34 protein-coding genes (1 of these 34 running past the window's edge) are annotated in these 57,671 nt (G+C 43.5%); 8 read left to right on the top strand and 26 right to left on the bottom strand.

What is annotated here, in order from left to right:
* Positions 1-17,214: the 5' portion of an Ig-like domain-containing protein gene (locus F0227_RS14545; protein ID WP_171753946.1), read on the bottom strand. It extends 12,855 nt beyond the left edge of the window; 17,214 of the gene's 30,069 nt are visible here — the first part of the coding sequence; the start codon lies at positions 17,212-17,214; its stop codon lies beyond the left edge, outside the window.
* A gap of 673 nt (positions 17,215-17,887) precedes the next feature.
* Here F0227_RS14545 and F0227_RS14540 point away from each other — a divergent pair.
* Positions 17,888-19,834, top strand: a complete 1,947-nt coding sequence (locus F0227_RS14540; RefSeq protein ID WP_171753945.1) for an ATP-binding cassette domain-containing protein — start codon at positions 17,888-17,890, stop codon at positions 19,832-19,834.
* Between the two features lie 102 nt (positions 19,835-19,936).
* Here F0227_RS14540 and dsbD read toward each other — a convergent pair whose 3' ends face one another.
* From dsbD to F0227_RS14450, 18 genes are read right to left on the bottom strand one after another with little or no spacing between them, the layout of a single operon-like run.
* Positions 19,937-21,715, bottom strand: coding sequence for a protein-disulfide reductase DsbD (gene dsbD, locus F0227_RS14535; RefSeq protein ID WP_171753944.1), 1,779 nt, complete (start codon positions 21,713-21,715; stop codon positions 19,937-19,939).
* Complete coding sequence (locus tag F0227_RS14530; protein WP_171753943.1) at positions 21,712-22,608, bottom strand: FAD:protein FMN transferase; 897 nt, start codon at positions 22,606-22,608, stop codon at positions 21,712-21,714. The genes dsbD and F0227_RS14530 overlap by 4 nt, the downstream gene beginning before the upstream one ends.
* Positions 22,598-23,821 (bottom strand): DUF3570 domain-containing protein, encoded by a 1,224-nt coding sequence (locus F0227_RS14525; protein WP_171753942.1) that lies wholly within the window; start codon positions 23,819-23,821, stop codon positions 22,598-22,600. Before F0227_RS14525 ends, F0227_RS14530 begins: the two co-directional genes overlap by 11 nt.
* Before the next feature lie 34 nt (positions 23,822-23,855).
* Positions 23,856-24,332: a DUF4266 domain-containing protein gene (locus F0227_RS14520; protein WP_171753959.1), complete on the bottom strand. Its 477-nt coding sequence runs from the start codon at positions 24,330-24,332 to the stop codon at positions 23,856-23,858.
* Positions 24,332-24,796 carry a TlpA disulfide reductase family protein gene (locus F0227_RS14515; RefSeq protein ID WP_171753941.1) on the bottom strand — a complete coding sequence of 155 codons (465 nt, stop codon included), beginning with the start codon at positions 24,794-24,796 and terminating at the stop codon, positions 24,332-24,334. The genes F0227_RS14520 and F0227_RS14515 overlap by 1 nt, the downstream gene beginning before the upstream one ends.
* A gap of 31 nt (positions 24,797-24,827) precedes the next feature.
* Entirely contained in the window at positions 24,828-26,048 is a 1,221-nt protein-coding gene (locus F0227_RS14510) for a Tad domain-containing protein (RefSeq protein ID WP_253822113.1), read from the bottom strand.
* Positions 26,045-26,656, bottom strand: coding sequence for a tight adherence pilus pseudopilin TadF (gene tadF / locus F0227_RS14505; RefSeq protein WP_253822112.1), 612 nt, complete (start codon positions 26,654-26,656; stop codon positions 26,045-26,047). The genes F0227_RS14510 and tadF overlap by 4 nt, the downstream gene beginning before the upstream one ends.
* A complete protein-coding gene (locus tag F0227_RS14500) occupies positions 26,643-27,089 on the bottom strand; it encodes a TadE/TadG family type IV pilus assembly protein (RefSeq protein ID WP_171753940.1) in 447 nt (148 codons plus the stop codon). The genes tadF and F0227_RS14500 overlap by 14 nt, the downstream gene beginning before the upstream one ends.
* On the bottom strand, positions 27,086-27,829 hold the full coding sequence (locus tag F0227_RS14495; protein WP_171753939.1) for a tetratricopeptide repeat protein: 744 nt from the start codon (positions 27,827-27,829) through the stop codon (positions 27,086-27,088). The genes F0227_RS14500 and F0227_RS14495 overlap by 4 nt, the downstream gene beginning before the upstream one ends.
* Positions 27,826-28,677 (bottom strand): type II secretion system F family protein, encoded by an 852-nt coding sequence (locus F0227_RS14490; RefSeq protein WP_171753938.1) that lies wholly within the window; start codon positions 28,675-28,677, stop codon positions 27,826-27,828. The genes F0227_RS14495 and F0227_RS14490 overlap by 4 nt, the downstream gene beginning before the upstream one ends.
* Positions 28,674-29,591 carry a type II secretion system F family protein gene (locus F0227_RS14485; RefSeq protein ID WP_253822111.1) on the bottom strand — a complete coding sequence of 306 codons (918 nt, stop codon included), beginning with the start codon at positions 29,589-29,591 and terminating at the stop codon, positions 28,674-28,676. Before F0227_RS14485 ends, F0227_RS14490 begins: the two co-directional genes overlap by 4 nt.
* Complete coding sequence (locus F0227_RS14480; RefSeq protein ID WP_171753937.1) at positions 29,588-30,931, bottom strand: CpaF family protein; 1,344 nt, start codon at positions 30,929-30,931, stop codon at positions 29,588-29,590. The genes F0227_RS14485 and F0227_RS14480 overlap by 4 nt, the downstream gene beginning before the upstream one ends.
* On the bottom strand, positions 30,931-32,088 hold the full coding sequence (locus tag F0227_RS14475) for an AAA family ATPase (protein WP_171753936.1): 1,158 nt from the start codon (positions 32,086-32,088) through the stop codon (positions 30,931-30,933). The genes F0227_RS14480 and F0227_RS14475 overlap by 1 nt, the downstream gene beginning before the upstream one ends.
* A complete protein-coding gene (locus tag F0227_RS14470) occupies positions 32,085-32,708 on the bottom strand; it encodes a CpaD family pilus assembly lipoprotein (RefSeq protein ID WP_171753935.1) in 624 nt (207 codons plus the stop codon). The genes F0227_RS14475 and F0227_RS14470 overlap by 4 nt, the downstream gene beginning before the upstream one ends.
* A gap of 7 nt (positions 32,709-32,715) precedes the next feature.
* Positions 32,716-34,113: a type II and III secretion system protein family protein gene (locus F0227_RS14465; RefSeq protein ID WP_171753934.1), complete on the bottom strand. Its 1,398-nt coding sequence runs from the start codon at positions 34,111-34,113 to the stop codon at positions 32,716-32,718.
* Positions 34,106-34,987: a Flp pilus assembly protein CpaB gene (gene cpaB, locus F0227_RS14460; RefSeq protein WP_171753933.1), complete on the bottom strand. Its 882-nt coding sequence runs from the start codon at positions 34,985-34,987 to the stop codon at positions 34,106-34,108. Before cpaB ends, F0227_RS14465 begins: the two co-directional genes overlap by 8 nt.
* A 51-nt stretch (positions 34,988-35,038) precedes the next feature.
* Positions 35,039-35,218 carry a Flp family type IVb pilin gene (locus tag F0227_RS14455; RefSeq protein WP_171753932.1) on the bottom strand — a complete coding sequence of 60 codons (180 nt, stop codon included), beginning with the start codon at positions 35,216-35,218 and terminating at the stop codon, positions 35,039-35,041.
* Positions 35,219-35,268: 50 nt separating this feature from the next.
* On the bottom strand, positions 35,269-40,140 hold the full coding sequence (locus F0227_RS14450; protein ID WP_345775809.1) for a DUF1566 domain-containing protein: 4,872 nt from the start codon (positions 40,138-40,140) through the stop codon (positions 35,269-35,271).
* Between the two features lie 163 nt (positions 40,141-40,303).
* Here F0227_RS14450 and F0227_RS14445 point away from each other — a divergent pair, with 163 nt between their 5' ends.
* A complete protein-coding gene (locus tag F0227_RS14445) occupies positions 40,304-42,316 on the top strand; it encodes a hypothetical protein (protein WP_171753931.1) in 2,013 nt (670 codons plus the stop codon).
* Between the two features lie 56 nt (positions 42,317-42,372).
* Here F0227_RS14445 and F0227_RS14440 read toward each other — a convergent pair whose 3' ends face one another.
* A complete protein-coding gene (locus F0227_RS14440) occupies positions 42,373-44,466 on the bottom strand; it encodes a methyl-accepting chemotaxis protein (protein WP_171753930.1) in 2,094 nt (697 codons plus the stop codon).
* Between the two features lie 215 nt (positions 44,467-44,681).
* Here F0227_RS14440 and F0227_RS14435 point away from each other — a divergent pair, with 215 nt between their 5' ends.
* Both F0227_RS14435 and F0227_RS14430 read left to right on the top strand, forming a co-directional pair.
* On the top strand, positions 44,682-45,026 hold the full coding sequence (locus F0227_RS14435; RefSeq protein ID WP_171753929.1) for a YajD family HNH nuclease: 345 nt from the start codon (positions 44,682-44,684) through the stop codon (positions 45,024-45,026).
* An 18-nt stretch (positions 45,027-45,044) separates the two neighbouring features.
* On the top strand, positions 45,045-45,941 hold the full coding sequence (locus F0227_RS14430) for a LysR substrate-binding domain-containing protein (protein WP_253822110.1): 897 nt from the start codon (positions 45,045-45,047) through the stop codon (positions 45,939-45,941).
* A gap of 61 nt (positions 45,942-46,002) precedes the next feature.
* On the opposite strand, the gene F0227_RS14425 is transcribed toward F0227_RS14430, so the two are convergent.
* From F0227_RS14425 to F0227_RS14415, 3 genes are read right to left on the bottom strand one after another with little or no spacing between them, the layout of a single operon-like run.
* The gene (locus F0227_RS14425; protein WP_171753928.1) at positions 46,003-47,877 is read right to left on the bottom strand and encodes a metallophosphoesterase; all 1,875 of its coding nucleotides are present in this window, start codon (positions 47,875-47,877) and stop codon (positions 46,003-46,005) included.
* A gap of 44 nt (positions 47,878-47,921) precedes the next feature.
* Positions 47,922-49,184, bottom strand: coding sequence for a NupC/NupG family nucleoside CNT transporter (locus F0227_RS14420; RefSeq protein WP_171753927.1), 1,263 nt, complete (start codon positions 49,182-49,184; stop codon positions 47,922-47,924).
* A gap of 55 nt (positions 49,185-49,239) precedes the next feature.
* Complete coding sequence (locus tag F0227_RS14415; RefSeq protein ID WP_171753926.1) at positions 49,240-50,472, bottom strand: adenosylhomocysteinase; 1,233 nt, start codon at positions 50,470-50,472, stop codon at positions 49,240-49,242.
* A 275-nt stretch (positions 50,473-50,747) separates the two neighbouring features.
* Here F0227_RS14415 and F0227_RS14410 point away from each other — a divergent pair, with 275 nt between their 5' ends.
* The 3 genes from F0227_RS14410 to F0227_RS14400 all read left to right on the top strand — a co-directional run bounded on the left by F0227_RS14410 (position 50,748) and on the right by F0227_RS14400 (position 53,432).
* Positions 50,748-51,650, top strand: a complete 903-nt coding sequence (locus F0227_RS14410) for a LysR family transcriptional regulator (protein ID WP_171753925.1) — start codon at positions 50,748-50,750, stop codon at positions 51,648-51,650.
* Between the two features lie 215 nt (positions 51,651-51,865).
* The gene (locus tag F0227_RS14405; RefSeq protein ID WP_171753924.1) at positions 51,866-52,834 is read left to right on the top strand and encodes a DUF2860 domain-containing protein; all 969 of its coding nucleotides are present in this window, start codon (positions 51,866-51,868) and stop codon (positions 52,832-52,834) included.
* A 451-nt stretch (positions 52,835-53,285) separates the two neighbouring features.
* Positions 53,286-53,432, top strand: coding sequence for a hypothetical protein (locus F0227_RS14400; RefSeq protein ID WP_171753923.1), 147 nt, complete (start codon positions 53,286-53,288; stop codon positions 53,430-53,432).
* 1,452 nt (positions 53,433-54,884) lie between these two features.
* Here the strand turns inward: F0227_RS14400 and F0227_RS14395 are convergent.
* Genes F0227_RS14395 through F0227_RS14385 form a run of 3 tightly spaced genes read right to left on the bottom strand, consistent with a single transcriptional unit; the run spans position 54,885 to position 56,614 of the window.
* On the bottom strand, positions 54,885-55,136 hold the full coding sequence (locus tag F0227_RS14395; protein WP_171753922.1) for a hypothetical protein: 252 nt from the start codon (positions 55,134-55,136) through the stop codon (positions 54,885-54,887).
* A gap of 24 nt (positions 55,137-55,160) precedes the next feature.
* Positions 55,161-55,670, bottom strand: coding sequence for a hypothetical protein (locus F0227_RS14390; protein ID WP_171753921.1), 510 nt, complete (start codon positions 55,668-55,670; stop codon positions 55,161-55,163).
* Complete coding sequence (locus F0227_RS14385) at positions 55,670-56,614, bottom strand: LysR family transcriptional regulator (protein ID WP_171753920.1); 945 nt, start codon at positions 56,612-56,614, stop codon at positions 55,670-55,672. Before F0227_RS14385 ends, F0227_RS14390 begins: the two co-directional genes overlap by 1 nt.
* 131 nt (positions 56,615-56,745) lie before the next feature.
* On the opposite strand from F0227_RS14385, the gene F0227_RS14380 reads away from it, so the two are divergent.
* A complete protein-coding gene (locus tag F0227_RS14380) occupies positions 56,746-57,387 on the top strand; it encodes an NAD(P)H-binding protein (protein ID WP_171753919.1) in 642 nt (213 codons plus the stop codon).
* Positions 57,388-57,671 lie beyond the last annotated feature (284 nt).

Below are 57,671 nucleotides of genomic sequence, written 5' to 3'. Positions count from 1 at the left end.
ATTAAGGCTCTGATCGCCAGTAACGGTGGTACCGTCAACCGCGGTCGCATGGGTCGAAGTGAGTGTTGGCGCTGGAATATCGGCTCCAGACTCAAGAACCACTTTGTTATCAAGAGTAAAGGTTAACGTTTCACCGGTGGTTGTCTCTGTAATGGTGGTTGGTGTCAAACCATCCGTTGCAGTTACCTGATAGCTATAAACACCATCATTACTGCCATCATCAATATCCAAACCGGTTAAGGCAACAGACCATTTGCCGTCAATAACCTCAGCAGTAAAGGTTGGTCCTACGCCGACAGGCAGATCTAAGGCGCTTCCATCTTTTGCTAGCAAGGTGATTTCAACGTCCATTCTACCCTGACTGTTCTCTACCGTACCTTCCAGTACAGGAGACAAATTCGTCACATTATCCGTATTAGAACGACCAGAGTCAGACGCTTCGGTTAACCCTTGAGAGGTTACGTTATTTGGGTTGTCGGTATCTAGGCTAAGCTCACCAGTTATGGTGGCATCGTTGCCGGCGAGATCTGATGAAGCAATGGTGTAGACATAACTTCCATCCGATGGCAGTTCAAACGATGAACCACCCGCATTACTGACATCAATGCTCCAGTTTCCGGCAACATCAACAGTCGCTGTCTGTTGATAAACTTCCGCCTCAGTCCCCCCTTTAACCTGAATGGTTAAAGTGACCACATCTCCTGCTTCTCCTTTACCGGAGAATATCGGCGACGCGTCATTGGTGATCAATACACCCTCTTCTACATAGCCAGAATGGCCACTGTCTGCTTCAACCGAAGCGGTTAACGTGTTGTGAGTATCAAGAGTGAAGGTTTCTGACACTGCGTTACTTGTGTGCCCTGCAAGATCGGTTGCCACCACGCTGAATCGGTAGTTTCCTTCCGTGACTAAGGTAATATCATCCGCCGAAGAGAGGGCATGAGTCACTTGCCAGTTTCCGGCCGTACTTGAGGTGTCCCATACGCCATTACTGTCAGTTTTACCTTCAATGATATAGAAGGTGCCCGTCGGGTTATCGCTATCGTCCAGCAGTTCAACACGAACGGTAACCGTCGCTTCTTTATCAACCTTGCCTTCAAATTGTGGCGTTGTGTCTTTGGTGTAGTTATCCGCGGTAGAGTCACCTGTATCGCTGGTCGCAGATAGACGGATTGACTCTACCACTGGGTTATCCAGATTTAATTGGAATTTGTCGCTGTCTAGCTGTTGAACGTTCCCTGCAGCGTCGACAATACTCAATTTATATTGATACTCATTGTCGCCACTGTTCTCTATCAAACTTGCGTAATCCGCCGTAGAGAATGACCAGTTGGTTCCCGTTGCAATTAGAGTGGTCGTGCTACCTGAGGAGATATATTCTCCACTGGATGGGTTTAACTTAAGAATTTCTAACGTAACCGTGGCTCCGGTTTCGCCTACCCCTTCAAAAATAGGGCTTACCGAAAGAATAGGTGCGCCGCTGTCGGTTTCTTCAACAGCATCAATATTGATCGGTCCACCAGAAAAATCGGGATTAGAAATGGTATTGTCGAGCACAAATTGACCAGAAACTTGAGACGAGTTATTGGTTGCACTAACCGCAGTAACGGTATAGCTGTACTCACCATCATTGGCGCCATTGTCTAAATCTAACCCTTCGAGTTCGACACTCCAGCGGCTATTGGCAACATCGATCGTCGCGGCTACATTTGAAGCAACCACAACACCATCCTTGTCCATCACGTCGACAGTCACTGACTTGGCTGTGGCATCAACCTCACCCTCTAATACCGGTTTAAGGTTGGTAATATTATCCGATTTTTCTATAAGTTCTCTGGCACCAAACGAATCCGATTCATCGGTTAACCCCTCGCTGGTTAGCGTGGTGACGACTTCTCTATTCACCTCCACGTCACCTTGGTAGGTTTTTACGTTTCCGGCTAAGTCAGTAGAGCTAATATGGTAAGTAAATTGCTGTGCATTGGTCGCGGCTACATTCGTTTCATAGTCAAATGACCAAGCTTGTGTTGTTCCGTCACCGCGACTGTCAGTATCATCTGTCAGCTCAATACGTGCGACTTCGCCAATACCGTCGATGGTGATCACCACGGTATCTCCTGTTTCACCGCTACCACTAAACTGCAATAGAGAGTTGTTGGTTTGCTTATCCGCAAGGTCGATTGTTGTGGTCGAGCTGCCGTCACTATTCGATGAAATAACAGGTGCGCTATCAGCGGTTAAAGTTTCAACGTTATCCAGATCCGCTGTGAGTTTATTATCTAAATCCAAACGAACGGACTGTTCGTTATATTCCGTTGTATGACCAGATAGATCGGTAGCCGTAACTTTGTAAAAGTAGTTACCTGACTCCGTCATCTGGTAAAGATGGCCATCACTATCCGTTAATGTGCCGAGATCTACCGTCCAATCACCCGTCACTTCACCTAACTGGTAATCGTGGGAATCAATAACATTCCCGTTACCATCTTTTTGATAAATGGTGAAAGTAACGTCAGATACTTCATTCACCGTTCCTTCAAACACCGGTTTCGTTACCGCAGTGTGATCATCTGAATTATGTTCACCACTATCGGAATTTGCCGCCAAACCAACATCTGTAAGTTCAGGAGCCTCGGTATCAATGATTAAAGATTGGTCTGCCAGTGTTTTGCTGTTCCCTGCATCATCGGTAATGGTTAAGCCATAGCTATAGTGACCAGACTCCAGCCCATCAGCACCAAATTGATCCGCGTGTGCTTCGGCATTAATCACCCATTGACCATTGCTTTTCACTACCGTGGTGATCGTTTCTGTTGCCCCAGAAGGGAAATGAAGAAGCAGCGAAACCGTGGCACCCGCTTCACCATAACCACTAAACAGAGGTTTTTGCTGTGATGTTTTACCATCGTCCTGATATGAGCCAGTGTCGTAGATAACACTTTGATCCAATCCACCGCTAAATTCACTACCCTGATTGGCGGTATCCGTTAATTCGGAATCATAAACAAAGCTTTTCTCAATGCTGGTACTAACATTACCCGCTTTATCAACACTCTGAACCGAGTAGTGGTATTCACCATCGGTTTTAAGATTACCGTCAACGTCTAACAAGCCTTTAGCATCAAGTACTGCGTTGCCTTTTAGATCCAACGTCCAACGACCATCCGCGGAAACAACGGCGTTTAACTCAACCGCAGGAGATAATAGATCGTCACCGATTTGAGTTAGGGTAATGGTTACCGCGGCATCTTGCTCGGATGTCCCTTGCAGCGTTGGCGTCACTTTGGTTAATTGGTCGCTATTGCGCGGGTCGCTGCCCTCTACTGCCGATGGTGCGGTATCGGTTATAGCGGTAAGATCATCGGCTGTAACATTCGCCACGTTATCAATGGTCAACTCGGTGAAACTCGCCGTACTTGCATTGCTATTGCCCGCAATATCCGTGTAAACAAGCTTATATTGGTAGCTGCCATCAGCCAGATTATTGAGGAAACTGGCCGATGTCGCGTTTAGACCAGATGTATCTTTGTTGATGAGCCAGTTGCCTGAGTCATCCACTTCAACAATCACGCTACCCTGAAGCAAACCGCCTTTTTGCAATATCAGTTCTACGGTTCCACCCGCTTCACCCGTACCGTCAAACACAGGGTTATTATCCGATGTGTAGTTATCATCAGCACCATCAAAACCGACTCGGAATGTGTCTAGTGATGAGTCATAATCACCTGAGAAACCTGTTAGCGTTTTGTCGATTGTAAGAGTATTAATATTAGTCGGAATGCTTTCGGCATTGTCGACTTTAACGGCGTTGCCATCTGCATCAAGGTAGACCCAGTGACCATTTGGATCTTTCGCGTATAACGTGAAGGTATGATCTGACTCAGAAAGCGAGCTAGGTAAAGTTTTTTCCCAACTGACTAAGCTTCCTGACCCAGCAGTGCCGAATGTTCCAAGCTGTTGGCTAACACCATCCACATAAATATAGACCTCTGTTCCTGCAATAACAGTACCGTTAAAGGTTGGAGTATCTACCGATGTAATAAGATCCGTCGCTGGATTGTCTGCATTAAAAGTGTTGCTGTCATCGTCTAATTTACCGGTAAAGGTAACGTCCAGATCCACCACCAACGCACTGTCGGAAGTAAAGGTTTTACTGTCGGTATTTCCGGTGACATCACTCACTGAAACAGTGTAAGGGTACGACCCGGTATCGAGTCGATGGCCACTGTTGCTGCCACTGCCTATCTGAATCGACCAATCCCCATTCTCATCTGCTTGAGTCGTGTAGGTTTGGTTGTCGATAGAGAGTGTCACATCCGCGTTGGCTTCAGTTGAACCTGACAACGTCGGTTGATCTTGAATGGTTAAGGTGGCGTTGCCTGTTGATGCCTGAGAAACGGCATCCAACTGAGCGGCGATATCGTCAACTTTGGTATCAATAACCACCTTGTCTTCTAAGCTAGTGTATTCAACATTGGTCTTGTTTCCTGCGCTGTCTTCAACACTCACGGTAAAGCTATGAGCCCCTTCATCAAGGATTTGATCATCGGCGAGTTGTGCAGTCCAACTATACTTGCCATTGGCTTTGGCTGTTTGATCAATGGTAGCAATCACACTCATGCCTTGGATAACGAGCTCTACTACCGCATCTTTATCATCCACTTCACCGGTAAACAGTGGTGTCGTGTCATTAACAATATTGTCTGTTGGCGTCTTATCGGCGTGAATATCGCCACTGGCCACATCTTCTGGCGTATTGGCAACCTGTGTCATGGTTTTAGTTACAACCGGTGACACTCCATCAATAAAGACTTCCGCTTCTGTTGACTGACTGTTTCCAGCCACATCTTGTGCCGTGATGGTGTATTTGTAAGCACTATCTCGTGCCGCAATATCGATATTGGCAATAGTCCACTGTGCCATGCCATTTTCATCAGCAACACCTGTCACTACAACAGACTGTGAAGCAATATCTGAGTCGGTAAACTCAATGGTCACTGTTGCTCCGACTTCCGCTTTACCAGTAAACAGCAGATCATCGCTAATCTTAGTCACACCATCTGTGCTACTGCTGCCGGTATCGCTGCTTTCTAACAAAAAGCTGCTGCTGCCGTTAAGAGTAATAGCCGCATCGATATCATTATCGAGCACAAAAAAGCCCGACTGCTCATCCGCTTTATTACCCGCGGCATCAAATACATTGACCTGATAATCGATCTGTTTATCTACTGCTTGTCCTGCCGACAGATCATGCAGTACGGCCACGTCCCAACGCCCGCTGCTGTCACTTTGAGTTTCATAGAGATGACCATCAATGGTCACTTGCACAAAGCTATTGGCCTCAGCATTAATACCTGAGATAACGGGGTTAGTTACGTTAGTTTCACCACTATTACCAAGGCTGCTGTCACTAGTTGCATCCAAACTAAAGCTTCCTACGTCTGGCTTGGTGGTATCTATGGTAACGGTATTTGTTTGCGTCTGGTGATTGCCGGCACTGTCAATCACTTCAACCACGTAGGAGTAGGAGTTATCGCCATTACTATGAACAATCTGAGCGATTTTCTCTGCGTACTGAGTCGCATCAGTTAGGTTGCTAATGGTCCACGCACCTGAACTGTCCGTAGTAGTTTCAATGTAATCTGACGAGCTTGCATCCGCCGGGATATCACTGCGATTAAAATAGAAACGAATGGTGCTGTTCTTCTCCCCTGTGCCGCTAAAGACAAGGTTATCCACCAAGTTGGTGACGTCATTGCTCTCTAAATTTGTCGCTTTAGTTTCAATATCACTATGGGTAGTGCTATCTGGCGTTAAGTACTCATAAGCTGAGTCTGCGCTGTCGGCTAAATCCCCGTCGACAACACTCTTGTTGTCTATAGAAAGTGTCTCGGTTGTTTGCCCTTTGGCATCGGCAATAGAATCAACCTTCTCCACCTCGCCATTTGATTTCAGATAACCGATATTTCCGGATACATCTTGGCTATAAATGACATAATCATATTCGGCAACGTCACTCGTATCCGCTGTATCTGGCGCGGTGAGTTTATCACTTTGAGGGAGGGTAATTGTCCAGTTACCCGCACTGTCCATCGTGCCGTGTTCGGCATTGTTACTCGCGTAAACCTTGCCATTAATTGCCACGTAGACAACGGCGCCCACTTCAGCCAAACCACTAAAACTTGGCGTAGTATCATTGGTTAGCTGATCATCTGTGGAGCCACTATTACTCGCATCATCCAATTTACCAGTAAGTACCACAGCTTGATCCAGTGTCAGGCTCTTTGTTACTGGCGTGCTCTCATTGCCCGCTTTGTCGGTAACCTTTACCGTGTACTCAATATCTGTTGAGGTTTCACCTGCAGGAACAGACAGAGCCGTCGCGGTTCCAGACGTTAACTTATCGCTATCGGCGATGGTAATCGACCAGTCTCCATTGGCATCTGCTGTCGTTTGGTAACTACTTCCGGCAATAACAATCGCCACTGTAGCCCCTGGCTCAGTCGCGGTACCGTCACTCTGACTGCCACTAAAGGTAGGTGTGCTGGTGTTAATAACAGCGTCATTATTGCTGTCATCATCAATGGTGAATTTCACCGCCGTCACACTGCTGTCATAAGTGAAATTCTGAGTTACTGTAGAGCTGCTGTTTCCTGCGGCATCAACCGCGACAAAGCTATATTCATATTGGCCATCTTCAGTCAGTGCCGGAATATTTGTGTGATCCAGTATCCAGTTTCCATCCGCGTCAATCGTGGCTTCGACATTATCAACGTTGTAATCTTCACTGTCCGTTCCTGCTTTACCACGTATGCTAACAATGACTTTTTCCGTACCTTGTTCAACGCTGCCTTTGATGACCCAACTGTCATTCTGCTCGGCATTTACGTAACTCGCCACCGACCAATTATGGCTACTATCTTCAGCAATTCCCCCTTCGAGCCCCGTAGGTGCTTGGGTATCAACCTCAATGGTGCCATGAATCTCTTTGCTGATGTTGACATTGTCAGCGGCATCAACTGCCAAGGTGCTATTGCCTGCCGCATCCGTTGCAGAAATGGTGTAGTTATAGGTGCCACCAGTGTAATCGGCATCACCATCGGAAAGGTCGATTGAAGAAATAGACCAATCCCCAGCGCTATTCACCACGGTTGTGTAGCTATGATCAGCATCCAGTCTAAGGGTAATGATGTCCCCTTCGGTGCCTGTCCCTTTAAAAACAGGTGTGCTGCTGTTGGTGAGTTGCTCTTCCACCGTCCAGCCTTGAGCACTGCTATCGGCAACGCCACCAAGTAGGCTAAGTTGAGTGTCTATCTTAAAGGTCGCAATTTCACCACTGCTGTTTTCATTTCCAGCAAGATCTGTCGCAACCACTTTATATTGATATGTGCCGTCATCATGGCTATCTAAGGTAATCTGCCATTGGCCATTACTGTCAGCAATAGCTGTGTAGTGCTTGCTCTCGGTGACTTGATTGTTTAAGTCAGTGATGTTGGTAAGCACTAAATCGATACTTGAACCCGGCTCTGTCTCACCAGTGATAGTAACAACTTGATGATTAGTCACACCATCTTGCTCTAACTGTTCGGTCGTTTTCCCGTCTGCTGCACCCGCAGTATCATCACTGGATGCCAGTTGAAGTTTGCTATGAACTGGCGCCTCACTGTCAAAAGTGACTGAACCGGTATAAGGCTCAACCGTCATATTGCCAGCTTTATCTATTTGACTAATGCTGTAGTTATAACTGTTGCCATGGGTAAATTGAGCCACTAATTCATTATAGTTTTTAGCGCTGCTATCAATTGTCCAGCTGTTGTCTGCCGCGACTCTTGTTTGCAGGGTTAAGCCCGGATAATCGGTAAAGGTGAGTGTAATCTGTCCACCCGCTTCACCCACACCAGAGAACTCTGGCGTTGTATCCGAAGTAATCCCATCACTATTCAGTTGTAATGTTTCGCCATCAAGCAGAGCTCGTCCAGTATCTGTCTGTTGAGTTAATGCTCCCGAAACAGGCGTAGACAAAACATTGTCTATAGTAATATCACCGCTTGTTGTCGCGGCTGTATTACCTGTTTTATCCGTAATATCAATACTATAGTCGTAGTCACCATCCGCTAAATAATCTGGAACAGTAAAGGTCCATTGTCCCGAGGCATCCACCGTCAGTTGACCATTTGTTGCCGCATCCGCTTCACTATTTACGAAGGTATAGCTATGCAAGGTTGTGTCCGACGATTTAATAGTGACCGTTATTTGTGCATCTATCTCTGTTGTACCAGTAAATTGTGGGTTATGGTTTTGAGTAATTCCATCGCTTTGTGAATCTGCGTCTAGCGAGCCAGTATCAACACTAGCATCATGGCTTAAATGCGCGATGTCGGACTGCTGAACCGAGCTATCAACCGTTACCTTTCCTTGTAGATCACTGATATCGGAATTTGAGCTTGAAAGAAGATTTCCAGCCGCATCAATAACATTGAAACTATATGGGTAGTCCTGTCCATCACTTAATGCATAACCATCTGGCAGAGTTTGTCCCGCTTTTAGGTAATCAGAGGAGACTTGAATCGACCATTTACTTGGATCTGTCGAATCAAACTTAGCAAGGTAAGTGTAGCCATCGATGATCAACTCTACTGTTGAACCTGCCTCAGTAACACCTGAGAACACCAGTGGTAACTCATTGGTTATCTGATCGCTGGTAAAGTCACTGCTGCGTCCAGAATCGGAGTCAAGTTTTGCACTAAAGCTGTCTACTTGGCTGTCGAGTTTGAACGTGTCACTTTCTGTGCTGCTGGTGTTACCCGCCTTATCAGTAACAGTAACCTGATAACTGTACTGCCCATCCGCTAATTCTGCGCGTTGATCCGGTGTTAATTGATAACTCCAACTTCCATCGGGATTGATAGTAATAGCGCTGTAGCTGTGTTCCGTCCCACTGCTATCTTTGATAACCAGTTCAACTTTAGAATTGATCTCTGCGTTATATTCCGTGCTGCCAGAGAAAACAAGATTCTCACCACTGTCTACTAAGTCTACGCCCGCCTGTTCACTGTGGCTACTGGCTAAATCGGCACTAATATTGGTGGCGCTATCCAAAGTAAAGCTGTCGGTTGCGGTAGTGATGTTACCAACCGCATCTTTGGCGGTAACCGTATAATTGTAAGATAAACCTGCCGAGTCAGTAGTGGAGGCTAAAGGTGTTAACCACTGAGCCTGCCAAGTCCAAGGCCCTGTATCACTAGCAGCACTTTCATCCGTGAGCGTGGCGGTAATGGTTTCCGATCCTATGGTCACCTGAATCACCGCTTGTTTGTCATCCGTTGTGCCGGTGAAAAGTGGCTTCAAGTTATTAGTGACACCGTCACTCTGACTAGATAGATCCGACGCAGAGCTACCAGAAAAGCCTGAATCGGTACTTTCATCCAACGTAGCGGTAATTGCTACTGGGGTGCGATCAACCGTAATCGTTTGATTTTCCGTGCTGGCTAAAACACCCGCGATATTGGTCGACTCGACATGGTAGCTATAGCTGCCATTGTCCGCCAGTTCGCTACTGTCAAGATCTAATTGCCATGTGCCACTAGCAACCGTTGCTTCAAACGGTGTGCTTTTCCCGTCGATATAGACAAATACTCGGGCATTATCGTCAACGCTGCCTTGCAAATGGATCTCTGTTGTATCGGCGTTCACAACAGAGTCTGATGCCGAGAGATCATCGCTAACATTGTGCTGATTATTAAGCACTATCGTTGCGGTTTCCGTTGTGCTATTGCCAGCAGTATCGGTATAGGTAACGTTGAATATGCGCTCACCTTCACCAGTAAGTTCAGCTAAATCGACACGCCACTCACCAGTGGTTGCATCGGCTGTGGTGGTGTAGGTGGTAGCGCCTACTACACCAACTTCTTGTACTGAAATCGCCACGCCATTTTCTGCTACACCCGAGATAGTCGGTGAGGTTTCTTTGGTAATACCATCAGCGGTTAAATCGATATTAGTTGGATTATTGACCAAATTAGCGTCAGTTGGAGAAGAGTCATCCGCACTATCCAGTGCCGCATGCGTTGTAATAACTGGCGCACTATTATCGATGACAAGAGTGCCACTATTATCGGCACCCAATGGCGAGATATTTCCCGCTTTGTCTTCAGCAACAATCTTGTACTGGTAGGTAGCGTTATCCAGTAAGTTGTCGCTCTGTTTTAAAGTGATAACCCAAGAATTGTCAGACTCACCAAGCACAACCGTCTTAACAACATCGTTACTGGTATCAGCACCATCCGCTTGATTATGTAAGGTAAGAGTAACCGTTGAGCTACCCTCTGCGGTTCCTTTAAATATAGGCGTGGTACTTTGGCTGATTTCATCACTTGCCGACACCCCTGTATCTGACGTTTCGCTATCTTCAACCTCACCAGTGACACTGGTTTCCGTATCCACTGTCATCAGTTCAGATAAGGTTGAGCGGTTACCCGCCTTATCTTTAGCGGTGAGTTCATAGCGGTAAGTACCTTGGCTTAGCGTATCGCCATGCGCTTGTAGATCAATATCCCAACGGTCATTGTCATCAATGGTCGCGGTATAGGAGATGCCTATATCTTCCGTTACTTCGCTGTCTGTTCCTTCTCCTGAGATAACTCGCTTAACCACCAGCGTAACGGTATCTCCTTCATCTCCTGTTCCTGAGAATTTCGGGGTCGAATCATTGGTATAGTTATCAAAGTTAAAGTCTGAGCTGGCGCTCTGCGCTTTCGTATCTGAAGTGGTATCTAAACCGCCAGTAAAGTTCAACGAGTGGTCAATATTTAGCGTGCCATTAATCGCACTTGAGTTTCCTGCCGCGTCTTGAGCGACCAAGGAGTAGCTATACTCTTTTTCCGCGAGATCTGCTGGGAACTCCACATGCCAGTTTCCTTCATTATCAACGGTTGCCAGCTGTTCTGGTTGCCCATCAATAGCAAGTTTAACCGTGCTACCGGCTTCAACTCGTCCAGAAAAATAGGGAGTAGCATCTTGAGTGTAGAGAAGGTTACCTTCTGCTAAATCAGAGTTGTATTTATCATCATCCAATTGAGCACTGAATTCAGGTGCATCAAGATCAACGGTAAAGTTCTCCCCGGCAATAGTTTTGCTGTTTCCAGCAGTATCCGTTGCTGTAATGGTATAGCTGTAATCCCCACTCACCAGCTTATCGGAAGCACTATTTGCAATGGTATAGGACCAAGGATAGTTTCCATCGGTATCAGCGTCGCTTGACGTTTCAATACCTTCAAATTGACGAGTAACAGGATTACCCGATGCATCGACACCAGTAATGGTGATGGTAATGTTATCGCCAGCAGCATTACCCGTTCCGCTAAAGGTCGGAGTATCGATATTAGTTAAAATATCCGCCGAGCCCGCATCATTAGTTTTGGAGTCAAAATGAGTGGTGAGATCACCATCATCTATAGTGAAATCAAGTGTAATGCTTTTTTGCACCCCTCCTTCATCAGAAGAGCGGCTATTGCCTGCCTGGTCTGTTGCAGTGACGGTATAGGCAACCTCCCCTTCAGTGCGAAGTGGTGTAGTCACCTCGATTGACCAGTGATACTTACCTGTATCTGGGTTTTGCGTTATGGTTGCATCTGTGTACGTTTGTCCATCAATCTCGAGGCGAACGATGGCATTAGGATCATTAATCTCACCAGTAAATATCGGCTCTCTTTGCGAGGTGATTTCGTCAGTGGTCACGCCGGTATTGCTGCTGTCATCAAGACCAACGGTAAACTCGGGAGCGGTTGTGTCCACCGTTAGATTGCCGGCAACTTGAGTAGCCTGATTTCCGGCTAAATCTTGAGAATCTATCGTATAAGTGTAATTGCCGTCGCTAAGCTTACTCTCTTCCGGTAGCTTAATTGACCAGATATCACCTTCAGCAAAGCGTGTCGTCACGCTATAAGCGAGTGTTCCGTCCTGATTCTTTATCACTAACGTGACATCTTGACCTGAGGCGTCAGCAGGACCGGTAAAAGTAGGTTGAGTCTCTGTTGTTAAAATCTCATCAGGGGAGATATCTAAACCCGCTAATGGTGCGGTGTTGTCGATATCGACAGAAGTACTGGTTTGAGCAGAATTACCAGAACTGTCCGTTGCTGTCGCGGTATAAGTATATTGGCCATCCGTTAACGCAAGCTCTGTGGTGATAGACCATGGTGCAAATGACTGAGTCACACCATCGACTTCTAACTCAACCACATCAGTGTTAGCGACTGTAGTAACAATTGGCGTACCTACAGGGTTGCCATCAGCGTCGGTAATCACCACACGTATGGTGTTACCTACTTGACTTAAGCCACTGATTTTTGGCAACTGATTTGAGGTGATGTTGTCATTAAAAGTGGCATCTGTTGCTTCATCTACACCTGACAGACCTGTTTCTGATTCTTTATCCAGATCCATATCAAGGATCTTAGGCAGGGCTTTTTCAACAGTGAAGTTACTGCTAATTGTCTCAGAGTTACCCGCCTTATCTGTTGCTTGAAGAGTGTAGGTGTAGTTAGTTTTATCGGTTAAACCTTGCAACAGAGCCGTCGCACTCGCGTAGTCAATGATCCAACTGCCATCATCACTCACTGTGGCATCAATAGCATCAGTCAAGGTTACGCCATTGAACTCCGTTAACTTAACGCTACCACCGGTTTCAATCTTGCCACCAAAACTCACTTCTGTTGAGCCTAGGTAGGTTTTGTCGTCCGCAATGGAGACGGTCATGCTGGAATCCAGCCCGCCACTCCAGACCAATTGCGAATCCACCGTTACCGTTCCAGAAACCTCAGCTTGATTGCCGGCGATATCTTCACTAGTCACGGTATAGTCAAACTCTTGCGCACCGGTTTCAGCATCCACCGATGTCGCCGCTAAACCTGTAACGTCAATGGTCCATTTTCCATCAGACACCGTCGTTGAGTAGCTTTGACCATTAATGTCAAAGGTAATGCTGGCACCATCTTCTCCCGTACCAGTAAAGGTAGGAGACGTCATGTTGGTGTAGTTATCCCCTTGAACCCCTGAGTCCGAACTTACAAACCCAACGGGAACATCGGTAAAATCAGCCTCAGTTTGTAGGTGGGCAGTAACTTGAGTTTCAGTATCTACCGTTAAGGTATTGGTCACACTGGCGGTATTACCTGCCACATCAATTTGTGTCAGAGTAAATGACTGATCGGATACGTCACTCGGTAAAGCATCAGTAACAGAAATCGTCCAGCTACCATCTGCTTCAGCCGTGGTTTCATATTTATGGTTGTTAATCTCCAACAGCAAAATAGAACCCGCTTCTGCGCTTGCTGCACCACCACTGAAAACAGGTGTGAGCACCTTGGTGATTAAGTCCCCTTTTACTCCTGAATCGGATGCTTCACTCAACAGTTCACCTGTTGGAGCGAGAGTTTGTTGATCGATAGTAAATGACTGTTCTGACAGTGTGCTCTGGTTACCCGCTTTGTCTGTTGCCACCGCGGTAAACGTGTGCTCACCGCTGGTTTGAGCATCCAGTTGCAATGACCAGGCAACGACTTTATTGCCATTCACATCGGTTGTAACAACCAATTTACCATCAGCATCTCTGTCGAGCTCAGCGGTAATTGGCGTGCTGTTGCTAGGATCATCTAAGAAAACAACCACACTCTCTATATTGTCGGCGTCAACCGTACCACTGAGCAGAGGTGTTGTATCTCTGGTTATGCCGTCCAGATCGTTATCAGTGTAATCACCTTTGATCGCCTGTATTTTGCTTAGCTGACCATCGGCATCGGAGACAAGATCACTTGTTGCATCCAGTGACCCCGTTAAAGGCGTTGGGTTCTGCGTATCTATTAATAGCGGAGTCGCCGCTGTTGTCACAGAGTTCCCGGCAACATCTGTCGCATTTAATGTGTAGCTGTAGCTCCCATCGGCAAGGGTGCCATCATATTCACCATCATCGGAACCATCTGGATTTTCACCATCATCCAAACGAATTTGCCATGTTCCATCATCATTGACGATCACCTGTTTCTGGATCGCAGCAAGATCAGGATAATCAACATTTTGAATGGTTAAGGTAACCGTATCTCCTGCATCACCTAAACCTGAAAATAGTGGGTTATTCACATTGGTATTGCCATCACCCACAACAGCCGAATCGCTAGTACTGTCTAAGCCGCCTGCTAATGTTGGCTCGCCAAGATCAACCGTTACCTTGTATTGCTGGTTATCATTAAGCGTGGTCTCATTGCCTAATGGATCGGTCGCCTTAACAGTATAAATATGAGTCTGATTGTCACTTGGTAGAGCATCGGCATCTGGAATGGTGATTGACCATGTACCATCGCTGGTATCGGACGCAGCAAGTGTGTATGTTTTACCATTTATGGTCAGCGCGACGGTACTCTCAGGTTCTACCGTACCACTAAAGGTTGGCGTATCATCTTTGGTGATCACATCATCTAATGCGCCACTATTCGAATCATTATCCAACTGAGCAGTAAACGGGATAACCTGAGTATCTAAAACGAAGTTTTGACTGGATGTTGAGGTTTCATTTCCAGCAATATCAACCGAAGAAATACTGTAGCTATAGTTACCATCAATCGTTTCTCCCGACAGTGATAACTGTGATGGATCGAGGTTAAATTGCCATTCGCCGCTATTATCCGCATCCGCATCGGCGGCTACAGTTAGCTGTTGTGTGTATTCAATCTCTTTATTACTGTCATCCAACCCTTTGATGGTTAATGTCACTGTGGCTGACTCTTCTGCACGGCCAGTAATAACATGTATGTTGCTGTTAATCTTGTCGTCTAGCGGCGTAACTATGTCAATGCTGGTAGAGGTATCAATGGTAAACGTATCATTTATTTCTGTGCTGTTACCTGCTACATCTTTGGCTTGGATAGAGACATCGTAATCACCTGAATTTAGCAGGTTAACCAAGTTTGTGTTGCTGTCATTTTTAGTGAGGTCAACAGACCACAACTCACCAACAGCCTCGGTTTGGTAGCTTTGAGTATAACTGCCATCTTTCGCTGTCACCGTCACTGTTATTTGAGAACCCGCTTCAGCGGTGCCCTGTAGTACCGGTTTTTGATTTGAAGTTATGTTGTCATTAACGAGCTGGTTATTTGTGTTACCAACAGGGGCAGAATCGGTGCTTTCCGTCAATCCTAAACTGGTGACAAAAGGGGCCAATGTATCGATAACTAGCGTCTGTTCTTGTGATGATGAAACGTTGCCGGCAACATCTTCATATTCAAAGTGATAGCTATAGCCATCACTATTATTCTCAATATCATTGTCAATAAATGCCGCAGCAAAATCACTGGAGTCTTTATCAATCGTCCAAACACGCTTCCCATCAACCATCGAATACTGACTTTCAGTTGGCGTAACTGTATAGGCAATGCCATCAATATTAATAACCAGTTTAACTGTTGCACCTTCTTCTAGAGTGCCGGTAAAGCTTAGCTGTTGGTCACTGTATCTGGTGATGCCATCATTCTGCAATTCACCTGTATCGGATGTTGCTGCAAGCGCACCTTGAGTATCCTCTACTTGAGTATCAAGGGTAAAATACGTTGACGCATCACTAACGGTTTCAGAGACATTACCCGCTTGGTCAGTCGCAACCACTGAATAGAAGTACTTCCCATCATCGACCCCATTTGATAACGCTACCGTTATCGACCAGAGGCCGTCTTCACCGACTGGTGAGGATTTATAGTCAACACCATTGATGGTTAAGGTAACAACTGAGCCTTGTTGAGAAGTTCCTGTAAAGGTAGGTGTTGTGTCTGAGGAGATTTTATCACTGTGTCCAGTTGTGTTTTCATTAAAGGTGGCGGCAGTATCCGACTCTTCCGTCAATACCACGGTTGGTGTTTCCGGTGTGGATGTCATGATCACCAGTTGCTCGGTGACGGATAAGTCTTCACCTGACTTTGATGTCGTCGTTGCTTCAATTTTGTAACTACCATCGGCGTATACATCAGCAAGCTCTACCGTGTATTTTCCTGTTGAATCTGCCGTTACATACTCTTCATAGATAATGGTGTCACTGCTATCTGTAGCAACAAAATGAACCCTAGATCCCGGCTCAGACTGACCATTAAAGGTGAGGTCGGTGTTAATGTTGGTAACAAAATCACCCAGTTTACCGGAATCATCCTCTCCTTCTAACAATAGGGTTAAGTAGGCAGCTGACTCTGAATCAATGGTTTTACCACTGCCATCATCCACGGCTTTTCCTGCGCTACTAGACGAGCTAGAGCTAGATGAACTCGAAGAGCTGCTTGAGGTCGAGGAGCCGGAAGAGTTACCTGTCTGATTGGGTAATCCTGTGGCTGGGGTCGGATTTGTGTTACTGGCATTAGCAACCGCTGCATCACTAGCATCTTGCTTTGACTCTATTAACGCTTCAATAGCATCAACCAACACGGTGTTGGTACTGGAACCACCAATACTTTCGCCACCAACCGATCCTGTCTCTACATCAACCCCATCACCTGCTAATTCGACGATATAGTCTTCAACATTGTGCTGGCCGTCAATTTCACTGTTACTAATGATCGCTTCCGCCAAGCCAAATAGGTCTTCTCGCTCAGCGTCAACCGCTGCCTTTTCCGCTTGCTGGGCTTGGGCTATTTCTGCTAGTTCTTTTCTCTCTTGCTCAATAGCCAGTTTTTGGGCATCTAGGGTCGACTGTAGCGAAGACAACTGGGCAAATTGCTCCGCTAAAGCTTGCTGGCGCTCAAGTGCTGCTTGAGTAATGGCTTTGTTTAATGCTTCTTGAAAAGCTTGATCTGTTGTTCCATCTTCTAGTTCACTGGATATACCATCACTATTTAATATACCTAGCTCATTCTCAAGGCCTTCTAACGACTTATCACCATCACCTGTCAGTTCATCTTGACGACTTCCTTCACCAGCGAGGTCCCCTTTAACTGAGTCACCTGTTGCATAGAGTTGATTTTCTAGAAAAACACTCGACGCTGTCTCTAAGTTGATTCCCGTCTGATTAATAAGATCGTTCATAGAGAACTCGCCTTCTCGAGTTTCTACACTCAAGTCGCCAAGCGCTACGGCTACGACACCATCTTTAATCACCTCAACATCACCATTCGCCAAGGTAATTTCGATGTCGAAACCTTTAACATTAATATCGGAAATAGATTCAACTACAACTTTTTGCATAGTAACAGACCCAACTAGCTTAATTTGCCCAAAAATTAATCAAAATTTAATCAAAATATAATAATGATAAAAAAAATGTGGTTATTTCCAAATGTTAATAATGTCACCAGAACTTAATATAAAAACCCGTTCGCATTATCCAAATTAAAACAACTCATTAACACTCACCTTATCAGAGGTGAACTTATAACATAAAAATGAGCCAATCACGAAAAGATATTGATCTATATAGATAAAAATGGACACATTATTCAGCCTAGCAATACCAGTAAAACGATTGCCAACGACCATTGATAATTAAAACAAATAACACACTAATACGGTATTATAACACCGTGTAATATAAGACCGAACATTATATCAATAACTTTCCGCTATATGCAGAAATAGAATAAAATCTGTTAGCTATACCTATGCGATATGATGCAATGGTGACAATCAATATATTGTAACTATCTGAACATGACGACTTGAAAACAAAATGTTACGTGCAAGTAATAAAGGGTAAGGAATATTTCAGATTAGATTGTGCTATTTACGAGAGAGACTTATCATACGCCATTGACCTCAAGGTGCTTGCTCAGCGTCAGATAATCTTGAAAGGGATGCCATTGTGAATCCTGAACCTTGAGATCACTTCGGTATGCAGGCAGTTATTTTCGATGAGACCTTTATGAAAACAGTTATCACACGGCTTGTAAAACAAGCTCAAGCCAGCTTTGATTGGAAAGCCTTTAAACACATAGAGGGAGAGACACTTGATCAACTTATCTCGCAACTTAAACCGCTGTTTATCGATCCTCTATTTAGCTATTCATTAGAAAAACGACCGGTAAACTCTGTCAATGATCTGCCTGAAGCCTTTATCATTTCCGATAATAATCCTTCGTTTGTGCAGCGTGTGGGTACCAACTTAGTCAATGACAGACATGAACAGATCGAGATGACAGATGTCATCGGTAAAGAAGTTGTATTTATTGAGGCATACCCTAAAAGCCTGAAAACCCGTGAATTTGTCGAAGTTATCTACCAACTCTTTCCTAAGATTAACTTTTTCCTTTTAGCGGCGGTTCCATTTGTTCTGATTCCTGCCTTTTACAGCAACTTATTCAACACACGACTCATTTTTAACTCCCAAGCTTCCACGCTTGTCTTTGTTACTCTGGCTTTTTTAATTTTATGGGGGTGCGAGTACGCCCTGAAACACATGATAAAGCATGTCCATTTAAGAAAAATCGACAAAAATGCCATCAAAATAGAGCGTTACTTACTCGCCCTGATGCCGGGCTTTAAACAGAAAGATAGCTTAACCAAAATGCGCATGGTGGAATCCAATAGAAAAGTTATCTGGGATAACCTGCCCAGCATAATCATGGACGCCTCCATATTTCTATTGGTGATCTCTCTTCTCTTCTTGTTTATTGGCAGCTACGCCCTTGGATTATTTGCCTTTTATCTAGTTGTCATTGCCGCTGCAACCTACATGCGTTATCGAAATTACAAGGTGTTTATTGAACTTGAATCGGCTCAACAAGATCTACTCAATGAACGTATTTCTTACTACCGAAACAACAAGCAGTTAAGGTTTTTGAACAATCAATCTATGCTCAATAACTTTGAGAACTCATGTAAGAAATCATTTGATAGTGACCATAAGTTAGCCAGTTTTAACTTTAACTGGGAAGAGTTTGTTCGCGTTAGTTCATTTGTTGCCAGTTTCATGCTGTTTATCGTGCTGTTTTACACCTCCAAAGTCGACACCAGCGTATTTAACGTCCTATTTGCTTTGCTAATATTGAATGGTCGAGCGGCCTCAAGTGTGATCAGCTTTGTGACCAAGAGCTTCTTTGTTCTGATCTCAACCTACCACCTAAAACTCGCTGTTGGAGAGTTGTTGGACAACCTTGAACCTAAGCTTGTTCAAAAAGGTCTGCATATTGAAAACATAACCAATGTTAGCTTAAAAAACGTCGACATCACCGCCGAACAGTCTCCGCTGCTGAATAATATTAATTTGCAGCTAACCAAAGGAAATACCTACGGGTTTTATGGCCCTATCGGGTGTGGAAAATCAACATTGATGGCAGCCATTGTTCAGTCTCATACCGAATATAGCGGTACTATTCTGTACAATGACTTCTATAATAGCGCCGATATTGATCCTAACGTATTTGCCAAACAAGTCGTCTTTATCGACCCTAACTCTGAGTTTATTCGCGGCAGTGTCTATGCCAATTTTTATATGCGTGGTGTCACCGACGTGAACAAAATCACCAAGATATGCAGCTTGATTTTTACCCATGCGCCTATCGATTATGAATTTGTTTTCCAGAGAGATATTAGCCAGATCGCCATGTCGACAGGGCAAAAACGCAAACTGCTCATTTTGATGAGCATCGATCCTAGTAAACAGATAATTATTCTTGATGAAGCTCTGTCTAACCTGTCAACCGCGGATGTTAGCGCTCTGCTTCAGTATATTAAGCAAGAAGCGCCTGACGCGATATTACTGGTTGTTTCTCACGATAAAGTGACCCTAAATCAGCTGCCCAACCTCTATGAAATTAAAGAACAGCAGCTGGTACAGACTAAGAACTCTATTATTAAAATTCCATCCTAATTGGATCATGCATACTCAAGTTCCCGCCACCAGCCAGACTGGTGGCGGGCATTTCAGCAGCTAAGTCATTACGAAACGAGGTCATTGTTAAACTAAAAAGAGTTAGCGACCGTTTTTACCCAAAGCGTTGGCTTGCGCTAACTTGATCTTAAATCCTTCCTTATCAATATCTCCCATAATACGGGCAGACTCCATCTCACCAGTTGACGAATAAAAGAAGATAGCAGGAGGGCCATAAACGTTCTTGTTGTTTAACCATGCCATCTGCTCTGAAGTACTGTCAGTGACATCGAGCTTAATCTTTTTCCACCCATTCAGTTGTTGCCGTATTTGCTCATCAGCAAACACATTCTTTTCTATCACTTTGCAAGAGACACACCAGTCAGCATACAAATCAATGAGCACCTTATCGCCACTGCTTGACGCATCATTAATGGTAGCTTCCAATTCATCAATGGAGGATAGTTTTATGAAACGGTTAGCCAATGAAGGTTTAGAGACAGAGCTACTTACCGAACTGTTCTTTTGCAGCGGGTCAAAAGGGTCGCTACCGCCATTTACTAAGCCCACCAACATGATTAACCCATAGAACAATGGCAACAGGGCAACGAGTTTTCGGGTTCTAGGCCAACCCGGATTGGCCGACTCCAATGCGCCAAAATGTATCCCGGTTCCAATGGCGAGCAGTGCCCACAGCGCCATAGTATAAGACGCATCAATAAAGCGACTTAACAGCACAATTGAGACCGCCAGTAATAGCACACCAAATATCTGTTTCACCGACACCATCCATGCACCGCTGCGTAACAGAAGTCGACCGCCACTTGCACCAATGGCGATCAAGGGTACGCCCATACCAAGCGCCATAACAAACAGTGTTGCGCCACCAAATAGCCAGTCTTGAGTCGTTGAAACATAGAGCAAAGTCCCCGCTAAAGGAGCGCTAACACATGGAGAAACAACAAGAGCAGAGATGGCGCCCATAGCAAAAACGCTGGCCATTTTTCCACCGCCGAGCTTGTCTGAACCTTGATTCAGCCTCTGCTGTAGTGCCGCCGGTAGCTGAAGTTCGTAGAATCCGAACATCGCTAAGGCGAGCAAAACAAAAAGAGCAGCAAAAATACTAAGTAACCAAGGTTGCTGCATTGCGGCTTGCAAGTTAACGCCTTTTGCTAGTGTTGTAACCAAGATACCTGTTATCGCATAGCTGGTGGCCATGCCAAAAACATACGCGCTAGAAAGTGCTGCCCCCTTTCTGCCCGTCATCGCTTCTTGGCCGCCAATGATGCTGGCTAAAATAGGAATCATAGGCAGAACACAGGGTGTCAAAGATAAACCGAGACCAAGCAAGAAAAACACTAGCAGTGCTTTAGGCTTGCCCGCAGAGGATAAGAATGATGAAAGAGTAGAGGTATCTGTACTAAGTGCTGCGAAATCGAAGTAGCTTTCATTCTGTGATTCCGTTTTAGGCGCTAAACTTGGCGGTAGTTGAATGGTCTGCTTCTGAGGCAGATAACACAACCCTTTGTCCGCACATCCTTGGTACCTGACAGTCAGTGTCCCTTCCCCCGTATAAGGCAGCGTAATTTCCAACGGTTGGTGGAACACCACCACATTGCCCATATATGGATCTTGTTTTTCTTCCCCTGCTAATGAATAGCTGGGTTGAGAAATGGACAGAGCTTCATCTCCTTTAAAAGAGAAACGGGATTTATAAAGGTAATAGCCTTGTTGGGTATCAAATGTTACCAACACCGCGCCCTGTTCATTGAGCTGCCATGAAAAAGGAAAAGCCTGTTCCACAGGTAAAAAATCACTCTCTTCTGCAAAGGAAAAAGCAGAGACGAAAACAAATAATAGAGTTATGAAGTAACGCTTCATCGCAATAGAAACTCCGTGTCTTGATGAATAGTCAGCTGGTCATCGATAAAAATAGCGGCGACATTTTCTGGTATGGTTAGGGCCGGCTTTACCGTAAGTGAGGTACTTAGCGCCCCTGCTTCCAACACGGTCTTTGCCACGACCGTAACAGATAGTATTTTTTTCTCGGTTTCTGTTGCTGACAAAATATGAGATGTGTTTTTATCTGCAAACTGAAAACGACGCTGATAATGCGCAGAGGTCGTCAGCGCAGCATCTTCAACCGGAAGAGCAAAATAAGGCTCTGTACTCTGCTTCGGGTTAAGCACTGCTACATTATATGGTGCACCATCCGGTTTTTTACCCAATGCAAAAATATCGCCGCCAAAATTGACCAACATAGACGTTATGCCATAGGACTTAGCAATCGCAACCGCTTGATCAACTGCATACTCTTTAATTACACCGCCTAAATCGAACTTTGTCTCTGGATGTTCAATGATCAGCCTGTTCTCTTCCAGCGTCCAACTCTGCTTACCCATCGCCCATTTTAAACGCTGAAATGCCTCTCGGTGAGAGAGCTTGGGCTCTCGCTGCAACAGGGCTTTTACGCTACCAACCGTCGTGTCGAATACATCATCAGACAAGGTTGCTAGAGTCTCTAGATGCTGAAAGATCACCAAGGACTCATCATCTAATATCACCACGGAGCTGTTACGCTGATTCACCTTTTGACTCAACCAAGAGCTGTCTGAATAAAAGTTATATCGGCTCTCCAACCGTCGAGTATTAAAGATAATATCGTCTACGATACTCCCCACAGGCACACTCAGTTTTGTCGGTGTAAACAGCTGAATCTCACATGGCACCGTCATAGCCTGAAAGCGATGAACGAAGGGCTCATTAGAACGCATAGGTCGCTCCTATTGCCCACCACTGTGCTTTAAATCCGTTACTCTGTTGATAATATGCCCCAAGAATATTCAGTCGTAGCTGTTTGATAACTTTGTAACTTGCGCCTATCTCGTAGGAGTTTGCAGTAAAGTCACCCAAACGAAGGTCTGACGTTGCGTATCCCGTTGCCGCAAACGACGGGTTTGAGCTCTCAGGATCCCTATAAAAATCGGCCCCTTGTTGTTTGTACCAGAAATAACCCGGCGCTATCGTGAACTTCTCATTGAGCTGCCAAGACATTTTTCCGCCAATTTGATGAGAACTAACCCCCCAGTCATCTTGGAACCATTTGTACCTTGGCCTAACGACCACATCGTCATTAACCGAATAAAAGGCCTGAACGTTAATGCCACCTGACAAGCGAGTATCCGGTCGGGAATCTTGGCCAAGGAAGACTTCATCATTGTCAATTTGGTTATTATCATTAACATCAATTTCACGAAGAACGGTTAAATAGTGATTACTTAGATACCCTTTTCGATAGCCAGTGTAACCGGTAAAAACGGCATAGAGAGCAGGAGTAAATGTTTGTGATAGCCCAGCTTCAATGCTACCGGTAAAAATGTCTTTCCATTGCTGACTATTGGTAAAATTAGCGTATCGAGTAAAAGCTAAAGTCTGGTCGAATAGCGCGGAGCCACCCAAGCTGTAAGAGCGGTTTTTTGACCGATCAGCATAGACCAGCCCCTTGCCATTAATACCAAGACTCTCGTAGTCATCTTCTTTTGAAATATTGCCACCCAAGGTCCACTCATTTCGCTTTTTGTCACGATAAGTGGCACTTAAACCAACAGACTTACGGGTATCTTCTAAACTGTATTTTTGAACTTTGTAACCGCTTCTGTGTGGATCGTAACCTGACCGAATAACCTGATCTGTTTTGCTCTGTGCAAGTTCTGTTTTTTGTGCTCTCGCCAACGCATCAGCCGGACCAGAGATTGGTGTGGTAGGCCCCCAAGAAGGAGACGCACCGGATACGGTGTCGTAGCCTAGCTCGGCATTCAAAGTCCAGTCCAGCCCAATGCTTTTTTCAATAGAAATGACCGAATCATTTGCCGAGACTTTATCGTCATACTCTTTGTAGCTAAGAAAATGCTGCGAAATATGATCTTCTGCCATGGCACTGTTCGCCATAGCGGCTGCACCTAGCAGCGTAATTGGTAGTTTTTTCATTTTAATTCTTACTATCTATAAAAGTCTGTAGACTCTAGTTACAACCGCAACCGCCGCCGCCGACACCACTGCCACCTACGGAGCCTTGCTTATAGGCAAATACTTTTTCTGAGAACAGGTCAAACTCAGGAATAAGGCCACCGGGCTTCATCTCTTTTTTGGCCAGCGTGCCCTTTTCCCATGGTTTCACCTGTTCAATACCCAAGGCCTCATCAACAAAAGCTAAAGCGGAAGGACTCTCCTCTTCTGGCTCAATCACGGTATCTTTATCTAGCTGAAACTGCTCACTACGTGGTTTAACCAACTCAATATTTCGGCGCACACCTAAGTCAGAGCCGGCACTGCTGTACACCTTGCTAGAGATAACTTCTTCTTCAAAATTGCCGTTTTGTGAAACGACGACTTGCGTCTTCTGACTCTTGTTACCCAAGCCACTTAAATCGATTTTTACTGAAGAGTGGGCAAAGCTTGAGAAAACCAGCGCACTCAAGATTAGCGTTCGATTAGCCATCACAATTGCACTCCCATTGCGGTCAAATCGCCAATGATGACGTCGCGGATATGGTTAATAGCACCAAAACGTATTTTGAGTACCTGACCTTGGTAGATGTAATACAGAGCAGGCATTCCAATGGGTTTAAACTCGGCGATAAGTTCTTGATTAGGGTCGTTAACAACAGGGAATGTTAGCCCTAGCTGTTTCTGAAACTGCAATCCAACCTCAACACTCTCATCCACATCGACACCTTTAATTGAGACGCCTGTCCCTTCTAGCTCATGAGCTAACTGGTTAACCTCGGGTAACTCCTCTTTGCAGGAGACACACCATTCAGCAAAAAAGTCGACAATGGTTAATTCACTAGAGTCTATATTGAGTCTAATGAGCACTTCTTTTGAAAGTGTGTCACCTTCTTGATAGGCCGATACCGGCAAAGAAATAGATAAGATTAAAAGAGCAAAAATCCTTTGAAACATACTGTTCTCCATTATTTATTATTAGGATTATTTATTTACCAAGCAGCAACTTAGCGGAATAAGTCACGGCCAGAATTTCCGAAAAATAGTGATCGAGTTGAGTTTTATTCTGAGCACTAAACACTTTTTTAGGATCGTTTGTACACTGTTGAAACTGGGCAATTCGAGCAGCAGTTACTCCGTAACCAATGAAGTTCATCTCGATGTCATATTGATCAATTACTTTGCTGCAAAAACCAGCATTCACTAACTCATCAAATCGGTAATCGTTGTCTGCACCATCAGTAAGTAGCACCAATTTCTTCCTTACTTCTGCTGATGTATTTACCTCTACTCCCCAAGCCTGTTGCCAACTTGGTAACAACTGACGAACCCCCCATATCAACCCTTGGTAGGACGCAGTTCCACCGCTTACCGCTAAACTATTAATTTTGTTCTGCACCGTTGAATATCGATTGGTAAGAGGCAATAAAGTAGAGGTAGGGCTGCAATCCGATAACCAGTTGTCAACCAACGCGTACCGAACCGCTCGACGAAAGTGTGGAGTGGCCAAGTTATCCACCGTCAAAGACGCCGAGAAAGTATCGTTTTGGTAAGCTAAGCCATCTATACAATAAACCCCAGAAGAGACATTGCTTAGCCAAGGTGGCTTAGTCGTCGAGACTCCAGACTCAAATGGAACAATAGATATTCTTACCGAACCCAGAGCATTTGCTTGTTCACTGTCATTCTCAATGGTGCGTAATGCGTCCGTTAAAATGGACTTAAGTGAACTTATATTGCCTGCCATTGATCCTGAAATATCCAGTACCAGAACCACTTCTGTTGGAATAGGTGAATGAGACTGCTCAATTCTAGCCTGTAAGTTTCCACCTGCTGCCACGACATTGCTTGTAAGATCTGAATCGGAAAACCATGGTAATGGCAATGACAACCTATTACTTAAACTAAACTTGCATTTACTGTTGGTTGGTAGAAATTGATAGGAGCCAGAAAACTTTGAACTGTAGTAATCTTGGTAGGCTTGCAACATGCTGGAATCAGCTTTATCCGCAAAAGCACACGCCAATGATGCAGATTCAGCCCCTTGAGCTGCCCTATTTGCCGTCATCAATTGTGCAGAAATAGCTAGCGTCATTGAAATCATCGTCAGAACTGGAATCAACATAGCCAAAAATGAAATAGTGATAGAACCGACCTGACGATTCGCTTTTCGATGAAGACTGGATAAATGAACAGAAGAGCGCATCATAGATTTTTGCCAATTAGAACAGAAGAACTGGATAGACTTGTCGGTAATGGAAATATAGACTCATCTTCAAATAGGCCATTCACACAAAGACTCAACTGCAGCAGTTTTGAATTCTTTTCTGACGTTGCCTTATATTTCTTTGTGCCAACAACTGATAGATGTTTATTCAATTGGTTAATCGGCCTATTCACTTCACAAGGCACCCCTGAATGATAAGGCTCCGGCACCCAAAGTTTCTTTTCTTTATCGTAAAAGTAGCTTTCTATAGTGATGCCTATATCACTCTCTTCGATACTGTCAGGAAGGTATCGATCGGCGAGCGTCACCAGAGTCTGCGCTAGATTGAAATTATTAGGTAGATAGTTCTTTATATTCCCTGATGTGTCTTTAACAGCATTCTGCGTTTTAGAAACCGCATTAACTAAATTATATGCGACATTATCAAGTTGAATTTGTGTGTAGCACAAACGAAAAACAGCGACAAAACCCCATAAGATAATCATGAAGATCAATACGATAAGTGGAAACTCAATGGCAATTGAACCTCCTTGATTCCTTGGTGAATTATTTGAAATTTTACCAATTGGCATACTGTTATTTATTGTCATAGCTAACCAATACCCGTCGATTCAACTCTGTCATATCGTCGATTGAATCTGAAAAATAGTCAGACAAGCCTGGCAATATCACCAGCTCATAATTATAGGTAATCTGATACTCAGCCAGAATGGCATCCCTTTTGAGGACAGGCACCACGTTGGCGATATCATTGAGAGAGACGCCATAGCCAGTTGCTGTAATAGTCAGATTATCTACGTCGAGCATGGGAAATTGGTCAATTTCATCGCGAAATGTCTGCTCCGCACGAAGACCCTGTGGCAATACACGCACCTCGCGAACGCCGGCACTGACCGCTGACTCAAAAATCGCACTGACCAACAAAACACGGCTAATCTCAAAGAAACCAATAAAGAGCAGCAAAAAGGGAATAAGTACCATGGCAAACTCAATACTTTGGCTGCCTTTTTGTTGGCGTATCATTTCGCTTTCTCTCTATCTACATTATCCGCAAGGGCTTGATAGTAGAGACTGTTATTAGCAAATTCCGGCTGAGACAAATCGTCTCGGGCAATCACTTTTGCTGACTCGCTATCCCCCTTTAATGCATAAGCTAATGCGAGGTTAAGACGCAGCTTTTCACTGGCGTCACCACGCTGGAATATTGGGTACAAAATTCGGATAGCTTGCTGTGGATTGCCATCTAGCATCCATGCAAGGGCAAGGTTGTTTCGGTATTCGATACTTGAAGGTTTATGCTCTATAGCAAGCTGGTAAGACTCTCTCGCTTTGGCGTACTGCTTGTTGAGTGAGTAACTGACCCCCAAACTGTTTAATGCCACATCATCATTGGGAATCATCTTGGCAGCAATTTCTAGGGTATTAACCGCCTCCGCAAGCTCACCAATAGCCAATTGAGCCCGTCCTAGCTCTCTCAGCATAATGCCTGATGGACGAATCTCACGACCACGCTTTAAGTAATGCATGGCCTCGTTATAACGACCTGATTGATTGGCCGCAGAGCCCATCAGTAACAGCAACTGAGCATCGCTGGGCGATGCTTTTAGCATCTCACGATAAAGGTCCATGGCACTTTCGGGGCGGCCATTTGTTAGGGCCAGCTCTGCCACTTTTAGATTTTGCTGATATTCATTCTGCACAGTGTTTGTGGACTGACAGCCAAATAGAGCCAATAGCAATAGTAGTGAACAAACACTCTTCATAAACTTCCCAACGTTTTAAACAGACTTAACATAGTAGGAGCAACCATCATCACAACAACCGGCACCATGATGAGAACAACAAGGGGTAAAGACATTTTTGCTGGAATCTTCCCTGCCCACTCTTCCAGCTCTAATAAGTGATATTGACGACTGTCTGACGCAATCAAATTGAGCGCCTGAGCAATGGGAGTACCGAACTGCAGCGCTTGATTCATGGTGGTCACTAGATTTTTGATATCTGGCAGTTGCACTCGCTCATCTAAGTTCACCAGTGCTTGTTGAGGTGAATCGAGAACGGCAATCTCAGTTGCGGTCACCAACCATTCGCGAGATAAGGCAGCAGAAATCGGACGCATCTCTTCTCCAACACAGCGAAATACAGCTTCAAGCGTTAATCCAGAAGCCACACACACCACCATCAGGTCCACCGCATCGGGAGTGACTCTACTGATCTCCGCTCTAACCTGATTCACTCTCCAGTCCAATAACCGATCAATCAAGATGCCTGAAACCATTGCCATAACAATGCATTCTGCTAGAGAGAAAGGCGTGAAAGTGTCAATATTTGAAACGTACCAAGCAAGGCCAGCTGACGTCATTAACAGATAGCGAAACACAACAAATAGCGCTTCAGCATTCGGCTGTTGCCAGCCAATCAAAGTGAGCTTTCTGCGGCGGGATTTATTGCCTTTAAGCTTCCAGCTACTCAACCATGATCTGTTCCGATATGTGTAGTGAGAAATAGACATCAACCGTCGGCTAACAACGTCTCTCTTAAATGAAGAGAGATTGGCGACCACAATAAGCACCATGGCTAGTGTCAATAAAGTTACCGAAAGATAGATCATAATTTGAATCTCTTATTTCGGGTCATTGCGTTGAGAGAGAGAATCCCCAAAACAATGCTGCTGCCAACATAAGTCATGACACCTTGCCCGCTGTCGGAATCAAATAAGGGGCTGACCATGGTGGGTTCCCACCACACCATTATGCTGAGCAAAGCAATAGGCAGAATGGATAGGAACATCGCGGTCATTCTCGGTTCTGAAGTAAGGCTTTTTACTTTTTTGCGCATGGCGCGATTGTCGTGCATGGTTCGGCTTAAACTGTGAAGAATTTCTCGCAACTGACCACCGTTAGCCTGATTTAAGATCAGAGCGACGGAGAAATAACGAAAACTGCTATACGGTAGGCGAATACAAGCGTCATCAAGTGCAATTCGTAGGCTTAAACCGAGCGCTAAATTATCTCTTATCCGGCTGAACTCTCTTCCTAACACTCCCGGCTGTGTTTGCGCCACTTGATCTATCGCTTGTGGAATAGACAATCCAGCAGACACCGCACGCGACACCAGGCCGAGTACGTGAACTATGCCTGTTTCAAACTCCTCAATTTGCAAGCGCCTTCGATAAGTCGCTAGAGCAAAAACGGATAGCAACCACAATGAAACTGAACCTGCGAACTGAAACTCAACAGCAATATCGGCAAATGAAAAATACCCCCCCACAGGTAGAGCGATAGCGAGTAAGGCGATGAACACTCTATCCGATGAGGTGAGTAAGCCGTCTATGCGAATAAGTAGTGCATATTTCCTATTGCCTTGAAACGGTATTATTTTCTTGATAGAAGCTTCAGCAGTGCGCGTTTTCTGCCCACATGACAGTTCAACTAGACGTTTTCTGACCTTACTGCGCTTTGAATGGCTTTTTAAGATAAAAATTGAAGCCATCATCATCAATGAAAATAGGAAAAAGTAGGTCATCTCTCCAGCTCCATGACTTGACGCAACTGAGAGTCCAACTGGAAATGGCGACATTTCTCAATGAACGACGGCATGCATTTAGCACTCTCATGCACCCCAACGAGATCACCTTGAATGTCTTCGCCTGTGGACTTAAAAGCGAATAGATCTTGTGTTACGTACTGTTCACCTTCCAGTCCGATCACTTCAGTTATAGAGATGATTCTTCGTTTACCATCACGCATTCTGTCTACTTGAACAACCACATCAATGGTGTCAGAGATTTGGCGGCGCAAAGCAAACAGCGGCAAAGTTGCTTGGCTCATCATCAGCATGTTTTCCATACGAACCAATGCGTCAGAAGCTGAGTTGGCGTGCAGAGTACACAATGAACCATCATGTCCGGTGTTCATCGCCTGCATCATTTCAAAAGCTTCATCTCCGCGAATTTCGCCTAGAATGATTCGATCTGGACGCATACGAAGGGCATTTTTCACTAACTCACGCTGACTTACCTGAGCTAAGCCTTCTGCATTGGCTGGGCGAGTTTCAGCACGAACAACATGAGGCTGTTGGAGCCGCAGTTCAGCGGTATCTTCAATGGTAATGATGCGTTCTTGAGGAGAAATGCTGAAAGACATTGCATTTAACAGCGTTGTTTTACCCGCACCAGTACCACCAGATATAAGTACGTTAAGCCTAGAGCGAACGATAATATCTATCAGCTTGACCATTGATTTCGACAGAGTGCCAAATTGCTCTAGCTGACTTAGGGTTAACTTGTCTTCGCTGAACTTTCGGATAGAGATATAGGTCCCGTCCAGTGCCAAAGGAGGAATCATGATATTGACACGACTACCATCTTCGAGTCTGGCGTCCACAAGCGGGGTTGATTCGTCAATTCGACGTCCTACTTTACTGACGATTCGTCGAGCAAGGTTCAGCAACTGCTCTTCGCTTCTAAATTGAACCGCTGTTTTTTGCAACTTTCCAGACCGTTCTACATAGACTTCCTTATGACCATTAACCATGATGTCGGATATCCCAACATCATCAATTAAAGGTTGCAGTGGCCCGAGACCTAAGAACTCATTCAGTAATTTGTCGACAACTACCCCTACCTCTCTATGGCCAAGAGGTAACTGTTTACTGCTTACAATATCCGTCACTAAACCTGAAATGCGAGATTCCAGCTCTTTAGCACTTAAGGTAACGACAACTGACGGCTCTATAGCTTGGAGCACCTCAGTATGAATAAGGTAGTAATACTCAATCATGCTCGGATTCGCGTCTTCCGCTTGCTTTATCAAGGATTGATGCGGAATACGAGATGTTTCGATTTTTCTATTGCTTCCAAACATTACGCTCCCCTTTTCCAAAAGCGGCGACGCGTTGGATTAGCTTGTCCTGTAATTTTCTCCAGTAATAGCTGAAAGGCTGCTTTTACTTTTTTATTACCTACGTAAGCAGGCTGACCAAGTGCTGATTTTTCGATGAAATGATTAGGTGCAAACGGGATAACAACATCAATGGAGACGCCCAACGCTTTCTTTGCATCATTAACGGAGATAAGCGAGGCGGTGTTCGACTTCGTATGATTTAGCACCACTATATTTTGTAAATTAGATTCGGCTTGGAGTTGCTTCAGTATCTGGTTGGCATTGCGAAGTGAACCTAACGTTGCATCAACCACAATAATTCGTAAATCGGCGGTTCTCAAAGCTTGAAGACCAACTTGATCGCGCAGTGAGTAGGTTGGGATATCCATAACAACATACTCAGAGCTTTGTAAACAGAATCGATTGAACTGCTCTAAGGCACTTTTTTCAGGCCAGAACGGAGCACCGTCTAGCGGAAGGTAACCGGTAAACAGAGTGTGCGTTTTAGAGACTTCCACGCCACTGCGCTCAAATAAAATCGGTTCCAGTCGCTCTGGATACTGCAGTAACTCAACCAGTGCGGTATTACTCTCAACATTTAGCAGTAAATCTAAATCTCCCATTGCGAAGTCGAGGTCAACGCTGGTAACGGTTTGGTTTTGTCTGGCAAGTAGCTGCGCCAATGTCGCTGCAATTGTTGTGCTACCAAGGCCTCCCTTCGCGCTAACAACAGAGATAATCTTGCCTTTTTGAATATCATTACTCTTTTCTGCAACAAGAGAGATTCGTTGTAGCATTTCAAGACCGACAGGATGCACAAGGTAGTCGCTCGCTCCGGCTGACAGCATATTTCTGTATGTGGCGATCTCTTCAGACTGACCTATTGCAAACACTTTACTGCTAGTACGGGTAACAATACTTTGAATGAGTTTTTGCGCTTCAACCGTCTCAACCGTCATCACATCTAAGAAAAGAGTTGTGATGTTTTTTCTCAGTACTTGGCGAATGATATCGTCTTCGTTAAGAGAACAGACGGTTACGTCAACGATGCCGAACTCAGCCAATGTGCGGGTGAATGAAAACGAATCAAGTTGTTCTGAGGCTGCGACTAAAACGGTTACGTCACTAACATGTTTCATTGAGCCGCTCCTGTTGTTCCATTAGTGTTATTTTGATTGCTTTGCTGAGTTGAAACCGATGGCGATAAATAGCCATCAATAGTCGACACCGCTTTTTCACCTTCGGTGTTTCCCAAAGATTGCCCAACAATGAGATCTTTCGGATTTGCCACCATTTGTGCTAATGCGCTGGCGTTAGCACAACCAAAGTTATTCTGGCCCTTGTAACTCGACATAACACTTTTGGCGGCTTTTCCGGCATGACATTTGGGCACTTTTGCACGATAAGATTCGACAAAAACAGCGATGTCACCAGACCCTTTCACCTCGCTATTTAGCATGGTGATTTGTGATGGATAAAGGCCATTAGCTAGCAGCTGTTTTTTCACTTTAATAAGTTGCTTTTTCCCTTTAGGCGTATAACTTTCCAGCTTTACCATCAAATTTGACGGTAAGCCCTTTCGCTCAATAAATTGGGCGATATCAAGTTGCTCCGCCTGCGTTAAAGAGGAGCCAGACAGGTTGATGGTTAAGGTATTCGTCACTGCAACCACATCTATCGATGGTTCACGTGTAACTGGAGTTGGCGCGCAGCCCACAACCACCAAAAATAGCGGCAGTAATAATGTAGTTTGTTTCATGCTTGCCTCAGTAATAGAATCCGTTGTCACCCAACAGACGAGGTTTTTGATTGTCTGTATAACTGGCTTTGTTTTGCGATGTAGTTACCTGTTTTCGAGGCCATGCCAATAAGCGCTCTAAGTCGCTTAACGGAACTAAACCATCGGTAGGAAGTGGCAAGGAGTCAGCTCGTGTCGGCTGAACCAGATACGCGGTAACAATAATGACAAGTTCGGTCTCTCGACGAGTAAACTCTGTAGAGCGAAAGAGTGAACCAAGAATAGGCACTTCACCAATAAACGGGACTTTCTGTAGCTGCTCAATTTCTTCTGTTTTTAGCAAACCACCAAGAGCAAAACTCTGACCACTGGCTAATTCAATGGTGGTAGAGGCTCGTCTGGTTACAAATGAGGGGTAGGTGTTTTCACCTAAAGTGGTTTGCCCATCAATCGAGGCATTACTTACTTCAGGAGCTACTTTTAAACTGATCTTATTTGAGCTCAGAACCGTAGGCGTGAAATCCAACTTAACACCAAATGGCTTATATTCGATCTGTGCGGTATCGGCAAATACTAGAGGTAACGGAATTTCTCCACCGACAAGAAAGCTCGCTTCTTCCCCTGACACTGCCGTTAAGTTAGGTTCTGCGAGGACAGTCATCATACCGTTAGTGGCTAATGCATCGATCAACGCCGAAATAGTTGGTTTATTCCAACTGCTCACATCTGGCAGTTTGGAGAACGAGAACTGACCAATACCATCTGCAATGGAACCCCATTTGATGCCGAGTTTATTGGAGACATTTTTGGAAACTTCAGCAATCTTTACCCGGATATTAACTTGGGTTGGCATGGTAACAACCAAATGATTCACCAGCTCATCTTCCGGCGTGGTTGGTGAAGATGATGTCGATGATGATGTGTTCGATGAACTTTGTCCGTCTGACGAATTGGATTTCGATTCGCTGCTACTTACTTCGACCACTGGCGACAGATACCCTTTCGCTAACGCAACAATTTGATGCGCCATAATTGGAGAAGGAACCTGACCTTTTAACCATAACTTGCCACCAAGGGATTCAGATGTCACCGATGCTTCAGGAAACTTACTCTTCACCAGACGATTAAACTCACGGCTATTGTGGGTAACTCGAACCTGATTGGTGTAGATAACGCGCTCATTTTCGTTTAACACGGTGATGGTTGCGCTGCCTGCTCTCTTACCAAATACCATTATTTTGGTGTTGGTTAATGTTTGGTAGTCAGCAATATGAGTACTAGAAATAAAAATGGACTTTGCTTTTTCAGGCAAGGAGATCATCTTTGCTTCATTGATGGTGACATTTAACACTGCCGCCGAGGAAACAAATGAAATCAATAGGCTTGAAAGTAAAATAACACTCGACAAAAAACGTGAATTAGTCATTATCATCTTCTCCCGTTTTATTGTTTACCTGTTTTTTATCTGCTCTAAACTCCACCAAACCAACGTCAGGTAGCACTTGTGCATTATCTGGAGAAATGGTGTTCACCGTTGCTGTTTTAACCAGTTGCTCAGCCATGCCTTCAACATCAGATTGGTTTTGACTACGGAGCGCTAACGTCAACTTGCCAAGCTGCTTTGCCAGTACAATCTGGTTTGCTTGCTCAGGCGTGACTTCTAAAGAGACTGTGCTGTTATCAGGAATTCCCGCTTCACTATAAGAGTCTCTGGCTTGCTGGAATGATTCTGCAGACAGAGTATGGTTGAACGCCAACACTCTGACACCGCTAACAATAGTAGAGACGTATAAGCCCTGTGATGAGTTGCCATAACGTTGCAGCTCGCCATCTTTTGATGCCAACAAGAGAATATCGACACTATCACCAGGCTGAATAAAGCCAGAGTTAGCGGTGACTTGATCAACAGGTACTGAAATCGCTCTAAAACCTGCTTGCAACTTTAGCGACAGAGAGTAGCCGCCCTTTGGCTCCACAATATCTGCTAATGAAAGCACCTGCCCTTTGGTGAATTTTGTACGAGCGATTCCCGATACCAAGTTCACTGACTTTATATCTTCAGGTGTAACATAGTCGATGTAGTCCACCAGTTCGCTGTTAGGAAGCTCCTTCCAACGAAACATATTTGGGCTGTATGACTGACCCACCTGAATAGTTTGCGTAGAGATAAGTACTTTACTATTGAGCTCAGCAGCAGGTTGGACGCTGCTGGCGGTTGCCTTATTATCTTGTGTCAGTAGCACGAATAACGCGACCACTGACATCAATAAGGACAGCAACATAAGTCGCTTTGCTGTCATGATTATTCCTTTAAATACTTTAGACTTGTTGGTAGTTCAATGAATGACGCATTAATCAGACTGCTGAGCCGATTCAAGCTTTTTAATGACAACCTCATAGGTGCCATTGATCGCTGTGGTTAACTTTCCATCTTTTCCGCCGACAAAATAGAGCAACACAACTGACATGGCAGCGGCCAGTATTGCGTATTCAATGGCAGCGGCACCGCGCTGTTTCTTCTTATTAAACATGGGATAAACTCCTGGGTATAAAACAGCCTCTCCCGAGGCTGGTGTAGTAATTAGTCTGCGACGAAACGATACAAATACGCTGAACCATAACTCGCTGTAGTGACGTTCGTTTCGCTCATGATTTCCATATCCAGCGCAATTGGGCGATCGTAAAGCCCTTTGTCACTGGTTATGTATGAGTCGTAACTGCCACCGGTGGCGTTATTAAATTTGAATACATCATTGTTGAGTGGAATTAAGCCATAAAGCTCTGACTTAGAAGGGAATCGCCAACTGCTTTTTCCACAAACACTGTTGCTGTTTTGGCTGCTTAGCAACGGTTGTACATCGACGTATTTTTTAAATCGACTGCTGTCTGCCACAGAGAACAGTTGCCAAGTAAGACCGCTGTTCTTATCGCGAGCACACATCGCTGTAGTTCGATCTGTCACTACGGTTCCACTTGTATCGAGTAGCTCGTAACTGCTAGATTCCTCTCTTACCAGACGAGCCAATACAACACTATTTTCCGAGCCATCAGTCGCCATACGAGTTGTTGTTTGGCTGTTTTGCTGGCTGTCATAGCTGAGAGCATATTGCCGACTTTGATCGCTAGCATTGGTCCAGTAATAGAAGCGAACGCCGCCAGACCATGAGGATTTGTCATATTCAGGCAGTAATGCCAGATGATTGGGGAAAAAGTCAGTGTCTAAAGTGACTTTAGAGCTTGAACCTTCAACCGCCTTAGTTTTGATAGATAGCAGCTGCGCGATATGCGGCACTGTCCAATCTGCAAAACCGCAAAGCTTGTCAGTATTGGTACTTGCTAAGTACTCACCTGATCCCAACACACTGGCTATTCCAGCCGAGGAAGCATCGTAAGCAACATCATCTTTACCGTTTGGTTTACCTTCTTTAAGTAACATCCAAACTCTTCGCTTGCCCACTTCATTGACATCTTCAACACAACGCCAACCTTGCTGAAAAGTCGCACTGCTAGGTAGGTAATGACCAAGCTCATCAAGTTTTGCGAATCGATTACCCACAAGCGAATCTGACTTAGAGACGGTGAAACCGCTGTCGCTTGCGCGTTTTAAACCATCTGTAGCAACGGTTTTAGATTGTTCTAAATCGTGAATTGCTGCTGTTATGTTCAACTCACTAATCAAGTTTTGATAGAGCGCAATTAGGGAGCTGAAGCCAGAATCCAAACTATTGGCTGACGCATTCAGTGTTTCAATAAAGCCATTTATCTGAGCATATTGAGTCTCTACATCGAAAATAGCGTTATAGAGATTGAGCGTTGCTTGATGTATTTCCGCAGCCAGTGACGCAGAACTAAGTTCCGATGTCGCCACTGTTAATGCTTGGGATTTAATCTGCACTGTCGCCATTTTCTGGGCAAACTTTGCCCCTTCAATCAGCGAGTTGAGCCCTGCTATGTTCTGCTGCAACTTGATAACTTGCTGTTTGTAGCTTGCTACGTCACTAACAAATTTTTGGCTTTGAGCATCTAGACGGTTTCCCGCCATATAGGCCTGAAAATCAAACTCTTTAAGCTTGTTCGTCACCGCTGTCTGCTCATCTAACCAAGGTTGTGACAAAGCATCGAGTTGAGTAATTTTTGCTTGAGCTTCCGCTTCAAGTACGGTGTAGCTCTTGCTTTTATTCTGGTTATCCGACAGCCATGTTGTTAGGAACGATTCTGCATTACTGATAACTGCATTTTGAGTAGATAGTTCAGCAGTGATTGCCCCATTAGCCGTATAAATAGCAGCAACGAGATCCGCAGTCGGAGCAAGACGCCACTTGGGATAAGCGTATTTGGTTGACCACTGGCTTGGCGTCACTTCAACACCTTTGGTGACCGTAACGGCGACACCGTTTTTATCCGCCCAAATGTTTGATCTGTTGTCAGACATGAGAGATGAAGCTAGCTTGGAAGGTAATGAACCGGCATCTCGTGATGATAAAGTGATCACTTCCGCTATTTTCGGCAATGTCCAACCAGTTATTCCACAAGCATCGGCAACTGAAACTTTCGCAAATATGGTATCAGCGTCACCGGAAATGGAGCTCGCCCAGAAAGTAGGTTCACCACGGCCCTGAGCATCATATTCAGCGATACAGTTCATGTCATAGGTGTTCCATGAATCATCATAGCTAAATCCTGCCACCGACGTTTTGCTCTTCATTGGCACATATTGCTGAGCAACAAATCGACTTGTGGACGCCGTTGCCCATAACACATTACTACTAGTATTTGACTGACCCGAAATAGCATTCTCTTTTACACGAATACCAACTGCGGATTTGTCGTAAGCTTCGCTACCAATATATTGAGGTTTAGAGACAACCGGTAGCCAAGTCAAACCTTGGTCACGAGTAAACTCGTAATATTCAGGCTGATTGAATGCCACTGACTTACCATTAACTTGGGTGGTTAAATAGTCCCACTTAAATCCATTACTTTGCACCGGATTGTAACCGTCGAATGTATTAACAATGACCGCATTAGTCGGTGCAGGCAGCTTAGGGGTTTGAGTAAAGGCGGTGGTATTGCTGGCTGTAGCACCCGTTGGCATTCCGTTTACAGGGTTCGACGCAACTCTTAATTGAATGTGACCAATCTCTTTATCAATATCACCAATCACAATAGGTTTATTCACAACTTGGTCCCATACAGCACCTGAGTTAAGTGATACCTCATACCGATCCGCTCGATCAAAGCCACTGACAAATGTCCAATCCAATGTGTTGGCATCGTCGTCCGTTACAAGATTTGTAGGAGCAGAAGGTGCGGACGGTCTTTTCGTTAACGCGGTTCTATTACTGGCGATTAAACCGGCAGGACGACCATTGATAGGGTTTGCTTTTACCCGAATTTGCACACTTCCAATAGGGTAAGCTTGATCACTGAGTTGGTAAGGAATGGCATTGACTGTCATCCAACCTGAGCCTAACGGATTTATTTCATAATCACTTTCATCGCTGTACTCAGCTAACAGCGCCCAGCTTAATGTGTCTAGCGCGTCATTGACGACTAAATTAGTTGCAGCTGCCGGCTGTAGAGGTGTGACAGAATAAGCTTTATCTGAACAAAGTGGTTCCCCTGCTTCATGCTGAGGGCTCGTGTTGGATTTAACTCGAACGCAGACTTTGCCAATTGGATAATCAAGATCCAAGATAGATTGCGGGTTGGCCGAAACCGAATTAAATGTTAAGCCGCTGTCTACCGAGTATTCATACAAAGTCGCATTTAAATAGCCTGGGACATAGCTCCAAGCAAAAGTATTGTTCGCATCATCAATAATGGCGGATGTTGGTGCTGCAGGCTGATTAATGGATTGGGTAAAATCCGTACTGATGGTCAATGCGCTACCTACAGGCCTTGCATCTGAAGCGTTGCTTTTTACGCGAACTTTGATAGTACCAGCGGCAATAAATTTATTACCAACGTTATACGGAATAGCCGTGACATCTTGCCATGTTGAGCCAAGGTAAATCTCATAGTCGGTTGGTAATGTATAACCAGAGGCCCAATGCCAATTAATAAGATTAGTCGTATCATTAACAAAGTCTAAAACAGGCGCATCTGGCGTAGCAGGCGTTACTGTCATTTCATCGGTTGAACGAGCCACTAATCCGTGAGGACGTCCAGTTGAAGCCTCTTCTGCAACTCTAACCAACAACGAACCTGCCGCAATATCGATGTCGGCAATAGTTTGAGGATTATGAGTTGCCGCCAACCAAGTTTGACCATTATCTAGGGAGTACTGGTAATCCGTTGCATCACTAAAGCTACCGACAATATTCCAATCAAATGTGTTTAAAGCGTTGTTAACATTCACCTGACTTGGTGCCGCTGGCACGCTGGTTAACGAGAAAGCTTCTGTGGACTTTAATGCCGCACCTGCGGGGGTATCATTTTGTAGTGAAGCCGCAATACGAACTTGTACTGAGCCAACGGGTATAGCTTGGCTGCCCACAGAGACGGGTTTAATCGTTACTGGATTCCAAGATAAGCCGTTATCGGTAGAGTATTGGTAAAATTTAGTATCGCTAAATCCAAGCACCCAATCCCAGTCAAAAGTATCTGCTGAGTCATTAACCTGACCATTTTTTGGTGCTAACGGGCGAGCCACAATGGTATCGCCTTTGATCTCTTCAGGAGTAATGGCTAATTGGTCTTGATATTGGTTGCCCAGTTGTTCAAGCGCTTGGTCGGTATTTTGTAAACCATGAGAAAGACGATCCGTTTCTTGCTTTAGTGCCGCAACATCAAGTTGCGCCAGTTTATATTTTGAACCTTTACGGGCATTTTCTTGGCTTACCCCTAAGTTGATCGACTCCTCTTGCGCACTTTGCAATACACGAGTCACTCCTCGCGCAAGCATATGCACTTCCTTGCTTTCTGCCGTATCTAATGCGGCATAGTCGGCATCAAGTAAATCAGAATCGACACCAATTTCTAACGCTACCGCTTGTTTGGCTTCACTAAAACTGATGTTGCTGCTGTTGGACACACTTGCAATGACAGCGGTTAACGGACTGATTACATTAGGAACTGACGCGGGAACTTCAAAGGTAAACGCAGATTGAACGGTTTGATTAGGGGTATCCATATCTATAGTTAGCCCCGGAATAGCTTCGACCAACAAACTATACCCGCTGGTATTGCCTTCAATGCTCAGTTGATATTTCCCTTGAGCATCCGTCAAGACAGTTTCACCATCCCCAGAGTCACAAATAGCATTGCCATTTTTGTCCAAACAGATCTTCGCTTTATACAAATATCCATCAAGTACTACTCCCGACAACTGGTTAGCACTTGAGCCTTTAGCAGGAGAACTTAATTTAGAATCAGACTCTGCTCCTCCACATGCAATTAGTGCTGTCGAAACGGCTAAAACACCTATCCATTTGTATTGATTTTTCGCCACTAGTTACTCCAAAAAAAAGTTAACTCATCATTGATAAGGCGCCAAATACTAATCTAAACGATAATTATTATCAATATCATTTGATCTTTTATTTGGTAAAGTGTTTTAATGGAAGAATTAAATGCTATCAATCTGGATATTGAACAATATTATTGGTTATAAAATGCAAACAAATTTTTTACTGTCTAAGTTGGCACTGGCAATTACTAGTGCTTTAGTTGTTTCCGGTTGTGGTTCTGACGAGTCAAGTTCACCCACTAATTCGACCTATGCATATCAAAACTCAACGGTATGTGCAGACACTGATTTGAGTGGTAGCTGTAGTGATTATGAGAGTCAATTATTATCAACATCGGGCTACTCAAAAATGGTCAACTATGGAGGAGCAGTACTCACCGCTTCAGAAGCGATGACTATCGTTACCCCTTTCACAACACTCATCCACAGTGAAATGTTGTTTAACCCAAGCGTTGGCAACAATGTAGAAAGCGCAAAAGCGTCGCTACAAACAAAACTGGGAGAAAAAGCGGGCATCGATTTCAGTACTTTAGATACATCGCATGGTCCAAAGGCTCAATCAGATATCGTGTTGAAATCACTTAAGAAAGCGCAAAATGACGGTAAACAATCTGTCTATGCCAATATCTCACATGCCCTCGATCTGATGATTGCAAATGAGACATTTGATCTTACTAACATTAACGTGGCCGGAACGCCTTCTCGTCATATGGATCTCGATGGATCCGTGGTTGTTCATGGGTCACAGTCGCTGCCCGACTTAAATGGAGCCAAATCCACAGAGATTAATCCTGCTAACGGACAGCTAGTACTGATTACCAGCTCTGATGAGGTAAAACAGATTGATACCATGGCTCGCAATCAAAATATCGCGGTACAAGCACACGCTTCATTAGCGCTAAAATATGACGATGATGACGACGACGATGATGATGATGACCACTACACAGGCGGAACCGTTGGTAACTTACCCGGCTATCAAAATGGTCAATCAAATCAAATTATTCAGCTTGTACCCGCTTTAAACAGTGTTCAAGCCTATAAGGTTTACCAGCCAACCAGCTCAGTAGCAAAACAGGCAAGTGATGTTTGTACAGCTCAAGGCAGTAACGGCATATTTTTAACCAGTATCGCCGAACCACTTAAAGCTCAAACGAGTGCAAGCCAGAGTGTTACTGCTTTTGCTATTGATACCTATGCAGGAGCAAGTGGTGTGGTTATCCCCACTCCTACTCCCGCTAAACCTACCGTGCCAACATCCAGTTCAGCCTGTTTTAACGACAATTTTGAAACCCTATATCCGCTCTACCAACAAAAATCTCTGCTCGCGGTAAAGGCCACCAGCAGCTATGGCAACAAAGAGTTAAAATTGCTAGACAGTACCGATTTGTCGATGAAAGCAGTGAGCTATTCGTTAAAAACGGCCTCATCGAGCATCATCACGTCATTTGATGAGACAGAAGTGTTGATCCTTGATACCTCGTCAGGCTCCGGCACAAAGTTTATGCCTGAAATTATTGACTCCAGAACTCTATTGAACAAAACCACCCTTGATAAGCCGAATGTGGTTGCGGGCACTTTCGTGGCTGAAAATCAGCTGCTGCTAGGGTTGAATACTAATGTCATTCAATGGGTCACGAAGGCGATTGATCCAACGACGATAAGTGATTTATCGCTAGATGCCGCCATTAAACTTATGGCCACATCACCGGACGGTAAAGTGAGTGCCATTTCCACCACGTCATCGCTCTATGTGGTTGATAACGTTAAGCGAAAACTGATTAAGCAGTTTGCACTTTCTGGCTCAGCCGTGGATAAGCTATTTGTACTGGAAGACAAGGTGCTCACACTCTCTGCCGCGAAATTGGATTACTATCAATTTAAAAATATAGAGGGCCCGACCTTAAAACTCGCCGGACAACTGGTTACCAAAGAGCTTTTAAAGCAGTGGGAAACTCAAGGAAATTCAAACTGGGACTCAACAAATTTAGGCTATATACTTGATCAGGTTGGCATTGATGCATCGATTGCTGACAGTTTCAATAACATAAGCCTGAGATTTAGACCAACGAATTCAGTAAATGCCAACGCAATACAGGGCGTTGATATTAGCGGGCTGGAACGTGGACAATGGGTTTCTTTGTATAAATCGCTGTAGTCTTTGATAAGCCGATATCAACGAAAAGATATCGGCTTATTAATTCTATTCGGTTATCACACTTTAAATACCGACACCGACTTAGATAGTGAGCCCGACAGTTGAGTGAGCATTTCACTCCATGACTCTGTCTGTTCACTCTCTTTTGCTATGTGAGTTGCCGTTTGACTCACATTATTGACACCTTCACTCACCTCTTTGGCAACGGCGTTCTGCTGTTGAGCCGCCGTAGCAACTTGCATATTTAACCCTGTAATCGTATCAACACTTTGGTGAATCGAATCAAGAGCAGCGGTTACTTCATCAACTTGTTCTTTATTGAGCTGCACTTTTTCCAGACTCATATGCATGGCATTAGCGGCTTTATTGGATTCTGTTTGTAACGTCTCTAAAATCGAACCAATTTGACCGGTTGATTCTTGCGTTCTTTGAGCTAACGAGCGCACTTCATCAGCGACAACCGCAAAACCTCTTCCTTGTTCACCGGCCCGCGCTGCTTCAATAGCGGCATTTAGTGCTAATAAGTTAGTCTGTTCCGCAATACCTTGAATAACACTAATAACACCAAATACCTGCTTACTGTTTTCACTTAATTCACTCACAATTTGGTTTGTACTAGAGACTTCCATCGACAACTGATCAGTCACATCGTTAAGCTGCCCCATCGTACCAATACTCGATTTGATCGCTTTAATGCTTTTTTCTGCCGATGAGGATGAATTGCTGGCGATCTCTGCTAACTCCTCAGAAGTGCTTGCCATCTCTTCCGAGGCAGCAGCCAACAGTTGCAAGCTGGTTTGTTGCTCATCCAACCGTTGTCTATTTTCTATCGCTCCACTTGATATCGCATTTGAGGTTTCTAATAACTGATTAGATGACATAGCAACGTCTTTTATTACAGGTTGAGTCTTATTTAGAAACTCATTACAGGCATTAATTAACAGTCTAGTCTCATCATTGGTTTTTGGATCAGTTCTTACAGATAAGTCACCTTTCGCGACCTTAGACAACAGTTCGACGGCCTGATGAATAGGTTTAACAATTTTTCCTGCTAATAAATAGGTCAAGGTAACGCACAATAGAGTGACGATTAATGCCACAATTATCTGCTCTGTGCGAGCAGAGTCATTCTCCGCAATAATACTTGCTTCTAGCTGCTCAATATCGCGATATACCACAGCTTCTGATATTTGATACACAATCGACCAATTAATCCCAAGCTGCTCTATTTTTATCGGCGATGATGCCGTGATCACACCATCGGCAATGGAGATATTGGTCTCACCACGGTTTAGTTGAGACAGTATGGATTGGTCATCTTCACTATCGCCTACTTTTTTCTGTTCGCTACCACCCAAAACAAAACCGGTTTCGGTTAGGATGGTAATAATACCGCTTCCATCAAACAACTCTCCAGCCACTTTTTTAGCAACCTTATCGAGAAAGCGCATGTCCATATCAATACCAACAACACCGTAAAACTTATCCTCTATCATTATCGGAGAGGAAATAGACGAGACCAATTGACCGCCATTATCATGATTTTTATACGGTTTTAAGAAGCAAGCAGTGCCTCTCTCTTGAGGGCATAAATAATACTCACCAATGCGACTGCCTGATGAAGAAGACGTTTCATCATCAAAATTGTCTAACGCGGTCACCACCACATCACCAGCTTGGTAATGCCAATAAGGAGCAAATCTTCCCGCTTTGTTATGACCGGGTTGATGTCTGAAAATTTTGTCTGCACCACCTAACATATTTGGTTGCCATACAGAGTAAAGCGCAATGTAACTGCTGTCTGACTTTAAACTCTGCACCAACATATTATTTAGCAACTGTCGGATTTCCATCGGCCCAATGCCACCAACAGACTGCTCTTGTTTTATCGATTCAAAGCTCAATGTCAACGAATCTAAATAGTTTTGTGCCGATTTAAGTTCATTGCTTACCATGCCTGCAACACGCTTTGCGTCTGACTTCACGCTTGCTTCAGTAAGAGAAACAACTAGCTTCTCGGAACTCTTCGTCGTTAGCTCTAGTGTTCTCTCAGAACTAAACAATGAAGTCATCACTAAAACGATAGAAATCACCATAGAGCACAAAAAAATATATAAACCGATGCGCCCTTGAATCGTATTGAATTTCATTATTGCCTCCTATTCCAGCGCCAAATACTTTAGCAAGCATATATAAATCAAACTGTGATAAAGAGCCCAACAACCAAAACCGGTTTTGGTTGTTGGGTAACTTAAATAAATGCATTTTCACCTGACAATATCAGAAGTAACTAGGCTCTATATGGGCATCTTTTGTGATAGTATTTTGCCAGTTAATCGTCAACGTAACATTTGAGGAAAATCCCATGGCATCAGATTATTATGGCACTAGCGCCGCCTATGGCCGCCAAGAACAAGGCTACCGAGAAAAAGCGTTAAAACTGTACCCTTGGGTATGCGGAAGTTGTGCTCGAGAATTTGTATACTCTAACTTACGTGAATTAACGGTTCATCATAAAGATCATGATCATACCAACAACCCAGAAGATGGCAGCAATTGGGAACTATTATGTTTGTACTGCCATGACCACGAGCACTCCAAATACACTGAACATGATCAATACGGTTCAGAAATAGTACCGGGAGAAGATAATCATCAGGGTGCTACACACAACCCATTCGCTGATTTAGCCAATATGCTAAAGAAATAGCACTGCAAAGGTTGCCTGTTGAACATCTCGCTCAAACAGTTAAATGTATTTTTTTCCATTACTCAGCACGGAAGTCTCACTTGCGCAGCAAACGCTTTGTGTTTATCAAAGTCTGCGGTGAGCATGGCCTTATCTGAGTTGGAAAAACAGCTTGGGACTGCGCTGTTTGATCGTGTCAATAATCGATTAATTCTTAACCTCGAAGGTAGAACGTTATTACCCTTGGCTGATGAACTAATCGCTCGTGCAAATGAAATAAGCACATTGTTTACAGAGGGGAGTTCCTCTCTCTCGTCCCTGCGGATAGGAGCCAGCGAAACCATAGGCAATCAAGTCGCCCCGTACCTGTTAGGAGACTTGGCCAAACAAGCTCCGGATAAACTGCATCGACTGTTTATTTCCAATAGCGCCGCAATCTGTGAAAAGCTGCTCGATTATGAACTTGATGCTGGTCTTATTGAAGGTACAACGACCCACCCAGAGCTAATATCTCAAGTATTTAGCGGCGATGAGATGGCTATTATTGCCGCCTCGTCATCTCCATTAGCAGATGGAAAGAAAGTCTCTATTTCTCAGTTAAATAATCAACCGTGGGTACTTCGAGAACCGGGGTCTGGAACACGTGAGTTCTTCTTACACTCTATTGCACCAAACCTAACCGATTGGCACGAGTCGGTGGAACTCAACACCACAGAAGCGATTATAAATTCTGTATCTGCTGGGTTAGGGTTCGCCTGTTTATCTCAACTTGCTGTTGGCTCGGCAATCGCGGACGGAAGAGTCAAAGCCATTCAACTCGATGTGGAAATGAAGCGACAATTCTACTTGGTTTACCATAAACAGAAATACTTGAACCCTCAGCTTAGTCGGCTAATCTCACACTGCTTAAACTGGCAACCTTTAATACAAAGGTGATTGATACACAAGCAATAAAAATCGTAAAGTTGCACACTCGAAACTGTGCAACTTTACCTACCTATGGTTTAATAATATATGTATTAGTATTGCCATCAACTTTATCTAACGTTATATCTAAACCAGAAAACTCCCGAAAACTTTCGATATTCTCAGCACTGTTGCTTGCTGTATATCGATATACTTTGTTTTCATCTAATAGCAACAACCAGTTGTTACTTACTTCCGTCTTTTTTTCTACACCGTTCATTGTCGATAAGTAATCTCTTAAAACCTCTCTTGAGTTCGGGTGACCAATATCAATAAATAACTGCCCTGCTTTCATTCTATTAGCAAAGAATGGGCTATAACTACTCGCAATGATAATAAACTTATCTGATGGCTCAACGGCTTTTCCATTGTAACGAATCTCTTTTATTCGTCCTTCACCATCAGCTACCTTATTACCAAATGAGTTAAAAATAGAAGGCTGACTAATATCGATCTTGTATTCAAGATTTGGAATGGTGTAATACAAGAATGTTAAATGATCACTTTTAATAATGTTATTAGAGCTCGAATTTGGTTCAGAATACATTGACGCTGAAATTTCCAACCACTCTTTTACCTCTTCTCCTGTGATCTCTTTCGCTGCAAGAGTAGAGGAATAAACCATAGCACCTACATCACGCATATTGACATCGCCTTTTGAGATCGCAACATAATGAGCAGGATCATTACGATGGGTTGCAACTGGGGATGATGATAATATCGGAAGCTCACTATCAATATGATTAATAGCATACTGATATTGCGAATCACTCACTATTTGATAAACAGAGTCATTGGCTAATAAATTAAAGTCATTAGTTATATCTACATCTACAGTACCAACTCTTTTATTAAACGCTTCAACAATTTTGTCATGTTGCTCTTCAATACATCTATTGACATTAAATACCTGTTTTTTTGACTCTTTTAGCTCCTTATTAGAGACAACAAATGCTGAGCCATCCTTTATTTGCCAACCGTTGTCATAAAGTAACTCAAGGTCAACAATACCGATATGATCTCCCCACTTACCAGGTTGAGCAGCAGGTATACCATTTACTGTACCTTTCTTAATATCGACATTTTTGGTTTTAGCGTACTTCTTGCTAGGAAACGGTTTATGTGTGTGTCCAAATAACATTGCGTCGACATCACCTACTTTCGACAGATGCCACGCCATGTCTTCCATACCTTCTATGTACGCTACGTCTTTCATACCAGAGTGTGCTAACGCTACAACGATATCTGCGCCATTTTCTTTGGCTACCTTAGACCATCGTTTCGCTTCTGGCAGAGGATCAACGATATCAATTCTACCCTTAAGCCATTTACTATTTAGATCCATTGTTTGAGTAGGCACAATACCAATATACCCCACATTCAATGTGTAAAATTTACCAGATTCTGACTGTACTTTTTGCGGTACTATCACATACGGTTTAAAGTAAGGTTTATCACTTCCATAATGATATACATTGGATAAAACCGTTGGAAACTGCCCCTTATCATAATTGAAATGCAAATATTCTAATCCATAATCAAAATCATGATTTCCAGGAGCCGCTATACTATAATTTAGCGTATTTAGTACACACATTATTGGTGCATTATTATCACTATCTGGCTCAAAATTAGTTGCTAAATAGTCTCCTAATGGATTACCTACTAATAAGTCTCCGGTATCAGCAAGCACAGTATTTTTTACTTCCGAGCGGTATTTTTCTATCTCAGCAATAAGGTTAACTAACCCATATTTATCAGTATTACTGTTTTTATAGTAATCAAAGTTACTGATATACGAATGCAGATCGGATGTACCTATCAATCTAACATTCACCTCGTCTTCTGCCATAACGAAACAGCTACTAAAGTATAAAGTTAGGAATATATAAAGTTTATTTTTCATCATAATTGCCTTAAGGCCAACATAGTTGGCCATCGTCTTGAAACTCAAAATAACAAAAAGAAACCAGCAATGGTGGCACTCATCATGTTTGACAAGGTTCCAGCCAGTATCGCGTACATGCAGAGTTGAGATATTTCCGAGCGGCGCTCTTTAGCCATTGCGCCCAAACCACCAAGTAGCATCGCAGCCGCCGAAAAGTTAGCAAAACCACATAGTGCAAAAGTAATGATGGCCGTACTTCTTTCCGAAAGCGCATTCACCGATAAGAACTCAGTAAAGTTTACGTAAGCGACAAACTCGTTTAGCACCAGCTTTTGACCAATAAAGGTTGCCGCCGTCATCGCTTCCTCATAAGGAATACCGATAATCATGGCTAACGGTGAGAACAGATAACCTAAAATCATTTCTAGTGATAATGCTTCAATGCCAACAAAACCACCCACCAAACCGAGTATCCCATTCAACAATGCGATTAATGCGATAAACGCCAGCAGCATCCCTCCGACATTGATGGCAAGCGATACCCCTTTTGATGCACCATCTGCTGCTGCATCTATAACGTTGCTCGGTTTCTCTACCTGAATAGAACTGCCACCCGTACCATGACGAGAGGATTCAAGCTCCGCCATATCTTCCGTTTCAGGCAGTAGCATTTTTGCAAATAACAATCCACCGGGAGCTGCCATAAAGGAGGCAGCAATCAGGTACTCCATATTGACGCCCATCGCGGCAAAACCGCCAAGTACAGTACCCGCAATTGAAGCTAACCCTCCGCACATTACTGCAAATAATTCCGAGCGCGTCAGGTGCTGAATAAATGGTGCAATAACAAGAGGTGCCTCAGTTTGCCCGACAAAAATATTGGCTGTTGCTGACATAGATTCAAATTTGCTGGTGCCGAGTACCTTCTGTAATCCGCCACCGAGAATACGAATAAATATCTGCATTATGCCTAAGTAATAGAGCACAGAAACCAGAGCGGAAAAGAAGACAATGACGGGGAGAACTCGGATAGCAAAGACAAAGCCACCACCGCCAAACACTTCAAACATTTTGTTATCGGCAAGGCCACCAAACAAGAAACTAATACCATCTTTAGAAAAACCTAGTACAGCATTCACTCCCATAGAGACATACTGCAAAACGTCTTTTCCTATCGGCACAAAAAGTACGAATGCCCCAATTAAAAACTGAATCAAAAAAGCACCGATAACTACTCGAGGTTTAATCGCTTTTCGGTTCATCGAGCACGCATAGGCGATGGCTAGCAAAGCCAACATACCAATTAAGCTAAATACAAATTGCATAACATAATTTCCTTGTGTTAATGAGCGGCAATAGCCGCTCTTTTCGAGGGGGTCGTTAGTGGTTGATCCAGTGATAACAGGCCAACTCAGCGACTTTCATCTCTATATCGTAAGGAACAGGTTGAGGTGTTTTGCTTAAGGATTTTGCATCACATGCAATGCGCTCTAAACTCAGTGTTTGTAACGCTAGCCCAAGATCCATGATCTCAATTGGGTTGCCATCTCCGGCAGATAAGTTGACTAGGTTTGCATCTGAAAGGACATAGATCTGTTTATTATTTTCAACAAGCGTATAAGCGGTAACGTGAGGACGAATTTTCTCTTTGTTTATGCTCAGTTCTTCAAGTTGCGGCAAGTTAATTTCACGTTGAAAATGGCCAGCGTTCGCAACAATCGTCTTATCAGCCATTAAGGCGAAATGCTCTCGTCGCAATACATCATCACGACCCGTAATAGTGACGACCATGTCGCAGTCCGGTAGTGCCTCTTCAAGAGTTGCGGTATAAAAACCTTCCATATGAGCTTCAAGTCGGGTGAGAGAATTGCTCTCGACTACCGTAACGTGAGCCCCCATTCCTCTTAGTCTTTGCGCCGTGCCAGCGCCACAATATCCATAACCAATCACCACCACTTTTTTGCCATGCAACATCACGTTGGTGGCACGCATAATGCCATCAACAACCGATGAACCGACGCCAAACCTGTTTTCTATGATTTTTTTAGACATGGTGTCGTTGATGATAAGAGTGCTCCACAGATCGGACTCAAAGTTTTCGCGAAGGCGATTGGCCCCCGTGGTCGTCTCTTCGGTTGCACCAAGCAGTTTCTCTTTGATAGCTGAGAATTCACTGTCCGTAAAAACCAGTTCATGTAGGTCGGCGCCATTGTCAGCAATGATATCCGGATTAAAACTCAACACGTTTTTGCAGTAATTGATATGGTCTTCAAACGTTTCATCTCGGCGAGAAAATACGTGGACACCATAATCTTCCACCAGGGCGGCAGCCGTCTCATCTTGAGTCGAGCCTGGAGACCCAGTCAGAGCGACTTTCGCACCGCCTTTAATTAATGCTTCCATCCATACACCTGTCTTTGCTTCCACATGCAAACAGATACCGATCGTTAGGCCTTTAAAAGGTTGCTCTTTTTCCAAGCGTTCAATAAGACTGTTCATGATCGGCATATGGGCTTTTGCCCACTTGATTCGCTTTCGGCCTTCAGCTGCTAGGTCGATGTTGGCAATATCACAGGTAGGTAGTTGTTTTGTTGATTTACTAATTTGAGACATAGTGTTTTTCCTCTTGTTGTCCTTTTCATCATGGACAAATCGTAAGAAGAGAAAAACGAAGAAAAAAAGAAACAGTGTTTCCTGACAAGAACGATAATGAGAGCTAAGCGATAGATATTTATTAGGTTATTGATTTAAAAATGGTTCATTTAGCGCAGAAAGTCATCTGTATTGTTTTTATATAGAGACAGTTTGTTTCTTGAGATGAATAATGATTGAACTTACATCAGAGAAAGTTACAGGCGTTGGTTTATACTGAACCAGTGAGGTGACAGATGAAAAATATCAATCTAAATTTATTAACCACGTTCTATACCGTAGCAAAAAACAACTCGTTCACCCTTGCTGCTGAAGAGTTGGTATTATCAAAATCGGTAATTAGCAAACAGATCCAACAGCTTGAAAAAGAGCTACAGTGTATGCTCATTCAAAGAACCACAAGGACGTTATCTCTCACTGAGGAGGGCAAGTATCTATTCGAACAATATAGCCAAATTATCGATAACATCCACCGCTGTCACGATACCTTAAACAAAAAAAATGAGACGTTAGGAGGCATACTACGAATTCGACTGCCAATTGTTCTCGAACACGATAAACAGCTAGTCAGTGCCATTAGTAGTTTTGTTTCTCATTACAGCAATGTCGAGCTTGAAGTGACTTACGGCTACACCTTAGAAGATCTGGTAAAAGACAACATCGATCTCGCATTCCATATTGGTGAGTTGCCAGATAGCAGCTATAAATGTCGAAAAATCAAACAGATTCAAACCTATGTAGTTGCTTCCCCTCACTATATTGAGCGACACGGAACGCCACATTCACCCAGCGACCTTAGAAATCACACCTGTATGAATTATCGAAGTTGCCTAACTAAAGACAAATGGAAGTTTCATTTTGATGATAACTCATCAGAGATGGTCAACTTACAATCAAAAATACGCTCTGACTCCGAATCCATGCTGGTACAAATGGCGAAGGATGGTTTAGGTATAGCATGCTCTCTCGATTTTCTGGCCTCAGAATCTATCAAAAATGGCGAACTAATTAGCCTACTCACTCAATACACATGGGCAACTGATTTGTATATTGTTTATCCCAGCACAACGGTGGCACCATTTAAAATCCGCACTTTTATTGATCACATCGTCAACTATGTTTGTGACACAAAAACCTAATTAATTGCAAAGCAAGCCGTTGTTTAGCATTTGCCTGCCACTCTTTCAGCTCTATCTAATTTCGCCATGGCGCCCTATTTCTAATGATCATTGCATCACTTTTCACCCTGTTGCTAGCTATTGACAAATTAACCATTAAAATTCCATATCATTTACTCTACATTCACCTCCTCTAAGAGAAACTATTCACCTCGGTCAACTAACAGAGAAATTACATGAAAAATATCTATCTATTAGCCGCAGGCATTATCCTTAGCAGCTCTGCCTATGCGGAGTTAGGAGAAGAAGGTTTAAGCGGTGAAGTCAGTGTGCTTACAGGATATGGCAGCGGTAAGAACAACCTAAGTACAGAAAATGAGACGGCTAAACAAAATAGCCAAGCTAAATCCAACTCTGATTTAGGTTTTTCAGCATTAGGGCAGTTACGTTACACCTTTGGTGATGACAATGATCATCAACTCTATTTTGGTAACGCTCGTAGCGATATTATCGAAGGTATATTTGCTTTAGAGCTTGGTTATTCCTTTGAACTAGCAGATGAATCGGTGCTCTCTTTTGGTTACTTGCCGACGGTTATTAAAGGTGAAGTGTGGGAAGACCCGTATAAATTTACCGGCAAACGCAAAAAAAGTGATATTTCAGGCAACACCTACCGTTTCCAGTATGAGTACATGTTCGGCTCTCCTATCTCTATGGATTTTGCCTATTACAATCAAGATATTAAAAATGAAAAGTCCGCTAGCCATTTAACTGCAGCACAGCAGAAAGTGATGCAGCGTGACGGTAAAGGTTACTACCTATCTTTATCCAGTGAACTTCCTATAAGTGAAGAGTCGTTTTTCTCTCCAAGCGTTTCGTACCATAATTTTGATGCCGACGGCAAAGCGATGTCATTTGATGAGTATGGTTTATCTCTAACTTATTTAAGACGTTTCGATCAGCATGCTATGTCCTTTAACATGGATTATAACCACAAGAAATTTGCTGCATTAAATCCTGTTTTCTCCAAAACACAAAAAGACAATAGCCTAAGTTTTAATGTGGGCTACGAATACGAAGAAGTATTTGGTTGGGAAGACTGGGGATTCAATGCGCTAGTTGGCTACGATAAAACAAACTCAAACATTACTTTTTACGACAAAAGTGAATACATGGTTGGTGTTGGTTTAACCTATATGTTCTAGAGCCTACTTGAGTAACTCTTTATTTTAAATACTGTATGTTTCAGAGGCTATGAACAAAAACATAGCCTCTGATGCGCTGCCTGTCCTTTTAAGTAGTAAAAACACTAAACCTATCGCAAACCATCAGTCAGTTGTTGACATAGAAACTCAATAAAACATATGCTTACCCCGCACTGGCAAAATCCAGTGTCGGGATTAGTACCCTGCTTTTTAACCATCGGCATGTAAATGCCAGCTTTATGCTGGTTTTTTTATATGCGGCTTTGTCACACCTGAACACGGTGAATTTGTCTAACTAATGGACAATAAACTGAATTATGGTGGACTGAGCGAGGCAACTTCGGTTGACCGTGTCGATGGTGCGGTAGTACTAACCTTGTTCAGTTCACCACCCTTTGATTAGTACCTTTGAGTGGTGATATAAGCTAGAAATGAACCATCGGAGGTCACCATGGCCCATCAAAACGAACCTGATTTCTATCTGCAAGTTGAAGACTTTATCCTTAACGCAAACTGCGATAACACCCCAATTGATAACGAAATACGTGTTTTTCTGCTGACATTGCTTAACCAGTTTAAGCATCTGGATGAAGAATAATAGATAAAAGACAGGCACCATTGTCAGGTGCCTTTCTTCATGATTATCTTAATAAATTCAATTAGCTATTAAAGATTGAAAACTCTACAAAAAACTTATATTAGTTTTTTCATGAGGTGCATGTCCCTGTTAGATTCCTGTTAGATTCTGGGTGGTTCAGGGAAGGAACGCCACTCGGATGAGTGGCGTTCTAAGAGAATATTTACCATTTTTCAATTTATCGCGGGAGTAAGCAATACCACAACGCAACAATACAAATCAAAAACTTAATAAATCTCTGAAGCTGAATACCTTGACTATCTTTTTCATACTCAACCAAAATGGTGCCAATAGGCATTGTTCTATTATTTAAAAAACACCACATTAAAAAAATTAGATACAGTGCTACTAGATGCAAAGCAGAAACCGTGTTTAGATAACTAAAATGGTAATAAATTGAGCCAACCCATAAGACAACGACTAGACCCATGATCATGTTTCTCATAGTCAGTCCTATGTACTTGTGTGGCCATATTAGGTTATTTAGTTTCATCATTTTTAAAATACTCTATAACTGATTTTTTTACTTCTTCGTCTTTGGGTATCGTTTAAACCCATAAGATGCCTATCCCTTTCATAATCCATTTTTTTATTCGATGTCTATAAATCACAAAATTTATATGACTATTTAAATAAGGCAAATTCCATAGATTATTAAACTACCAAAAACAATTATAAGCCTAGAAGACTGACTACTTTCATCATCCGGTTTATATTCAAATGAAATCGTTCCAATTGGAAGTTCTTTATCATATAAAAAGCTTCTGACAACTAGGATCATATAAAGAGCCAGAAAGTGTGACACTCTAATTGTGCTGAAAGCCCCCCAATACTCTATAGCTCTGAACAATATAAAGCCAATGAGGGTAAATATTATCAATAGCCTAGACTTTTCGCCTAAATACTTGTTTGGCCATAAGACCCTATTCTGTAGCACCTTGAACATATGATTTAAACTCTTCTTCTATAATTTTACCTTCAGGCAGAACTTCGCCTATATCTCCAATACCCAAGGTATCAATATAAACATTTACCTTTTTGACACAACGAGCATGACACAACGAGTGGACACAACGAGGACATGCATCTTAAGATCATTAAGATGGCTATCCTCGTTAGATCCTGTGATTGGAGTTTCTATGGAAGTAATCAGGTGTCGTTTAGATTAATTCAACTGATAACTAGCACAGCGAGGACATGCATCTTAAAAAAGATTCAAACCAGTCAGTTCTCATCTGCTCAGTAAACTAACAGGACAAGCACAATAAACTTGTTTATTAAGGTGGCTGTCCCTGTTGTTGTAATACTGATTTACCCTGATATTTAGGGGCATCGAGGAGGTGATTTGGGGACGGATTTTGTATAGGTGGTGAGCCTGATCTGGTAGGGGATCAGGCTGCGTAGCAATTCAATTCAACTACCCCAAAAATACATCAAATCTTCGATCATTTCCCTCTCACCTTCAGTAAAAGTAGTGTAGTCAGCCTTAGCCTTTCTATACGACATAAGCTTTTGGTGTAAACCTCGCATCGGGAAAGTTTTTCTATCTCTCGCATCTTCAAGGAGCTCTAAAAACTCTTGCAACACTACTTTATCTTTGACGACGCGACTGATAAATTTTGAAAAATCATCAATTGCTAAGTTATATGGGTAATCTTTAATCAACCTCACCCCTTAATAACATTGACGTTACAATTGTCTGCCCGTTTGGCCTAAAACATCAAGGAAAATAGATATATTTTTCTTACGCAACAAATTGCTCTTGTGCTCAATGGCATAACATTCTCCATACTCAAGTTCACCAACAACCTTCATTGCTTTATCAAATTCATTAAGCCTCAGTATTTGCAACATAAAATCAGGAGAAGCGACATTTTTATCAAAAACTGCGGATAAGCTATTACCAAGCGCAAACTTCCTAAATTGATCAACTAGAACAATAAAAAACTTCTTCTCTCGGCCACATGCATAAATAAAGTCTCCCCAAGCAGTTGTAGCAAGTAGTAATGGTTTATCTTTTATTAGCCAAGACCAGCTTCTTAAAAAAGAGTCATCAAAACCTTCATCAACAACCGTGATAAGACCCGAACTATATTGCCCAGATTTCATTTTCGTCCATGGTTCAGCCTTAGCAAAAGCACTAAATTTTGGTTTCAGGAACTCATTTTGACTGGCTAACTTATATTTATCTACAAACACTAATCACCTGCGTTATTTGTTATGTTTATTAAGGTGGCTGTCCCTGTTGTTGCTTCACCACTTAATCTGGCTTTCCTTTCCGTTAAGTAGTTATGAAGAAATCGCACGAAAATACGTACCCTCTCTGTGGCAAAAACATCAGGATGACTCAATATCCAGCATGGAGAGCTTTTAAGCTGTTGCTGCCCTTTCACCCTAACTAGATCCTCATCATTATCACCGACAAAACAAAATAAGATGGAAAACCCTAATCCGTGTTTAATCGCTTGTACATGAGAAACAGGATCATAAATGCGATGCTTTACACTGCAGTTCCGAAATGGCGTCTTATTGTGCCACTTATCCATTTCCTTACCATTAGCAATCCATCCAACCCATTGAGCTGTGGGAGATTGTCCGGTAAATCTATGCTCTTTCGTGTATTCCTCTGTCGCATAAACTGCACTGGCTAAGTCTGGTAATCTGCGTCCGATTAAATGATCATCCGGTTGCTTCTGTACTCTGATAGCAACATCGGCATCATGCCGGCTTAAATTACTTAGTTGATAACTGGAATCAATTTGAAGATCAATTTCAGGGTAAAGCAGGGAGAACTCCTTCACACATGGCATCAGCAAGTGTTGAACAATCTGAGGGATAGCAGTGATACGAATGACTCCAGCCAGAGTCGAATCTTTTCCAAACACCTCTCGCTGCATACTGAGGATCTCAGTTTCCACCCGTTCTGCCCGCTCAACCATAGCCTCACCCGTTTCAGTGAGAATAAAACCGTTCTGATGACGCAAAAACAGTTTTCTCTCCATCTGCTCTTCCATCGCCTGAAGCCTGCGAGATATCGTTGAATGACTTACCTCCATTATACGGGCAGCTGAGCGAACTGAGCGCCCTCGATAAATAGCCAGAAAAACACGTAGGTCATCCCACTCAAATTGATTTGTTACCACATCTGACTCCTATTTCTACTGGTGCATTAATGGAACAGCGGATTTCAATTGTAGCTAGTTACATTGCACATGTGAACCAAATATAATTTTGTTATCAACTAAGTAATTGAAGAGACGAATCAGGAGAAGGTATGAAGATCGCGCTATTCGGAGCAACCGGCATGTTAGGAAGAAAAATTGTAGCATCAGCCCTCGAGCAAAAAATTGAAGTCAAAGCACTGGTTCGTAGCCCGGACAAACTAGGTGAACTCAGTGACAAAGTAGAGATCGTCACCGGCGATTACTTTTCTCCTCAAGATCAGGCAAAAACCCTAGAAGGGGTCGATTTAGTAATCAGCACAATCGGACCACCATCTGTACGAAAAGGGGGGCCTAAGGCAGAGCAGTTTGGTAAGGCAATGACGTCACTCATCAATGAAATGAATGCCAAAGGAATAACCCGAATTGTTAATGTAGCGGGTGCAAGTGCTTCATATAAGGGAGAAAAAATTACGATTTCCCGTCATATTATGCGCTGGTTAATGAAGTTAACTGTACCGGAAATAACGCCGGCTAAAGAACTTGAGATTACTTTGTTGCGCTCTTCGGGGCTTGCTTATACCACTTTTCGACCACCAATGATTACTAATAATCTGGCGGGCAGTATTCAGTTTTCAAATACTAAAACTATGGGGATGAAAGTCGATGCCGCTCAGTTGGCAGATCTTATGTTGGACGTACTGGATAAGCCTGACTGGCACAATAAATTGCCCTTTGTAGCTACCAGCAGTTAACAGGTATTCAGTGTCAAATAAAATAGAAGGCGCTTATGCAAAAATGCCAGAGGCACTAACCTCTGGCATTTTCAATTAAAACTTCAACAGAGATATCTGCTTACTTATAAAATTCCGAGCACAACGTGCACAACGAGGACATGCATTTTAAATATTAAGATGGCTGTCCCAGTTGTTACTTTTAAGTAGTAAAAACACTAAACCTATCGCAAACCATCAGTCAGTTATTGACATAGAAACTCAATAAAACATATGCTTACCCCGCACTGGCAAATTCCAGTGCC

The organism is Vibrio sp. 99-8-1, from assembly GCF_013114595.1.
Taxonomy (GTDB): Bacteria; Pseudomonadota; Gammaproteobacteria; order Enterobacterales; family Vibrionaceae; genus Vibrio.
This window is presented reverse-complemented; position numbering and strand designations above follow the sequence as displayed.

Excerpts from the sequence above, each read along its gene's own strand:
- F0227_RS14540 (WP_171753945.1), top strand. The coding sequence starts at position 17,888 with ATGAAAACAGTTATCACACGGCTTGTAAAACAAGCTCAAGCCAGCTTT.
- dsbD (WP_171753944.1), bottom strand. The coding sequence starts at position 21,715 with ATGAAGCGTTACTTCATAACTCTATTATTTGTTTTCGTCTCTGCTTTT.
- F0227_RS14530 (WP_171753943.1), bottom strand. The coding sequence starts at position 22,608 with ATGCGTTCTAATGAGCCCTTCGTTCATCGCTTTCAGGCTATGACGGTG.
- F0227_RS14525 (WP_171753942.1), bottom strand. The coding sequence starts at position 23,821 with ATGAAAAAACTACCAATTACGCTGCTAGGTGCAGCCGCTATGGCGAAC.
- F0227_RS14520 (WP_171753959.1), bottom strand. The coding sequence starts at position 24,332 with ATGGCTAATCGAACGCTAATCTTGAGTGCGCTGGTTTTCTCAAGCTTT.
- F0227_RS14515 (WP_171753941.1), bottom strand. The coding sequence starts at position 24,796 with ATGTTTCAAAGGATTTTTGCTCTTTTAATCTTATCTATTTCTTTGCCG.
- F0227_RS14510 (WP_253822113.1), bottom strand. The coding sequence starts at position 26,048 with ATGATGCGCTCTTCTGTTCATTTATCCAGTCTTCATCGAAAAGCGAAT.
- tadF (WP_253822112.1), bottom strand. The coding sequence starts at position 26,656 with ATGACAATAAATAACAGTATGCCAATTGGTAAAATTTCAAATAATTCA.
- F0227_RS14500 (WP_171753940.1), bottom strand. The coding sequence starts at position 27,089 with ATGATACGCCAACAAAAAGGCAGCCAAAGTATTGAGTTTGCCATGGTA.
- F0227_RS14495 (WP_171753939.1), bottom strand. The coding sequence starts at position 27,829 with ATGAAGAGTGTTTGTTCACTACTATTGCTATTGGCTCTATTTGGCTGT.
- F0227_RS14490 (WP_171753938.1), bottom strand. The coding sequence starts at position 28,677 with ATGATCTATCTTTCGGTAACTTTATTGACACTAGCCATGGTGCTTATT.
- F0227_RS14485 (WP_253822111.1), bottom strand. The coding sequence starts at position 29,591 with ATGACCTACTTTTTCCTATTTTCATTGATGATGATGGCTTCAATTTTT.
- F0227_RS14480 (WP_171753937.1), bottom strand. The coding sequence starts at position 30,931 with ATGTTTGGAAGCAATAGAAAAATCGAAACATCTCGTATTCCGCATCAA.
- F0227_RS14475 (WP_171753936.1), bottom strand. The coding sequence starts at position 32,088 with ATGAAACATGTTAGTGACGTAACCGTTTTAGTCGCAGCCTCAGAACAA.
- F0227_RS14470 (WP_171753935.1), bottom strand. The coding sequence starts at position 32,708 with ATGAAACAAACTACATTATTACTGCCGCTATTTTTGGTGGTTGTGGGC.
- F0227_RS14465 (WP_171753934.1), bottom strand. The coding sequence starts at position 34,113 with ATGACTAATTCACGTTTTTTGTCGAGTGTTATTTTACTTTCAAGCCTA.
- cpaB (WP_171753933.1), bottom strand. The coding sequence starts at position 34,987 with ATGACAGCAAAGCGACTTATGTTGCTGTCCTTATTGATGTCAGTGGTC.
- F0227_RS14455 (WP_171753932.1), bottom strand. The coding sequence starts at position 35,218 with ATGTTTAATAAGAAGAAACAGCGCGGTGCCGCTGCCATTGAATACGCA.
- F0227_RS14445 (WP_171753931.1), top strand. The coding sequence starts at position 40,304 with ATGCAAACAAATTTTTTACTGTCTAAGTTGGCACTGGCAATTACTAGT.
- F0227_RS14440 (WP_171753930.1), bottom strand. The coding sequence starts at position 44,466 with ATGAAATTCAATACGATTCAAGGGCGCATCGGTTTATATATTTTTTTG.
- F0227_RS14435 (WP_171753929.1), top strand. The coding sequence starts at position 44,682 with ATGGCATCAGATTATTATGGCACTAGCGCCGCCTATGGCCGCCAAGAA.
- F0227_RS14425 (WP_171753928.1), bottom strand. The coding sequence starts at position 47,877 with ATGAAAAATAAACTTTATATATTCCTAACTTTATACTTTAGTAGCTGT.
- F0227_RS14420 (WP_171753927.1), bottom strand. The coding sequence starts at position 49,184 with ATGCAATTTGTATTTAGCTTAATTGGTATGTTGGCTTTGCTAGCCATC.
- F0227_RS14415 (WP_171753926.1), bottom strand. The coding sequence starts at position 50,472 with ATGTCTCAAATTAGTAAATCAACAAAACAACTACCTACCTGTGATATT.
- F0227_RS14410 (WP_171753925.1), top strand. The coding sequence starts at position 50,748 with ATGAAAAATATCAATCTAAATTTATTAACCACGTTCTATACCGTAGCA.
- F0227_RS14405 (WP_171753924.1), top strand. The coding sequence starts at position 51,866 with ATGAAAAATATCTATCTATTAGCCGCAGGCATTATCCTTAGCAGCTCT.
- F0227_RS14400 (WP_171753923.1), top strand. The coding sequence starts at position 53,286 with ATGGCCCATCAAAACGAACCTGATTTCTATCTGCAAGTTGAAGACTTT.
- F0227_RS14380 (WP_171753919.1), top strand. The coding sequence starts at position 56,746 with ATGAAGATCGCGCTATTCGGAGCAACCGGCATGTTAGGAAGAAAAATT.